52 protein-coding genes and 2 pseudogenes (1 of these 54 running past the window's edge) are annotated in these 56,709 nt (G+C 62.3%); 21 read left to right on the plus strand and 33 right to left on the minus strand.

Annotation, left to right across the window (positions count from 1 at the left end; genetic code table 11):
- Positions 1–35: 35 nt before the first annotated feature.
- From V2B23_RS04420 to V2B23_RS04450, 7 genes are read right to left on the minus strand one after another with little or no spacing between them, the layout of a single operon-like run.
- On the minus strand, positions 36–743 hold the full coding sequence (locus V2B23_RS04420) for a class II aldolase/adducin family protein (RefSeq protein WP_430949236.1): 708 nt from the start codon (positions 741–743) through the stop codon (positions 36–38).
- Positions 740–1,894 carry an LLM class flavin-dependent oxidoreductase gene (locus V2B23_RS04425; RefSeq protein WP_003946051.1) on the minus strand — a complete coding sequence of 385 codons (1,155 nt, stop codon included), beginning with the start codon at positions 1,892–1,894 and terminating at the stop codon, positions 740–742. Before V2B23_RS04425 ends, V2B23_RS04420 begins: the two co-directional genes overlap by 4 nt.
- Complete coding sequence (locus V2B23_RS04430) at positions 1,891–3,000, minus strand: LLM class flavin-dependent oxidoreductase (RefSeq protein WP_430949237.1); 1,110 nt, start codon at positions 2,998–3,000, stop codon at positions 1,891–1,893. The genes V2B23_RS04425 and V2B23_RS04430 overlap by 4 nt, the downstream gene beginning before the upstream one ends.
- A complete protein-coding gene (locus V2B23_RS04435; protein WP_430949238.1) occupies positions 2,997–4,040 on the minus strand; it encodes an ABC transporter substrate-binding protein in 1,044 nt (347 codons plus the stop codon). Before V2B23_RS04435 ends, V2B23_RS04430 begins: the two co-directional genes overlap by 4 nt.
- Positions 4,024–4,866 carry an ABC transporter ATP-binding protein gene (locus tag V2B23_RS04440; RefSeq protein ID WP_430949239.1) on the minus strand — a complete coding sequence of 281 codons (843 nt, stop codon included), beginning with the start codon at positions 4,864–4,866 and terminating at the stop codon, positions 4,024–4,026. The genes V2B23_RS04435 and V2B23_RS04440 overlap by 17 nt, the downstream gene beginning before the upstream one ends.
- Complete coding sequence (locus tag V2B23_RS04445; protein ID WP_430949240.1) at positions 4,863–5,720, minus strand: ABC transporter permease; 858 nt, start codon at positions 5,718–5,720, stop codon at positions 4,863–4,865. The genes V2B23_RS04440 and V2B23_RS04445 overlap by 4 nt, the downstream gene beginning before the upstream one ends.
- Before the next feature lie 4 nt (positions 5,721–5,724).
- Positions 5,725–6,777 (minus strand): NrtA/SsuA/CpmA family ABC transporter substrate-binding protein, encoded by a 1,053-nt coding sequence (locus V2B23_RS04450; protein WP_430949241.1) that lies wholly within the window; start codon positions 6,775–6,777, stop codon positions 5,725–5,727.
- A gap of 247 nt (positions 6,778–7,024) precedes the next feature.
- On the opposite strand from V2B23_RS04450, the gene V2B23_RS04455 reads away from it, so the two are divergent.
- From V2B23_RS04455 to V2B23_RS04465, 3 genes are all read left to right on the plus strand, one after another.
- A complete protein-coding gene (locus tag V2B23_RS04455; RefSeq protein WP_430949242.1) occupies positions 7,025–7,774 on the plus strand; it encodes an IclR family transcriptional regulator in 750 nt (249 codons plus the stop codon).
- Positions 7,775–7,891: 117 nt separating this feature from the next.
- Complete coding sequence (locus V2B23_RS04460) at positions 7,892–8,362, plus strand: NfeD family protein (protein WP_430949243.1); 471 nt, start codon at positions 7,892–7,894, stop codon at positions 8,360–8,362.
- Positions 8,359–9,231, plus strand: a complete 873-nt coding sequence (locus V2B23_RS04465; RefSeq protein WP_430949244.1) for a slipin family protein — start codon at positions 8,359–8,361, stop codon at positions 9,229–9,231. Before V2B23_RS04460 ends, V2B23_RS04465 begins: the two co-directional genes overlap by 4 nt.
- Before the next feature lie 11 nt (positions 9,232–9,242).
- On the opposite strand, the gene V2B23_RS04470 is transcribed toward V2B23_RS04465, so the two are convergent.
- The gene (locus V2B23_RS04470; RefSeq protein WP_430949245.1) at positions 9,243–9,920 is read right to left on the minus strand and encodes a pyridoxamine 5'-phosphate oxidase family protein; all 678 of its coding nucleotides are present in this window, start codon (positions 9,918–9,920) and stop codon (positions 9,243–9,245) included.
- Between the two features lie 84 nt (positions 9,921–10,004).
- Between V2B23_RS04470 and V2B23_RS04475 the strand changes: the two genes are divergently transcribed.
- Together V2B23_RS04475 and V2B23_RS04480 are read left to right on the plus strand one after the other, a co-directional pair.
- A complete protein-coding gene (locus V2B23_RS04475) occupies positions 10,005–11,399 on the plus strand; it encodes a PLP-dependent aminotransferase family protein (RefSeq protein ID WP_430949246.1) in 1,395 nt (464 codons plus the stop codon).
- Positions 11,400–11,440: 41 nt separating this feature from the next.
- Complete coding sequence (locus V2B23_RS04480) at positions 11,441–13,561, plus strand: FAD-dependent oxidoreductase (RefSeq protein WP_430949247.1); 2,121 nt, start codon at positions 11,441–11,443, stop codon at positions 13,559–13,561.
- A gap of 35 nt (positions 13,562–13,596) precedes the next feature.
- Here V2B23_RS04480 and V2B23_RS04485 read toward each other — a convergent pair whose 3' ends face one another.
- From V2B23_RS04485 to V2B23_RS04510, 6 genes are all read right to left on the minus strand, one after another.
- Positions 13,597–14,613 (minus strand): isopenicillin N synthase family dioxygenase, encoded by a 1,017-nt coding sequence (locus V2B23_RS04485; protein ID WP_430949248.1) that lies wholly within the window; start codon positions 14,611–14,613, stop codon positions 13,597–13,599.
- A gap of 215 nt (positions 14,614–14,828) precedes the next feature.
- Positions 14,829–15,932, minus strand: coding sequence for an inositol-3-phosphate synthase (locus tag V2B23_RS04490; protein ID WP_033237087.1), 1,104 nt, complete (start codon positions 15,930–15,932; stop codon positions 14,829–14,831).
- Positions 15,925–16,488, minus strand: a complete 564-nt coding sequence (locus V2B23_RS04495) for a PadR family transcriptional regulator (RefSeq protein WP_430949249.1) — start codon at positions 16,486–16,488, stop codon at positions 15,925–15,927. The genes V2B23_RS04490 and V2B23_RS04495 overlap by 8 nt, the downstream gene beginning before the upstream one ends.
- Positions 16,489–16,602: 114 nt before the next feature.
- Positions 16,603–17,373: a DUF1707 SHOCT-like domain-containing protein gene (locus V2B23_RS04500; RefSeq protein ID WP_430949250.1), complete on the minus strand. Its 771-nt coding sequence runs from the start codon at positions 17,371–17,373 to the stop codon at positions 16,603–16,605.
- Positions 17,374–17,382: 9 nt separating this feature from the next.
- On the minus strand, positions 17,383–18,204 hold the full coding sequence (locus tag V2B23_RS04505; RefSeq protein ID WP_430949251.1) for a DUF1707 SHOCT-like domain-containing protein: 822 nt from the start codon (positions 18,202–18,204) through the stop codon (positions 17,383–17,385).
- Between the two features lie 9 nt (positions 18,205–18,213).
- Entirely contained in the window at positions 18,214–19,074 is an 861-nt protein-coding gene (locus V2B23_RS04510; protein ID WP_430949252.1) for a DUF1707 SHOCT-like domain-containing protein, read from the minus strand.
- Between the two features lie 107 nt (positions 19,075–19,181).
- Here V2B23_RS04510 and V2B23_RS04515 point away from each other — a divergent pair, with 107 nt between their 5' ends.
- The 3 genes from V2B23_RS04515 to V2B23_RS04525 all read left to right on the plus strand — a co-directional run bounded on the left by V2B23_RS04515 (position 19,182) and on the right by V2B23_RS04525 (position 23,906).
- Positions 19,182–19,622, plus strand: a complete 441-nt coding sequence (locus V2B23_RS04515) for a DUF5318 family protein (RefSeq protein ID WP_072782680.1) — start codon at positions 19,182–19,184, stop codon at positions 19,620–19,622.
- A gap of 502 nt (positions 19,623–20,124) precedes the next feature.
- The gene (locus V2B23_RS04520; RefSeq protein WP_430949727.1) at positions 20,125–22,275 is read left to right on the plus strand and encodes a transglycosylase domain-containing protein; all 2,151 of its coding nucleotides are present in this window, start codon (positions 20,125–20,127) and stop codon (positions 22,273–22,275) included.
- Between the two features lie 17 nt (positions 22,276–22,292).
- Positions 22,293–23,906 carry a glycosyltransferase family 87 protein gene (locus tag V2B23_RS04525; RefSeq protein WP_430949253.1) on the plus strand — a complete coding sequence of 538 codons (1,614 nt, stop codon included), beginning with the start codon at positions 22,293–22,295 and terminating at the stop codon, positions 23,904–23,906.
- A 1-nt stretch (position 23,907) separates the two neighbouring features.
- Here V2B23_RS04525 and V2B23_RS04530 read toward each other — a convergent pair whose 3' ends face one another.
- Entirely contained in the window at positions 23,908–24,207 is a 300-nt protein-coding gene (locus tag V2B23_RS04530; protein WP_430949254.1) for a LuxR C-terminal-related transcriptional regulator, read from the minus strand.
- Between the two features lie 199 nt (positions 24,208–24,406).
- Between V2B23_RS04530 and V2B23_RS04535 the strand changes: the two genes are divergently transcribed.
- The gene (locus V2B23_RS04535; protein WP_430949255.1) at positions 24,407–28,252 is read left to right on the plus strand and encodes a helix-turn-helix domain-containing protein; all 3,846 of its coding nucleotides are present in this window, start codon (positions 24,407–24,409) and stop codon (positions 28,250–28,252) included.
- A gap of 7 nt (positions 28,253–28,259) precedes the next feature.
- On the opposite strand, the gene V2B23_RS04540 is transcribed toward V2B23_RS04535, so the two are convergent.
- From V2B23_RS04540 to V2B23_RS04550, 3 genes are read right to left on the minus strand one after another with little or no spacing between them, the layout of a single operon-like run.
- Positions 28,260–29,012, minus strand: coding sequence for a DUF4190 domain-containing protein (locus V2B23_RS04540; protein ID WP_430949256.1), 753 nt, complete (start codon positions 29,010–29,012; stop codon positions 28,260–28,262).
- 47 nt (positions 29,013–29,059) lie between these two features.
- A complete protein-coding gene (locus V2B23_RS04545) occupies positions 29,060–29,644 on the minus strand; it encodes a GNAT family N-acetyltransferase (RefSeq protein WP_430949257.1) in 585 nt (194 codons plus the stop codon).
- Positions 29,641–30,978: a glycosyltransferase family 87 protein gene (locus tag V2B23_RS04550; RefSeq protein ID WP_430949258.1), complete on the minus strand. Its 1,338-nt coding sequence runs from the start codon at positions 30,976–30,978 to the stop codon at positions 29,641–29,643. Before V2B23_RS04550 ends, V2B23_RS04545 begins: the two co-directional genes overlap by 4 nt.
- Positions 30,979–31,177: 199 nt before the next feature.
- Between V2B23_RS04550 and rpsF the strand changes: the two genes are divergently transcribed.
- The 7 genes from rpsF (at position 31,178) to V2B23_RS04585 (ending at position 35,916) form a co-directional block, all read left to right on the plus strand.
- Complete coding sequence (rpsF, locus tag V2B23_RS04555) at positions 31,178–31,465, plus strand: 30S ribosomal protein S6 (RefSeq protein WP_003941237.1); 288 nt, start codon at positions 31,178–31,180, stop codon at positions 31,463–31,465.
- A 65-nt stretch (positions 31,466–31,530) separates the two neighbouring features.
- On the plus strand, positions 31,531–32,055 hold the full coding sequence (locus V2B23_RS04560) for a single-stranded DNA-binding protein (RefSeq protein WP_033237097.1): 525 nt from the start codon (positions 31,531–31,533) through the stop codon (positions 32,053–32,055).
- 39 nt (positions 32,056–32,094) lie between these two features.
- Positions 32,095–32,337, plus strand: coding sequence for a 30S ribosomal protein S18 (gene rpsR, locus V2B23_RS04565; RefSeq protein WP_003941245.1), 243 nt, complete (start codon positions 32,095–32,097; stop codon positions 32,335–32,337).
- An 18-nt stretch (positions 32,338–32,355) separates the two neighbouring features.
- A complete protein-coding gene (gene rplI, locus V2B23_RS04570; RefSeq protein WP_430949259.1) occupies positions 32,356–32,811 on the plus strand; it encodes a 50S ribosomal protein L9 in 456 nt (151 codons plus the stop codon).
- 492 nt (positions 32,812–33,303) lie between these two features.
- Positions 33,304–34,710, plus strand: coding sequence for a replicative DNA helicase (dnaB, locus tag V2B23_RS04575; protein WP_080711886.1), 1,407 nt, complete (start codon positions 33,304–33,306; stop codon positions 34,708–34,710).
- A 105-nt stretch (positions 34,711–34,815) separates the two neighbouring features.
- Entirely contained in the window at positions 34,816–35,277 is a 462-nt protein-coding gene (locus V2B23_RS04580; protein ID WP_430949260.1) for a hypothetical protein, read from the plus strand.
- Between the two features lie 48 nt (positions 35,278–35,325).
- Positions 35,326–35,916, plus strand: coding sequence for a hypothetical protein (locus V2B23_RS04585; RefSeq protein ID WP_430949728.1), 591 nt, complete (start codon positions 35,326–35,328; stop codon positions 35,914–35,916).
- Between the two features lie 258 nt (positions 35,917–36,174).
- On the opposite strand, the pseudogene V2B23_RS04590 reads toward V2B23_RS04585, so the two are convergent.
- Together V2B23_RS04590 and V2B23_RS04595 are read right to left on the minus strand one after the other, a co-directional pair.
- Positions 36,175–36,338, minus strand: a pseudogene (locus V2B23_RS04590) (IS3 family transposase); the annotation flags it as partial.
- Positions 36,339–36,468: 130 nt separating this feature from the next.
- Positions 36,469–38,013: an FAD-binding protein gene (locus tag V2B23_RS04595; protein WP_430949261.1), complete on the minus strand. Its 1,545-nt coding sequence runs from the start codon at positions 38,011–38,013 to the stop codon at positions 36,469–36,471.
- Between the two features lie 476 nt (positions 38,014–38,489).
- On the opposite strand from V2B23_RS04595, the gene V2B23_RS04600 reads away from it, so the two are divergent.
- Entirely contained in the window at positions 38,490–39,269 is a 780-nt protein-coding gene (locus V2B23_RS04600) for a GntR family transcriptional regulator (RefSeq protein ID WP_430949262.1), read from the plus strand.
- A 444-nt stretch (positions 39,270–39,713) separates the two neighbouring features.
- Here the strand turns inward: V2B23_RS04600 and V2B23_RS04605 are convergent, their stop codons facing one another.
- Positions 39,714–40,073: an Rv2640c family ArsR-like transcriptional regulator gene (locus V2B23_RS04605; RefSeq protein ID WP_430949263.1), complete on the minus strand. Its 360-nt coding sequence runs from the start codon at positions 40,071–40,073 to the stop codon at positions 39,714–39,716.
- A 93-nt stretch (positions 40,074–40,166) separates the two neighbouring features.
- Between V2B23_RS04605 and V2B23_RS04610 the strand changes: the two genes are divergently transcribed.
- Positions 40,167–40,646, plus strand: coding sequence for an ArsI/CadI family heavy metal resistance metalloenzyme (locus tag V2B23_RS04610; protein ID WP_430949264.1), 480 nt, complete (start codon positions 40,167–40,169; stop codon positions 40,644–40,646).
- Between the two features lie 209 nt (positions 40,647–40,855).
- On the opposite strand, the gene V2B23_RS04615 is transcribed toward V2B23_RS04610, so the two are convergent.
- From V2B23_RS04615 to V2B23_RS04645, 7 genes and pseudogenes are all read right to left on the minus strand, one after another.
- Positions 40,856–41,281: an acyl-CoA thioesterase gene (locus tag V2B23_RS04615; RefSeq protein WP_430949265.1), complete on the minus strand. Its 426-nt coding sequence runs from the start codon at positions 41,279–41,281 to the stop codon at positions 40,856–40,858.
- A gap of 225 nt (positions 41,282–41,506) precedes the next feature.
- A complete protein-coding gene (locus tag V2B23_RS04620) occupies positions 41,507–43,003 on the minus strand; it encodes a hypothetical protein (RefSeq protein WP_430949266.1) in 1,497 nt (498 codons plus the stop codon).
- Between the two features lie 999 nt (positions 43,004–44,002).
- Positions 44,003–44,836, minus strand: coding sequence for an alpha/beta fold hydrolase (locus V2B23_RS04625; protein ID WP_430949267.1), 834 nt, complete (start codon positions 44,834–44,836; stop codon positions 44,003–44,005).
- A gap of 145 nt (positions 44,837–44,981) precedes the next feature.
- Positions 44,982–45,839 (minus strand): alpha/beta fold hydrolase, encoded by an 858-nt coding sequence (locus V2B23_RS04630; protein WP_430949268.1) that lies wholly within the window; start codon positions 45,837–45,839, stop codon positions 44,982–44,984.
- Positions 45,836–46,870: an NADP-dependent oxidoreductase gene (locus tag V2B23_RS04635; RefSeq protein ID WP_430949269.1), complete on the minus strand. Its 1,035-nt coding sequence runs from the start codon at positions 46,868–46,870 to the stop codon at positions 45,836–45,838. The genes V2B23_RS04630 and V2B23_RS04635 overlap by 4 nt, the downstream gene beginning before the upstream one ends.
- Positions 46,871–46,952: 82 nt before the next feature.
- Positions 46,953–47,700: pseudogene (locus V2B23_RS04640) on the minus strand (SDR family oxidoreductase).
- Between the two features lie 30 nt (positions 47,701–47,730).
- Positions 47,731–48,807, minus strand: coding sequence for an alkene reductase (locus V2B23_RS04645; RefSeq protein WP_430949270.1), 1,077 nt, complete (start codon positions 48,805–48,807; stop codon positions 47,731–47,733).
- Between the two features lie 161 nt (positions 48,808–48,968).
- On the opposite strand from V2B23_RS04645, the gene V2B23_RS04650 reads away from it, so the two are divergent.
- On the plus strand, positions 48,969–49,571 hold the full coding sequence (locus V2B23_RS04650) for a TetR/AcrR family transcriptional regulator (protein ID WP_430949271.1): 603 nt from the start codon (positions 48,969–48,971) through the stop codon (positions 49,569–49,571).
- 185 nt (positions 49,572–49,756) lie between these two features.
- Here the strand turns inward: V2B23_RS04650 and V2B23_RS04655 are convergent, their stop codons facing one another.
- From V2B23_RS04655 to V2B23_RS04675, 5 genes are all read right to left on the minus strand, one after another.
- Complete coding sequence (locus V2B23_RS04655; RefSeq protein ID WP_430949272.1) at positions 49,757–49,945, minus strand: hypothetical protein; 189 nt, start codon at positions 49,943–49,945, stop codon at positions 49,757–49,759.
- A gap of 117 nt (positions 49,946–50,062) precedes the next feature.
- Entirely contained in the window at positions 50,063–52,291 is a 2,229-nt protein-coding gene (locus V2B23_RS04660; RefSeq protein WP_430949273.1) for an MMPL family transporter, read from the minus strand.
- Between the two features lie 162 nt (positions 52,292–52,453).
- Positions 52,454–53,101: a response regulator transcription factor gene (locus V2B23_RS04665; protein ID WP_430949274.1), complete on the minus strand. Its 648-nt coding sequence runs from the start codon at positions 53,099–53,101 to the stop codon at positions 52,454–52,456.
- Between the two features lie 8 nt (positions 53,102–53,109).
- On the minus strand, positions 53,110–54,282 hold the full coding sequence (locus tag V2B23_RS04670) for a sensor histidine kinase (RefSeq protein WP_430949275.1): 1,173 nt from the start codon (positions 54,280–54,282) through the stop codon (positions 53,110–53,112).
- A gap of 96 nt (positions 54,283–54,378) precedes the next feature.
- Complete coding sequence (locus V2B23_RS04675; RefSeq protein WP_430949276.1) at positions 54,379–55,227, minus strand: mycofactocin-coupled SDR family oxidoreductase; 849 nt, start codon at positions 55,225–55,227, stop codon at positions 54,379–54,381.
- A gap of 258 nt (positions 55,228–55,485) precedes the next feature.
- Here V2B23_RS04675 and V2B23_RS04680 point away from each other — a divergent pair, with 258 nt between their 5' ends.
- Positions 55,486–55,950: a hypothetical protein gene (locus V2B23_RS04680; RefSeq protein ID WP_033233906.1), complete on the plus strand. Its 465-nt coding sequence runs from the start codon at positions 55,486–55,488 to the stop codon at positions 55,948–55,950.
- 129 nt (positions 55,951–56,079) lie between these two features.
- Positions 56,080–56,709, plus strand: partial view of a class I SAM-dependent methyltransferase gene (locus V2B23_RS04685; RefSeq protein WP_430949277.1) — the 5' portion only. 3 nt of this gene lie beyond the right edge of the window; 630 of the gene's 633 nt are visible here — the first part of the coding sequence; its start codon is at positions 56,080–56,082; its stop codon lies off the right edge, out of view.

Consider the following 56,709-nt stretch of genomic DNA (forward strand, 5'->3'; position numbering starts at 1 on the left):
CTACGGTTTCCTGTTCTGAATCAGTGATGGGGTGGCTAGATGAGGCCGCGTCGACGCGCCTCGTCGGCGAGTCCGCTACGGCCCCACTGGACGGTGAGGTTGGACGGATCGAATTCGACCGAACCGCCGAGGGTTTCGGCGATCGCCTGGAACTGGGCGCCTTCCTCGAGGAGGACGACGAACTTCGCGAGGTCGAGCAACCCGCTGCGTCCGATGACGTTGACCCCGCCGTTGGCTTCGAAGATCGCGACCAGATCGGGATCGTGTTCGAGACGCTCGAGAATGAAATCCCCTGCAGACCGAGATCGATCGATGTGCGGCGGAATCTCTCGGGAGAGCGTCAGCCTCTGCGAAGCCGCATAGCGGATGGGCAGGGTCCGATGAGTCTGAGCCCAACCACCGAGCCACGGAGTGTGGATGTGGACGACGCTGGTGATTTCCGGATGCTCACGGAACACTGACGCGTAGCCGGTGACAAAACCGGCCGATCCGTTGCCGGACAGCACTTCTCCATCGAACGTAGCGACAACCGGTGACACCGACGGATCATCCGCCCACGGTCCCGGATCGTTCAGGGCGACTGCGATTTCGGTGCCGGGCACGCGTTCGACGAAGTTGACGGTCCCGTTGGCTGCAACCGTTCCGGTCTTGCGGAAGACGTCGAATGCCTTGTCTGCTGCTTTGCGCGCTTCTTCGACGAATGCTGCGGTATCGGCGTCGAGTCGAGTTTCGGTGGTGGTCATCGAGTCTCCAGTCCAGAAGGTGTGATCGGGGTGCGCTGCAGGAGGGGAAGAACTTCTTCGCCGACGCGGTACGCCTCTTCGAGATGCGGGTTACCGGCGAGGATGAAGGCGTCGACGCCCAGTTCGCGGAGCTCGTCGAGTCTTTCGGCGACCTGTTCGTAGCTGCCGACCAGACCGAACGCCGGTCCGCCGCGGATGAGGCTGAAGCCGCACCACACGTTGGGCTGCACTTCCAGATCTCGGTAACCGGTGATGTGTTCGGGCACCCACCCCTTGATGCGGGCGGCGCCCACCGAATCACCCTGCGCTGCACGGTCGGCGGCTCCTTTGTCGACGAAGGCCCAGCCCTTCTCGATCTCGGCCCACGCGGCTTCCTCCGTGTGCCGGGCAACGACGTCGATGCGTACGGCGAACTTCGGGGTGCGTCCCAGCTTGGCCGAGTTCTCCCGCACGCCGTCGATCTTGGCTCTCAGATCGGCGTACGGTTCCAGCCAGGAAAGGTAGTAATCGGAGTGCAGTCCGGCGGCGGCGACGGCTGCTGCCGAAGATCCGGAGAAGTACACCTCGGGAAACGGTTGGCCGGCAAGTCCGGGTGGCAGTGCAGCGCCGTGGGTTTGGAAGAAGCGACCGTCGAAGTCGAAAGGTTCGCCGTCCCACACACCTTTGAGGACATCGAGGAACTCGGACGTTCTAGTGTAGCGATCGTCATGGTCGACCTTGTCACCCCACCACAGCTGAGGTGCTCCGCCTCCACCACTGATGATGTTGTAAACCAGACGTCCGCCGGTTGCTCGCTGCAGACTGGCCGACATCCGCGCGGCCTGTACCGGGTGAAGGAACCCCGGTTGGAACGCGACCATGAAACGGTACGTGGTGGTCTCGGCAGCCAACGCTGCTGCGGTCGCCCACGGGTCCTCGGTCATCGGAAAGGACGGCAGCAGTCCACCGAGGAAGCCGGCGGACTCGGAAGCCTTTGCCACTGCGGCCATGTGGTCGATATAGCTGTATCCGTCCAGTTCGCCGCCGCGGATCGCGGGAGCGATGTTGCCCGGCCCGTAGCCACCGGCATCGCCGCGGTTGTAGCGACGCGGCGTACGCAGCGACGCGTGGTCGCCTTCCATCCCGATCCGCCAATAGAAATCGATGCTCATGCGGTGGCCTTCTCTTCTGTGGTGGCCTTCTCTTCCTTGCGGATCCGACCCTCGGGATCGACCAGGTGCAGGAGATGCTCGCCCGCCCGGTGCAGCTCTTCGATGTGTGGCCGACCTGACAAGACGAAACCGTCCACGCCGAGATCGCGATACGACGACAATCGCTGCGCCACTTCCTCGTAGCTTCCGACGAGGCCGAAACTGTGCTCGTAGCCGATGCGGTCGAATCCGGACCACAGGATGCCGCCCCGATCGATTTCGAGTGCAGCGGAATCGGTTTCTCTCAGTTGCCGTTCGACGCGAGCCCAGGCTTCGTCGGCTGTCTCCCTCGCGATGATCGGGATGCGAAGGACCTTCTCGACGGTCCTGCCGAGTTCGGATGCTCGGTCGTCGAGGGTGGTGATCCGTGTCGACAACTCGTCACCGGCAAGGGTGAACTGATGGACATCGGCATGGTGGGCCGAGAGTTCCAGAGCTTCCGGAGAATCTCCGGTCAGATGTACTCGGGGAAAACGGAGTCCCGACAAGATGCCTCGGAATCCGCCGCCGAGTACGTCGTAGTACTCGCCGTCGAAGTCGTAACCCGTGCCGCCGAAGCCGCCTGGCAGAATCTGTTCCTCATTCCACACACCGCGTGCGACGGTCAAGAACTCCGCGGCGCGCGCGTAGCGGTCGGCTCCTCGAACCACGTCTCCGCGAGCAGCGGCGTCTTCGGCGTCCGTCTCTACCTTCACTCGCCATTCGAGACGACCTGCCGACAGGCGCTGAAGTGTCGCCGACATTTTGGCGGCGTAGACGGGGGTGCCGAAAGTGGGGTGAAACTCCACGACCACTCGCGAATGACGCGTCTGACGTAGGGCGGCGGCCGCAACGATCCAGGATTCTTCGCCATTCGGATCGTACGGTGCGACAACGCCGTCGACGCCCGACAGTTCGGCTGCGAGAACGATCTGTGCCAATTCGTCGAAGGGCCCGAAGTTTCCGGGGCGAACATCGGTCGCGATTGTAGTCGGTCGCTGCGGCCCGAAGCCGCCGCGACTGTTCAGGGCGGCTAGTGCCCGGCGTCCGTCACCGCGCGACGGCAACTCCCAGTAGACGTCCGTCATTCTGCTGTGCCCTGCTGCGCGGCGACAAGTGCGCGTGCCTGTTCCAGTGGTTCGTGCGCCACCCAGGACTGCAGGTCGAAGTCGGCGGCAAGGAAGCCGTGCGCATACAGGAACTGTTTCTGCACGCCGAGCAGGTCCACACGCTCGTCCGACAGGCTCAAATGCAGTCCGGTGTGGAAGTTCTCGCCGTACGCTGCCACCACACCTTCGGGCCCCGACTGTGTTTCGGTCTGCAGCACGGCCCGGACCTCGTCGATGTTGGCTGCGGCCCAGTCCGCCGCTCTGAGGCTCTCGGCGAGGAAACCGACGACGATGTCCGGGCGCTGTTCGAGTAGATCGGCGTGAACCGTGATCGGTCGTGGGGTGCCGTTGTTGACGCGATCACGTAGGGATGCAGTGGAATCGAGATCGACGGCAACGGCGAGGCCGTGTTCGCGGGCAACTTCCTGGGCGCGGGCGCCCTTGACGTAGATGGCGTCGACGTCGCCGCGGAGCAGGGATTCGACACCCCACGTCGTGTTGCGGGTGGACGAGGCGGTGCGGACCTCGGGGGCTGCCGTCGTCGCAACCTCGACGAGGGTGACGTCGGCAAAACTCAACTCGCCCAGTCGAAGTGCCGAGGCGAAGCCGTGCAGGGCCATGGCGCGAGGAAAGCTCCTGGCCTGATCCGCCGCCCAAGCCGGGATACCGATCCGAGCGCCGGCCAAAAGACCTGCTTCGCGGATGTCGGAGTCTCCGCGCACCAGGATTGCCTGGGCCTCGTCGATCCAGGTGAGCCCGATGAGCCGCGTCGGAGAACCACTGGCACGCGCGGCCAGTGCGGGGACGTTACCGCCCTCGCGAATGAGTCCGGAGAGGTGGTGGTCGAAATGGCGCACTGCCAATTCCGGTCCGGCATCTTGCAGTACGCCGAAACGCACTCCGGATTCGTTTGCCGTCCGGTCGAGCCAACCGAGACTGTTGGCGAGACCGCTGGCGGTGGGAACGGGGCAGCGGGTGTACCAGAGTGTGTCGATTGCGGAATCAGCGATCAATGTCATGACTGTCCTGTCCGTCGGGGAAGGTGCGACCGACGCCGAGTTCCTTCAGGAAACTCGCTCGGTAGCGCAAAGATTCGGGATCGTTCCGGTCGCGAGGACGTGGCAGATCGATGTCGACGTCCACGGCAAACCCGCCCTTGTCGAGAATGAGCACGCGGTCGGCAAGTCGTACGGCTTCGTCGACGTCGTGCGTGACGAGTAGTACTGCCGGACGGTGACGGGCGACCAGATCGCCTACCAAGTCTTGCATTTGGAGCCTGGTCAAAGCGTCGAGGGCTGCGAACGGTTCGTCGAGCAGTAATAGTTCGGGTTCGCGAACGAGAGCGCGCGCCAATGCGACGCGTTGGGCCTCGCCGCCGGAGAGGGTGGCCGGCCAGGCACGGTGCTTGTCCGCGAGGTTGACCTCGGAGAGTGCGTTGCGTGCATTGTCGGTCACCTGACGTGACCGCTTCTGTCCGACTGTGACATTGGCCAGAACTCGCTTCGACGGTATCAATCGCGGTTCCTGGTAGACGACCGTGCGATCGCGCGGAACCAGCACCTCGCCGCTGTCCGGTGCTTCCAATCCGGAGAGCACTCGTAGCAGTGTTGTCTTGCCGGTGCCGCTTGGGCCGAGGAGAACGACGAACTCTCCGCGTGTGATCTCGAGATCGATACCACCCAGAACAGTCTTGTCACCGAACGACTTCCGCACTCCGGTGAGCGAGACTGCCACTGGTGATCCGGCCCGCCGTTCGGCCGCAGTGGTGCCGGTCCGCTCACGCGTTGCCAACGGAGGCAGAGGTGCTTCGGTGTTCGGGAGCGAGCCGACGGTCGTGTTCGTCATCGCGCCACCGACAATCGCCGCCACGGCATGGAGTACCGCTCGATCAGCCTGACCACGGCGTCGAAGATGAGACCCAGAGCCGCGTACATGACGATGCACAGAACCATGTAGTCGGTGCGGTTGTATTCCTGCGCCAGGGTGACCAGGTATCCGATCCCCTCACGCGTGCCGACCTGCTCGGCTGCGATCAATCCGGTGATGCTGAGCGACAGGCAGATTCGAAGACCCATGAGAACACCGGGGAGGGCGGTCGGAAGAATCGCTCCGAACACCAGTCGCCAACCTGTCAGTCCGAAACCCTGTGCCGCTTCCACCATCTTGCGATCGACCCCGCGCACACCGAGGTAGGTGTACGCGTACATGGGGGCGACGGTCGCGACCGCGATCAGGACAACCTTGAAAGTCTCGTCGATACCGAACCAAGCGATGAACAGCGGAACGAGCGCGAGGAACGGAACCGCGCGGTTGATCTGCATGGTCGAGTCGATCAGTTCTTCGCCGAGCGAGGAGAGACCGGACAGAACCCCGAGCACCAATCCAACGATCACACCGACCGAAACACCGAGTGCAGCACGTTGAAGCGACGCGAGACCGAAGTCGACCAACTGACCCGACTGGTACAGCTCGGCGAATGCCGTCCACACCGCCGGAGGTCCGGCCAGGATCTCTTCGCGGATCAGTCCCGTAGCCGATCCGATCCACCATCCGGCAACCAGCAGCGCGGGCACGAGGAAGCGGAGTGGGATCGAGACCCACTTGGGCCTGCTGCGATTACGCCGGTAGCGGGGCGTTTCGAGTTGCGGATGTTCCACTGACTGCGACGCCGTTCGAGCGGGGTGGGTCAGCGTCACCATCGGGTCACTTCCCCTCAGCGGTGGGCGCTGCTGCAGCTGAACCTGCGACTGCGCCCTGGAGGTCGAAGATCACGTCAGTGCCCTTGAGGGGTTGCTGGATCACCTTGTTCTCGGCGAACAGCGTGGAGATGGATTCGAGGTCGGTGGCGTCGGCTGCAGTCGGATAGCGGAAGTTGGTGATCTGGCCGCCGAGGGTAATCGCGTCGTCGAGTCGCTGTCCGGAGAGTGCACGCGGACCGGTCTGTTCGAAGACGTTCTCGAAGGCTGCTGGGTCGGCCTGCTGCTTCGCGGTGAGTTCCTGGGTGACCTCGAGGAACTTCTGGACCACCTCGGGATGCGCTTCGAGTACTGCGGTGCGGCCGGCGATGATGGTGCTGTCCACGGAGTCGATGCTCGCCTCGGTTGCGATCTCGACCGCGCCCTTGGCCTTGGCCTCCTGATACGGAATCAGGAACGATGCCCACGCGTCGACCTGCCCGGTGGAGAACGCCGACGCCGCGTCAGCCTGCTGTAGCGGAACGCGTTCGACGGAATCGATCGGCACTCCGGCCTGCGTTAGGGCCTTGAGCGTGATGTACTCGCCCTTACCTGCAGGGTTGACGGCAATGCGCTTGCCAGCCAGATCTGCGACGGTCTTGATGCCGGATTCCGGAGTGGCGATGATGCCGGCCTGGTCCTTGTTGTACGGGTCCGACGTCGCGAAGATGCGGACTCCGACATCCTTGGACAGTGCGCCGACGACGGGACTGTATGCGCCGGTTTGGATGTCGAGTTCACCGCTGTTGAACAGTTTGAGGTTGGAGCTGAATCCCGGTGTGGTCTTGACCCATTCGATTTTTGCGCCTAGCGGCGCCAGCGCCTCGTCGTAGGTTCCGTCACGCTTGCCGACGGCGATGGCACCGGAGTTTCCGGGATCGAAGACCTTGAGCGTGAAGTCTGCGCTGGAATTGCCTGCGGCGCTGTCGGAATCGGAAGACCCACACGCCACCGCCAACCCGGCCAGCGGGATCATGGCGAGCGCAGCGGCAGCTCGTGGCAGTCGGCGGAAGCGGGACATGTATGTGGCTCCTTCAGGCGTTGATTCGTCAGAACTGACGACGATGACGCTATTGGGTGCCTGTCTGTTTTACCCCCGTTTGCTTTCTGAAGATTGGAAACCTTGACAACACCGGAAGTTTGTTCATCTGGGGTTTTGTAGGTCTTCGTCTGGTTTCTTTCCATCTGATGGAAAGAATGGCCGGACGGGTGGGTCCGTGTTAGCGTCCGATTCTCAGGTCGATCAGGCCACAGCGAAAGGATCGTTCGTGACGGACGCACGCGGTGCGGGAGTTCAGACGGTAACCCGTGCCCTGACGATGCTCACATGTTTTCGCAGTGGCGAAGAACTGGGAGTATCGGAAGTTGCACGGCGACAAGAACTTGCGGTGAGCACCACGCATCGGTTGCTGCAGTCGCTCGTCGACGCGGGGTTCCTTGAGAAGGACGACGCGACCAGTCGGTATCGCATCGGAGCGGCGCTGGCAGCCTACGGACAGGTCTCCTATCGGCAGCATCGAATCTATCTGTCCGAGCCCTACTTGGAGCAATTGGCCGCGACGACAGGAGCGTCTGCCTCGCTGGCGGTGCGAAGCGGAAGTGAGGTGGTGTTGCTCGGATTCAGTCGGTGGCGCGAGGCCGACGGACACGTGCTGCAGGGTGTTCGACTTCCCTTGCACGCAAGCGCACTGGGGAAAGCCTTTCTGGCCTGGTCCGATGTTGACGACTTCGAACTCGCTGCCCTGCCACGTGAAGCGACCACCCAGCGTGCGATTACGGAGGTTGCCAGTATCCGCCGGGAGTTGGAATTGACCCGCGAGCGAGGATACGGATTCAACGACGAGGAGTTGACCCCAAATTTCCGGACGATCGGAATTCCGATCATCGATGGATCAGGCACTGTGCGTTACGCTCTCGGGCTTCGTGGCCCCGTGGAGATGATGATCGACCAGCGGATTCCGTTTCTCGCAGATCTTGCCAAGGTGACTGCGCGACAGATCGGTGAAGTGCTTCTCTGAACTGGCGTGAAGCGTTTGTGGCAGATCCGGCCGAACGTGATTACCGTTGATGTGGAGGGCCCGATCGCACGATGGCTACGCGACGCGACCGAGCCCTCGTGAGCGTGGAGACGAGTGATGACGACATTGGGTATCGCGGCCCTGCTGTTGGGTGTCTTGTTGATGGTGGTCGAGGCGCATGCCCCGACTGCGGGGGTGCTCGGCGGTCTTGGTGCGCTCCTGATCGGGGCGGGTGTCTGGTTACTCTTCACCTCCGGCGACGCGGGCCAAGTGATTGCAATTCCGGTGACGGCAGGGGTTGCAGTGGTCGGCCTGGGCGTTACCGCGGTGGCGAGCCGGAAAGTTCTGACCGCCCGGCATGCGCCCGTGCGTACCGGAGTTGAATCTCTGATCGGATCCGATGCGACGGTACGCAGTTGGGACGGCTCGCGCGGGCAGGTCGAGGCTGCGGGCGGGTTGTGGAACGCCCGAATGGATTACGGGTTCAATGACGCCTCTGTGCCGAAGGCCGGCGATCCCGTCGTAGTGGAGCAGGTTCGTGGTCTGACCCTGACAGTGCGCCGTCGTGAACCGTGGGAGTTGCTATGACCACCATTCTCATTTCCCTGTGCATCGTTGTCCTGCTTCTCGTGACGCTGGTCGGCATGTCGATTCGGGTCCTGCGAGAGTATGAACGCGCTGTTGTTTTCCGGCTCGGACGGTTGATCGCGTTGAAGGGGCCTGGTCTGGTAATTCTCATTCCGGCAATCGATCGGATGGAGCGGGTGAGCCTGCGGACCGTGACTCTGAAAATTCCGGTGCAGGAAGTCATTACGCGAGACAACGTGCCGGCAAAAGTCACAGCTGTCACCTACTTCCGGGTAGTCGATGCCGATCGCGCAATCGTCGAGGTCGAAGATTTCCTGGCAGCGACGTCTCAGATTGCGCAGACAACGCTGCGCTCGATCCTCGGCAAAGCCGACCTCGACGCCTTGCTCTCCGAGCGTGAACGTCTCAACGAAGACCTGCAGAAGGTGATCGATCAACAGACGGAACCGTGGGGAGTCAAGGTCACCACGGTGGAGATCAAGGACGTCGAGATTCCTGCCAACATGCAGCGCGCCATCGCCCGTCAGGCGGAGGCGGAGCGTGAACGGCGAGCCAAGATCATCAACGCGCAAGCCGAATTCCAGGCGTCGGCAACGCTTGCCGACGCGGCCGACGTGATCAGCCGCAACCCGACCACCCTGCAATTGCGTTACCTGCAGACGCTGCACGCGATTGGGGCCGAGAACAATTCGACCGTCGTATTCCCGCTGCCCATCGACCTGGTTCGTCCATTCCTGGGCAACCGGGGCGAGGACAAGCAGGACGAGGGCAACCAAGGCGCGTCCGGATCGGTCACGCCGGTGACTTCCGAACCGCGGCCCAATGGTCTGGATATTCGCCCGCCGTTGTCCCCGCCAATCCCGCGGTAGCGCTGCTTCGGCTACATGATGGCCGAGACATGCTCGGGCAGCATGATATCCGCATCGAGGTCTTCGGCTCGGATGGGTTCACCGAACTGTACGGATGCCGGAATGACACCGGCCCAGACCTTTTCGACGCCGATATCTGCGTCGTCGTCGCCGGGGCCGCCGGTGCGTGCCTTCACCGACGCCTCGAACAGGGGCAGTGCAAGCACCACGGTTGCCGCCAGTTCCTTGCGTGTTGATGCCCGGAGGTGTCCGGAGCGGTCGGGAACTACTTGATCGACAATGAGATTCAATGCACTGAGCCGTTCGTCCGGGTCCGTGACGATGCGGGGTCGACCGAGAATCACGGCGCTGCGGTAGTTCATCGAATGGTGAAAGCCGGAGCGGGCCAGAACAAGTCCGTCGAGCACGGTGACGGTTACGCAGATCTCGCCGTCGGGTGCGAGGCTGCGTGACGCCACCGAACCGTGCAGGTAGAGAGTGCCGCCTTGATCCGGGCCGTCGGGATCGAATCCGTATGCGGTCGGCAGCACGAGAGGCACACCGTCGGTGGACACACCCAAGTGGCACAGCTTGGCGGAGCGCAGGACGTCGAAGAGCGCTGCCCGGTCGGTGACACCGTGATGACGCGCGCGCTTGTGGGTTGTACGTGCTGTTGGGGACAGTGGGGCGAGTGCGACGGTGTGTGTCATGTGAGCAATACTCGTTGCCAAGTGGCTTGGCGTCATGGTCCAATTTGTGGGCACTTTGGTAGGCCACTTTACGAAGGGGAAACGATGCTTCTGCCCTCGGCGGTAACGGTGGTGCTCGACCGGACCGATCGGCGACCGCTGCCGATCCAGGTTGCCGATCACCTGCGGGCCGACATTCGCAGCGGATCGGCTGTTGTAGGTTTGCGGCTGCCGAGTTCACGGAAGCTGGCCGCCGAGCTCGGCGTTGCACGCGCCGTGGTGGAACGAGCCTACGAGCAACTGATTGCCGAGGGCTGGCTCGTAGCGGTGCGCGGATCGGGAACCTTTGTGGCCGAAGCTCCTTCATCCGTTGTCATGTCTACGCCCAAGCCGGCGAAGGTAGTCGCTCCCGCACCGCCGCAGGTTCAATTGCGCCCCGGAGTGCCGTGGACTCCGCCGCGGGCGAGCGCGGCCTGGCGTCGGGCCTGGCGCGATGTCGGTTCCATGCCACCACCTTTCGGGGATCCTGACCCGGCGGGCGACATCGACCTGCGTTCTGCGCTGTCACAACTGTTGGCTCGGGCTCGCGGCATGGCCGTCGAACCCGAGCGCATCGTCATTACCTCCGGGGCTACACACGGCCTCGGACTGGCGTTGTCCGCGCTGCGCTCCCCCAACGCTGTTCTGGCAATGGAAGATCCGGGATACCGAAGCGCGTCGACGGCGGCGCTTGCCACCGGTTGGTCCCTACTCGACGTGCCGGTAGATGCGCACGGACTCTGCGTCGACGAGCTGGAATCGGCGCCCCGGAATGTTCGTGGTGTGTACGTGACACCGTCACATCAATATCCGACCGGTGGACTTTTGCCGGTGAGTCGGCGAAATCAGTTGATCGACTATGCACGGGAGCGGGACGTCCTGCTCTTCGAGGACGACTACGACTCCGAATTCCGTTACGACGTAGCGCCGTTGCCGGCGCTGGCACAACTCGCGCCGGATCGGGTGGTGTACCTGGGTACGGTCGCCAAGACGCTCGGCGCGGGAATTCGGCTGGGTTGGTTGGTTGCCCCGGAAGAGCTTGCCCGTCGAATTGCGGCGCATCGGGTTCGCATCGGGGATTTCCCGTCTCTTCCGTTGCAACGGGCTCTGCTCTCACTCTTGCGGGAGGGTGAATGGGACAGGACGGTTCGGGCCGCGCGTCGGCGATATCGAGAGCGCGATCGTTTGGTGCACGCTGCTCTGTCCCGTTTCGGGGAACTGCGCGGCCTCGGAGCGGGCATGCACACGACGCTGGTGTTGGACGCGGATCTGGCCGAGACCGTCGCACAACATGCGCTCGAATGCGGAGTGCAGGTACCAACCCTGGCTGAGTCGGCGCGCAGTCACAAAGATCCAGGTGGACTGGTTATCGGGTACGGCCGGGTGGACGCAGGCGACCTCGAATACGCACTCGAGGTGATCGCAAACTGTCTCGTAGATCACGGGGTTGAATCCCGTTGATCGGGAACGGCGCCCTGAGGTGTGGCTGCCGGTTCTAGCGTGTGCTCGTGATCCGCAACCAGACTTTCCCGCACCTGCTCGCACCTGGGACCATCGGTCCCATCACCGTGCCCAACCGCGTTGTTCTGCCCGCTATGGACATGAACCTCTGCGAAGACGGTGAAATCGAGACGGGCGACATCGACCATTTCGTGGCGCGCGCGGCCGGTGGAACCGGTTTGATCATCACGGGTTGCTGCGCTGTTGCGTATCCGTTGGGCTGCACCAGCCGCAAGGAACCGGGGCTCTCGGAAGACCGGTTCATCCCCGGACTCAAGGCCTTGGCCGACGCGGTGCACGACGCCGGCAGCAAGCTGTGTGTGCAGATGACACACCACGGCAAGGTGGCGCGCATCGACACCCTCGACGGCCGACCGCAGCTGGTGCCGTCCATGCCGAAGCCGCCGGGTGACATGAGTGCGATGGCCGATTGCACACCCGAAGAACTGGGCAAGATGGCCGCCATCAATGAGGGCAAAAGGGCGACCTACCACGAGGCCGACCAGGAAGATCTTGATTGGCTGGTCCGCATGTTCGCCGAGGCTGCCGGACGGGTGAAGGCGGCGGGCGGCGACGCCGTCGAGATTCACTGTGCCCACAACTACGTCCTCGGAGCGTTCCTGAGTCGGTACACGAATCAGCGCAGCGACGAGTACGGCGGTTCCATGGAGAATCGGGCCCGCCTGGCTTGTGAAGTTATTCGCGCGGTCAAGGAGGAGGTCGGCGGTTCGCTTGCCGTCATCGTGCGTCTGGCCGGTCAAGAGTACGGCGAAACCGACGGGCTCACCGTCGACGAGGCTGTTGCGGCCGCCAAGATGTTCGAAGAGGCCGGCGCTGACGCCATCCACGTCACCGGTACCGCCCTGAATGCTTTTGCCAACTTCACAGACGGCCCCCTGCCCGACAAGGTCGGCTATTACACCGACAATGCAACGCGAATCAAGCAGGCGATATCGATTCCTGTGATCACCGTCGGACGTATGCTCCCCGAGGTCGGCGAGAAGATGATCGCGGAAGGTCGCACGGACTTCGCCGCAATGGGCCGTCAGCTCCTGGCCGACCCACAGTTGGTGAACAAACTCAAAGACGGTACACCCGAGCGGGTTCGGCCTTGCATCAATTGCTACGTCTGCGTGCAGGAGAACTTCTGGGACGAGACCCCGCTGTGCGCTGTCAACCCCGCGCTCGGCAACGAGGCACTCGTACCTTTCGTCAAGTCGACGACACCCAAGCATGTCGTGATTGTCGGTGCCGGACCAGGTGGCCTCGAGACTGCGCGAGTCGCCAGTGAACGTGGACATCGAGTCACCTTGGTAGACAAGGCAGATCGGCTCGGCGGCACGCTCTGGTTCTCGAGCCTCACGACGCCGGACAACGGTCGTCTGCTCGACTGGCTCAAGGTGGAAACCTCGCGCCTGGGCGTCGATATCCGGCTGAACACCGAGGCCACAGTCGCTTCGATCAAGGCACTCAACGCCGACGTGGTCGTGGTGGCCACCGGCGCGGTGCGCGACCGTCCGTCCGTTCCCGGCGGCGACCTACCGCACGTACACACCGGTGATACGTTGCGCGCCTTGATGACCGGTGCCGGCGACACCTCGCAGGTGCCCCCGTTCCTGCGGATGATGGCCAAGCTGGGCAAACTCTCCGGAATCACCAAGAGCCCCGCCGCGATTCGTGCGGTGACGCGCAAGTTCCTGCCCATGGGCAAGGACGTCGTGGTTATCGGTGGTTCGCTTGTCGGACTCGAGCTTGCGGAGTTCCTGGCCGAGCGCGGTCGCAATGTGACGCTCATCGAAGAAGGCCAGCAGTTGGGCATTCCGATGGCGATGCCGCGCCGCTGGACGGCTGTGCGCCACGCCAAGCATGTGGGTGTGAACATTCACCGCAATTCAACGGTGCAGCGAATCACCAAGGAACACGTCGAATTCCGTTCCGGTGACAAGACACTGACAGCTCCGGCCGACATGGTTGTCGTCGCATCGGGTGTGTCGGCGCAGGCGCCGCTGGCCGACAAGTTGGCAGGTGTGGTATCCGACGTACGCGTTGTCGGCGATGCCTCTGAGGTCGACTACATCGAGGGTGCAATGCACACAGCGTGGAAAGCTGCGATGGATATCTGAGTCTGCTGCTGTGCGCCTTTGTTAACCGCGGGCGGTTACTGAAGGCGCACAGCAACAATGTCCGGCCACCACCGTGCCGCCACGTCGGGATGCGCGCGCAACCGACTCTTGAGCGCATTGCCGCCGTAGGAATCGTGGATTGGATTGTTTGCGTCGACGGTGACGCCGGTAGCGTGCTTCGCCAATTCCGGTGGGAGGTCGAACTCCGGGACCTGAGTGGCGTAGTTCGGATTGAAGAAGAACGGCACGGAGATTCGCTCGCCCGCTCCTTCCGGTGAAATAACCCGGTGCACTGTGGCTTTCAGATATCCGCCCGTTGCCACCTCGAGCAGTTCGCCGATGTTCACCACCAGCGCGCCTTCGAGTGGCGGTGCGTCGATCCAGTCACCGCCGTGCTCCACCTGCAAGCCGGCTTTACCGGGCTCGACGTACAGCAGGGTCAGTACGCCGGCGTCCTTGTGGCCGCCGACTCCCTGAGTTCCGGCGTCCTTCGGTCGACCCGGATAGCACACCACTTTGATCAGGATCGACGGATCCTTTGCAAACGCGGCGTCGAAAATGTGCGGATCCTGCCCTAGAGCGACAGCCCACTCCCGGAGCAATCGCAATGCGACGCCGGTGAGTTCGTCATTCCATTCGGTGATGACTTCGCGTAGTTCGGGAAGGGCGTCCGGCCATTGATTGGGTCCTTGCAGAATCTCCCAGTCGGGCGACGTGGCAGTGCGCGCGGCAGCAGGTTGCTCGGCACCGATGTCGATCTGCTCGCGCCAGTCTTGCTTGCCTTCGGTGAGTTCACCGCCGAGACGTGTGTATCCACGAAAGTGCGGGCTGCGCAGGTTCTCGATCGCCAGCTTCTCGGCCAAGGGGAGAGCAAAGAACTCGCGTGCGACGGTGAGAAGGCGTCGTTGCAAAGCGTCGGGAATTCCATGGCCGACGAGGTAGAAAAAGCCCATGTCGTGCGTCGCGTCGCGCAGCTGAGCCCGGAACTGTTCGGCAGTCTCCGGATTCTCCGCGTGCGAGAGGTCGAGAACAGGCAGGGACGCAATCGACATGGGGTCCTCGATTCGTGTGATGGTCCTTACCGTCCATCATTCCACGCAGCTCGGCACCTGGCCCCGCGCGGCGATTCCGCATCCGCAGGCGTGATCAGCCGCGCGACTGCGGAAACGCCCTGCGGGGAACAGAAATCGGGGCCCTGCGCCGTTGGCGCAAGACCCCGAATCTGTGTGAGCTGAAAAGGCTTACGCTTCTTCAGCCCGGTGTCTAGCTACGCTTCGTCAGCGCCGATGATGAACGCTTCGAGCTCGGTGCGAGCCTTGTCGTCGGCCATCTGAACCGGCGGGGACTTCATCAGGTAAGCGGATGCCGGGTAAACCGGTCCACCGATGCCGCGGTCCTTGGCGATCTTGGCTGCGCGGACGGCGTCGATGATGATGCCTGCGGAGTTGGGCGAATCCCAGACCTCGAGCTTGTACTCCAGGTTGAGGGGAGCGTCACCGAAGGCGCGGCCTTCGAGGCGCACGTATGCCCACTTGCGGTCGTCGAGCCACTCCACGTAGTCCGAGGGACCGATGTGGACGTTGCGGTCGTGGACCTTGCCGGCGAGGGAGCCGGTGAGGTTCGACGTGACGGCCTGAGTCTTGGAGACCTTCTTGGACTCCAGGCGATCGCGCTCGAGCATGTTCTTGAAGTCCATGTTGCCGCCGACGTTGAGCTGGTACGTGCGGTCGAGCACGACGCCACGGTCTTCGAACAGCTTCGCCATCACGCGGTGGGTGATGGTGGCGCCGACCTGGCTCTTGATGTCGTCACCGACGATCGGGACGCCGGCGTCCTTGAACTTGGCAGCCCACTCCGGGTCGGAGGCGATGAACACGGGCAGTGCGTTGACGAACGCGACGCCAGCGTCGATGCAGCACTGTGCGTAGAACTTGTCAGCAGCTTCGGAGCCGACGGGCAGGTAGGACACGAGGACGTCGACCTTGGCGTCCTTGAGTGCCTGGACCACGTCGACGGGCTCGGCGTCGGACAGTTCGATGGTCTCGGCGTAGTACTTGCCGATGCCGTCGAGTGTCGGGCCGCGCTGGACGGGGATGTCGAGCGGCGGGACGTCAGCGATCTTCATGGTGTTGTTCTCGCTGGCGAGGATTGCCTCGGAGAGGTCGAAGCCGACCTTCTTGGCGTCGACGTCGAAAGCGGCGACGAACTGTACGTCGCGGACGTGGTACTTACCGAACTTGACGTGCATGAGGCCGGGAACGGTGCCGGTCTCGTCTGCATCCTTGTAGTAGTGGACGCCCTGAACCAGGGACGAGGCACAGTTACCCACGCCCACAATTGCTACGCGCACCGCGGTGCTGTTCTCACCCATGGTCGGGCTCTCCTTCTTTCTTGGATGTTCCTGGTATCGATTGCTCGGCTGCGATCAAATCGTTGAGCCAACGCACTTCGCGTTCACTCGACTCGAGTCCGAGCTGGTGGAGCTGGCGGGTATATCGGTCCAGCGATCCGCTGGCCCGGCCGACGGCGTCGCGAAGGCCTTCGCGGCGCTCTTCGACTTGGCGTCGTCTGCCTTCGAGGATCCGCATCCGCGCTTCTGCGGGGGTGCGGCTGAAGAAGGCGAGGTGAACGCCGAAACCGTCGTCGGTGTAGTTCTGCGGTCCCGTGTCGGCGACCAATTCAGTGAACCGTTGCCGGCCTTCCGGGGTGAGCTGGTAGACGCGACGGGCCCGACGCTTGAGTGGGCCGGTGGTGTTGTCGATGTCTTCCGAGATCAAGCCGTCGGCTTGCATGCGCCGTAGTGCCGGGTACAGCGATCCGTACGAGAACGCACGGAATGCGCCGAGCAGACCGGTGAGCCGCTTGCGCAGCTCGTATCCGTGCATCGGTGACTCGAGGAGTAGCCCGAGAATTGCGAGTTCGAGCAAGTGACACCTCCCGAGTCTGTGGATCTAACCGCTTGATGCGATACCCAACTATATCGCGCCGATATATAAAACCATACTGCGGCCCGATACGTGTACCAAGGTGTCACGGCTAGATCAGGGGGTGAACGGGTTGATCGACATGATTTCCCCATCGAGGGCAGCGGTCAGGGACCCGTTTTCGTCGAGGCCGTTGCCGACGTGAATCTCGATGGTCGGCACGGTTTCGGTGCCGTCGACAGAGACGTACCGAGTGGACGGATTTTGCACCGCCGTCGTTGTACCGGCTCCGTCGAGCAGGGCGATCACGATGCGAGGATCGAGCTGTGTGACGTCGATCTGTGCCACGTCGGGTTCGCGCGATCCTCCCGAAGTCGTGTCCTCGAGGTCGCCTCGGTAGTAGCTGTCGAGGGCCTTGCGAGGTGCGGCAGGATCGGCGCGCGTTACGCGTGCGTAAGTGGGATAGATGGTCATCTCGTCGACCAGTCCGCTGCCGTACTCCGTTTCGATGGCACGGAACATCGCGCCCAGGCCGTCGACGGTGTGCAATTGCGGCTCGGGGCTGGAGAAGATCGTGGCGTCCGATGCGGCGTAGTTGATTCCGAAACCGATAGCCGAGACCAGTGAGAGCGCGATGATCGCAACGGCGATCCAACGCGAGTCGAGCGCAGGTTCTTTCCGAAGAACGGGTAGCGGTGCCTCGGTCTGCAGATCGGACGTCAATTCTTCGAGATCGCCGAGAGTGACTGCAACCGCGGCGAGTTCGGTCAATTCGTCGTGCTCGGTCGCGGTGAGTTGCCCGTCGGCGAAGGCGGAGTCCAGCACTGCGCAAGTGGCCTCGCGATCGGCATTGCGAGCACGGGTGGTCCTGGTCAGATCGTTCGGCATGTCCGGGGCCTATCGAGGAGTGAAGGGAGCCAAGCGGATCGGGCGGCCATCCGGGGTCAACTCCATCGAGCCGCTCGCGCCGAGGTCGTTGCTGGCGTAGATGGAAATGCGTGGATCCTGGCTCGACGAACTCATGCTGATGTGTGTGATCTCGGCGTCGGGGACGTTGAGATTTGTCGACGCTCCCGCCAGATACCCGGCGAGTTTGTCGATGTCGACGGTAGCGAGGTCGAATGTTGTGGTGCTGGCCAATCGGGAGGTGGAGCCCTCGCTGGTCGTGAAACCGCCTCGAAAGTCGATGTCCTCCTCCAAATTCGGCGAGATGGCGGCTGCGCGACTGACGCTTGCATGGCCGTCGTAGAAGTTGGCGGAATCGATCATCGTCGTGCCGTACTTGGCGCTGTATCGGGTGATGAATTCCCCGATCCCGCTTGCGGTGACCGTGTTCAGCGTCGAACTCACTATGGGGGCAAGCGGTTCGACGGGTTCGGCTGCAGCCGGTGGAGACGGTGAGGGTGAATCGTCGGCGGACAAGGTGAGGAACCCGATCAGGCCCGCGAAGACAGCCGATGCGACCGCGAGGTACCAGATCTTGTCGAGGCGACGAGCTTTCGCGACGGCGTTACGCAGCGTCGCTTTCTGCAGATCGCGGACCAGCAGATCGAGCTGGCCGAGGGTGGTCGCGGTCATGGCCGCCGCCGTTCGGTTTGCGTGCTCGTCGACCGTGATCTGTCCGTCGGACAGGGCGGAATCGAGAACGGCGCAGGTATCGGAACGGTCGACGTCGCGCGCGCGGGTGCGCGTAGAGGTAGTAGTCGGGGATCCCCTCACCGGCTCACCCTAGCTTCCGTGCGGGTACGAACGAGAGATCTCGCCCCACGGCGTGACCTCGATTCGTCCACCATCGCCGCGGTTGTTCTCCGCATAGATCGCGATCTCCGGGACGCCGTAGTTCGCGTCCAGGATCAAGTGCGTGATCGCGGCGTCCGGCACATTGACGTAGCCGCCGATGTTCGCCATGTACGGGGCGAGCTTGTCGATCTCGATGGAACCGAGATCGAAGGTCGGCTGGCCCGTTCGCCGCGGAGTGGACGTCACATTCCGCTCGAAGCCGTCGCGAAAACTGATCGACTCGGTGAGAGCGGGAGCGTCGGGGACCGCCCGGCTCACCAGGGAGTAGTCGCCGTGGAAGCTGGCGTCATCGACGAACATGTCGCCGAACTCTTCCCGATACCTCTCGATAAATGCGCCGATACCCTCGGGAGTCAATGTGTCGATGTGTGCGATCAGGATCGGTTCGACGGTCGGCTCCGGCACCAGGGTGGTGATCGGCAACGGTGGCGCGAGGGAAGTGCTGCTGGCATAACTGGCGATGATGTCTTCCGAAGGCGTCAACGGTGACCGACTCCACGCCACCGCGGCGATCGCGCCGACGACGATCAGGGCAGCAGCACCGACGAACACGGCCTTTCGTGTCGTCGACGTCCGAGGCGCCGTTTCGGTCTCGATCTTCGGCACCTGCAGATCGTTGACCAGGCGTGCGAGCGCGAGCAGGGTCTTCGCGGACTTAGCCTTCTCGGTCCGTTCGAAGTAGTCCTCCGCGCTCAACTGCCCTTCGGCGTATGCAGCTTCCAATACATTGCACGTTTCGACGCGATCGAGATCACGAGCACGCGTCATCGGGGAACGGGATGACTTCACAGGAAGTGATCGTAATGGCTGGTCGCCATGCCCCCGGACCTGAAAATGTGTCCATCGTGACCCTCCCGAACCGTCCGTGACCGGTTGGACGCACGTACTCTGGTCAGGTGCGGATACAGCGGCAAGTTGTGGACTACGCGCTCGCGCGTCGGTCTGTGCTGGCCGAAGTGTCTGCGGGTAGGACTGGCGTCAAGCAGGTATGCGACGCCGATCCCTACCTACTCAGAGCCGCGAAGTTCCACGGCCGGGGCAGTGATGTTCTCTGCCCCATCTGCCGTAAGGAACAGTTGACGCTCGTGTCCTGGGTGTTCGGCGAGAAGCTCGGCCAGGTTTCGGGATCAGCCCGAACGACGGACGAGCTCGCTCGGCTTGCGGAGACAGCAGAGGAGTTCACGGTGCACGACGTTGAAGTGTGCCGTTCCTGCAGCTGGAACCACTTGGTGCAGTCCTATGTGCTCGGCGCAGTGCCTGCGCCGCCGCGCCCGCGGAGAGCACGTCCACCGAGCAGACGAACGCAGTCTGCGAGCCGGCGCACCGCCAGCGAGTAACGCCACACCCGAAAAAGGGCCCGATCGAAGTCCCATGTGATCGGTCCATGACCACTGGAGATTTGATTTCGTGAGTTCCCCCGACAACACCCCCGGCGACCGTCCCTCGGGACCAGGTGGTCCGAGCGGTCCGCCGCAGGGGCGCCCCCCGCAAGGCCGTCCGCCTCAAGGCCCGCAGCAGGGTCGCCCGATGGGCCCGCCTCCGCAGGGTCGCCCGATGGGTCCCCCGCCGCAGGGCCGTCCGCCTCAAGGTCCCCAGCAGGGTCGCCCGATGGGCCCGCCGCCGCAAGGTCCGCAGCAGGGCCGTCCGCAGCAGGGCGTACCCCGGAATCGACCGGCACCGGGTGCCGAACCCACACAGCGCGTCGCAGCTGCCGCGGCACTGCCTCGCACTGATGCCGGTTCCCGCCCACCCGCTGGACCCCCGCCGACGAAGCCGCCGACAGGCGGTCCCGGTGGTGGCGACGGCAATGGTGGCGAGCCCCCGAAGGGACAGGAAGCAGTGAAGAAGAAGTCGAAGTGGCGCACAGTTCGCCGCTCGGCGTACGTATTGGTGGCACTCGGGCTGGTGCTGCCGGTGCTTGCCTTCATGGCGGCGTACATCGTGCAAGACGTACCCAAGCCCGGCGACCTTCCGACCAATCAGGTTGCGACGATTTACGCGTCGGACGGAGGCACGGTGCTCAGCACCGTTGTTCCGCCGGAAGAAGGCAACCGTCGCGAGGTGGCGCTCGATCAGATTCCGGTGCACGTGCGTAACGCAGTGCTTGCTGCCGAGGACCGGGATTTCTACACGAACCCCGGGTTCTCGATTTCCGGTTTTGCACGCGCGGCCCGTGACAACGTCCTCGGCCGAGACAGTGCTGGTGGTGGCTCGACGATCACGCAGCAGTACGTCAAGACGGCGGTTGTCGGTTCTGAGCGTTCGCTGACGCGAAAGATGAAGGAACTTGTCATCTCGTCGAAGATGGCAAACGAGTGGTCCAAGGACGACATTCTTGCGGCGTACTTGAACACCATTTACTTCGGTCGTGGTGCGTACGGCATCGAAGCCGCGTCGAACGCCTACTTCGGAAAGCCTGTCGACCAGCTGACCGTCGAGGAAGGCGCCGTCCTGGCGTCGTCGATCCAGCTGCCGTCGCTTCTCGATCCGGAGACCAACCCGACTGGCGCGGAATCACGTTGGAACTACGTGCTCGACGGCATGGTGTCCGCGGGGACGCTCGAGCAAGCGGCGCGTGCGCCCATGAAGTATCCAGGTTTCATTCCACTTTCCCAGGTGGAGAACGGAAGCCAGGGCACAACGGGGCCCGAGGGCCTGATCAAGAACCAGGTACTCCGCGAGATCGCGGATGCCGGGATCACTGAGCAGTCGCTCAATACCGAAGGCCTGCAGATCACTACGACCATCGATCCGCAGGCTCAGGCCGCGGCGATGGACGCCGTGCGTACCAACATGAAGGGTGAGAACGAGGAGCTTCGGACCGCCGTTGTTTCCGTCGATCCACGTACCGGAGGCGTCCGCGCGTACTACGGCGGCGATGACGGAATCGGCTTCGACTACGCAAATGCCGGCTTACAGACGGGTTCGTCGTTCAAGGTGTTCGGTCTGGCGGCGGCGCTCGACCAGGGAATTCCGCTCTCGCAGATGTACGACAGCTCGCCGCTGACGATCAACGGCATCTCGATCGGCAACGTCGAAGGTGAAAGCTGTGGAACCTGCACCATCGCAGAGGCTCTCAAGCGTTCGCTGAACACCAGCTTCTACCGTCAGATGCTCAGCCTCGACGGCAACGGGCCGCAGGAAATTGCGGACATCGCGCACAAGGCAGGTATCCCGGAGAACATTCCGGGTATCGGCGAGTCGCTGACCGAGCCCGACGGTTCAGGCCCGAACAACGGAATCGTGTTGGGTCAGTACCAGTCTCGGGTACTGGATATGGCGTCGGCGTACGCAACTCTCGCGGCGTCAGGCACGTTCCACGCTCCGCATTTCGTGGAGAAGGTTGTTGCCGCCGACGGAACGGTTCTCCTGGACCGTGGTACACCGTCCGGTGAGCAGCGCATCGATCCGGCCGTCGCGGACAATGTGACTGCGGCTATGCAGCCCATCGCGGCGTACTCACGTGGCCACAACCTGGCCGGTGGACGTCTGTCCGCATCCAAGACGGGTACCGCTCAGCTCGGTGACACGGGTCAGAACAAGGACGCCTGGATGGTCGGTTACACGCCGTCGCTCTCGACTGCAGTGTGGGTCGGTACCGCGGACGGTCAGGCCATCACCAACTCGAACGGCGGATTGATCTACGGCTCCGGGCTACCTTCCGATATCTGGAAGGACACGATGGACGGCGCGTTGGAAGGTACCGACAACGAGACGTTCCCCAAGCCGGGCAAGATCAACGGCCAGGCCGGTGGTGTTCCCGAGTACTCGGCTCCCGCTGCTCCGAAGACGACGGCACCGCCGACCACCACGGCAGAGCCCAGTACGACTACGGCACCGCCGGTTGTCGTGACCACGACGGACGTGGAGATCTTGCCGGGCATCACGATTCCGATTCCGGGAATCTCGAGGCCGACGACGGAAACCGAAGAACCGGGCGCCGTCACCACGACGGAAGAGGCTCCGGCGGGTGTCAGCCCCGGCAACTAAGGCGGTAGCCTCGCGGAGTGGCCGCCAATGTAGATGATGCCGATGCGACTTCTGTGACAGACGATGCGGAGTCGCAGGTGTTCGAGTCTCCTGCGCCGTTGGCGGAAGACACACGGTCGGCGGATTGGCGCGACGTTCCCAGTCGCAGCGATGTAATGGTGTCTGCGTTGTCAGGCACGGTAGGTGGTCCGGTCGGTCGGCATGCGCTGATCGGCCGGACCCGTTTTTTCACGCCGATGCGCGTCATCTTGCTGTTGGCCGTCGTGTTCCTGGCGTTGGGGTGGTCTACCAAGGCTGCGTGTATTCAACAGGCGCCGTTCGGTGAGCAGGGGCAGCTGGGTCTGGACTGGGGAGGCTCCCGCCAGTACGTCGCCCTGTGTTATTCGGACACAGTTCCTCTGTACGGTGCGGAGCGTCTCGATCAGGGTGCGTTCCCGTACAAGAAGTCGTGGGAGGAAACCCGCTCCGACGGTTCCGTGCAGACGCGGTACATGGAGTATCCGGTTCTCTCCGGGCTTTATCAGTACGGCTCCATGAAGGTCGCGAAGGCGTGGGATTCGATCACGTGGCTGCCGGGCGCAATTCAAGTTGCCCTGTACTTCAACGTCGTTGCGTTCGGCTTGGCGTTGGCGTGGTTGGTGACAGTGTGGGCGACGACGCTCTTAGCCGGCAGGCGGGTGTGGGACGGCGCGTTGGTCGCGTGTTCACCGCTCGTGATCGTGCACGTGTTCACCAACTTCGATCCGTTGGCGACGGCATTTGCCATGGGCGGTTTGTTGGCATGGGCGCGTAAGCGACCGGTCCTCGCGGGCATTTTGTTGGGGTTGGGCGGCGCCGCGAAGTTGTATCCGCTGTTGTTGCTCGGCCCGCTGTTGGTTCTGTGCCTGCGGGCGGGCAAGACGCGTGAGTGGCTGGTGACCGCGCTCAGTGCGGTCGCGGCGTGGCTGGCGGTGAATCTTCCGATCGCAGCGCTCTACCCGCACGGTTGGTACGAGTTCTTCCGGCTCAACTCCGAGCGCGGCGCCGATCCGGACTCGATCTACAACGTAATCGCGTCGTTCACGTCGTGGACGGGCCTCGACGGTCCCCTGGCGCAGGGTGAATCGCCGTCGAATCTCAATGCCGTGTCGTTCATTCTCTTTGCTGTGGTCTGCGTGGGAATCGGTTACGTCGCTTTGACGGCGCAGCGACGCCCCCGCGTCGCGCAACTGTGTTTCCTCCTTGTCGCGGGATTCCTGCTGACCAACAAGGTGTGGAGTCCGCAGTATTCGCTGTGGTTGGTGCCGCTCGCGGTTCTTGCGCTGCCGCATCGCCGACTGCTTCTTGCCTGGATGACCATCGACGCGCTCGTGTGGGTTCCGCGGATGATGTACTACCTCGGGGTCTCCAACAAGGGTCTGCCCGAGCAGTGGTTCACCGGAACTGTCGTGCTGCGCGATATCGCGGTTCTGGTGCTGTGCGCCGTTATCCTTCGCCAGATCTACCGCCCCGACGAAGACCTTGTGCGGTACGGGTTCATCGACGATCCGGCCGGTGGTGTTCTCGATCAGGCACCGGACAAGCAGCCGTCGTGGTTCCCGGGGTGGCTGCGTCCGAAGCCGGTGCGAGAGCCGGAGCTTTCGCCGGTCTGAATCACCATTCGTCGAGCGTGGTGTGACCGTCCTGGATGGCGCGCGCGAACAGTGCCGCTTTGGTCGGCGCGGGTCGCCCGACGTTGATGTACTTGGTTCTGATCCGGGAGATGTGCGTGTTGACGGTGCCGACGCCCACTCTCAGTTCGAGCGCAACTTCCTGTTTGGAATCTGCCCGAAGCCAGGTAAGTAGAACTTCGATTTCGCGGGCGCTCAAGCGCGGCATATGGGAGTTCACTCGGCGTCCCCTGACGAGAACCATGCATGTCGGGGCCATTCGTGTCGACTGGACAAGTTCCATGACAAAGACACCTTTCGGCGGAGGTTCTGGGGAGGAAGTGCCTGCGTCGGCGAAACTTTGCAGAAGGGCTGCGGGTGGGCCGGAACGCGATGGGATCAGTATGTCCAGGTATTCGACCGAAATTCCGGTGAAAGGCGCGATCGATACACAGTCCATACAACGAGCGATTCTCTGACCTGGTCGGATAAAGTGCCTCGCTATGAACTCGAAGGCGGAATCCGGCATCGGAAATCACGTCGATCCCGCAAATATCGAGTCGCGGGGGCAGTTTGCTGAAGCGCTAACTGCGTTGCGGAAGGCCGCGGGGCTGACAGTCCGCGACGCCGTCGAACGGTCAGGCGGTCTCCACGGAACTGTGGCCGGTTGGTTCTCCGGGCAGCACCTTCCGACACCGAACAGCATGCCGAAGTTCGTTGCGCTGTTGAAAGCGTGCGGAGTCGATTCGGGCGAGCAACAGGAGAGCTGGATCAGCGCGGTCCAGCGCGTACGGCAACTGACTGCCCGTCGCCGCGGCGACACGGTCGTTCCCTATCGCGGACTCGAATCCTTCCGGCAGGAGGACGCCGAGTGGTTCTTCGGGCGAGGTGAACTCACCACTGCTCTTGCGGATCGAGTCGCGGCGGCGACGCGGGGTGACGGAAGCCGTCAGTTCATGGTCATCGGAGCGTCTGGCTCCGGTAAGTCGTCGTTGCTGCGGGCCGGTTTGGCTCCGAAGATTGCCGACGGCGATCCACGATTCGACGGTTGGCACGTGGAGGTTCTGCACCCGGGTTCGGAGGACATTCCGTCGTCGATCGGCGACACTCCCACGGTCCTGATCGTCGATCAGTTCGAGGAATTGTGGACGCAGCGCGATCGTGATCGTCGCGAGGAGTTCCTTCGGGCGCTCGGTGATCTGGGTGAGAACACGATCGTCGTGATCGGGATGCGGGCGGATTTCTACGGGCTTGCGGCCGAGGAACCGTTGCTGCTTCCGTTGCTCGACGATTCACCGATGGTGGTCGGTCCGCTCACCGAGGAGCAGTTGCGTGACGTGATCGTCGAGCCGGCGGTGAAAGCCGGGATGACGGTTCAGAGTGAGCTGGTCCAGGTTCTGGTCGGTGAGCTGACGCCGCGCGGTTCGCACACGGCGAGTGATCCGGGGTCACTCCCCCTCCTGTCTCACGCTCTGCTGGGGACCTGGCAGCGCTCCACGCGTAAGACCCTGACCGTGTCCGACTACTACGCCACCGACGGCATCGCGGGTGCAGTTCAGCAGAGTGCCGAGGAAGTGTACGGAGAGCTGACCGAGCGGCAGCAGAAGTTGGCGCGCAGGATCTTCCTCCGGTTGGTCAACGTCGACGAGGTCACGCAGACGCGTCGACGCGCTCCTCGTACCGAACTTTTTTTCGGCGACAACTTCGGCGACGTCAATACCGTCATCGACCTTTTTGCGCTGAGGCGTCTGTTGACTGTCGACGAGGAGACCGTCGAGGTCTCGCATGAGGTGTTGTTGTCGGCGTGGAGTCGGCTGCGCGATTGGATCGATTCGGATCGCGCCGGTCTGGCGGTCCACCGCCGATTCACCTATGCGGCGCAGGTGTGGGAAGACAGTGGCCGCGACCCCGGCGCCTTGCTCGGGGCTGCCCGCCTCCATCTGACCGAAGAATGGCTACGTACCGGTGAACTGGGCCTCGAACTGGAGCCCAGCGAGACCCGCATCGCCGATCTCAACGCGACCGAGCGAGAATTCCTGGCTGCGAGTATTGCGCATCGTGACCAGCAGGAAAGTGCAGATCGACGGCGAACCCGCGTGCTACGACGGCTTGTCTCGGCGCTTGCTGCCGCGTCGGTGATCGCCTTGGTGCTGGCCGTGGTCGCAATGGTCGCCGGAATCAGTGCCAATAATCAACGCTCCGAGGCAGATACGGCCCGTGACGAAGCGATGTCTCGCCAGGTTGCCACGGAGGCGACACGGATGCGCGCCAAGGATCCGTCGTTGGCGGCGCAGCTTGCACTGGCCGCCTATGACGTCAGCGAGACCACGGAAGCCCGCTCGGCGCTGCTCGACGCGTCGGGCGTGCATGCGGCGACGCGCATCGTCGGCCCACCCGGTGCCATGAAAGCACGAATCAATCCCGCGGGAACCATTGTGGCCGTGGCAAGTTCCGATGGAATGGTGCGCCTGTATCCGATAATCGACGGTGCTGCGTCGGCAACGCCGGTGTCGGAGTTCCTCGGGGTAGCGGAAGGGACGGCACTGTTCGCGGCGGCGTTCAGTCCGGACGGGCGTTTGCTGTCGACCGGTGGAGCAGGCGGCGGCGCGCTGTGGGATGTGTCGGACCCGGCGCACCCGGTTCGCGGAACACTGTTCGTCGACGCGGATCACGTGGTGCAGGACATGGAGTTCAGTCCGGACGGAACGAAGTTGATTGCCGGCACCTCGACGCCGGACGTGTTGCGCTGGAACATCGACGACACCGCCGACGCCGTCGCCTTGCCGCCGCTTCCCCATCCGGCTTCGGGAACTGTCACCGCGACGTTCAGCCCCGACGGCCGTTTGCTCGTAGCCGGTGGGCGCCAGAGCACTCTGCGGGTGTGGGATGTGACGCAGTGGGACAATCCCACTGCGCCACCGATATTCGCAACCGAACCCGACGGCACCACCAATCACTATCTGGGTGTTGCGTTCAGCGCCGACGGACGGGAATTCGCCGCGGGATCTACGGCGCGAGAAGTAGTGCGCTGGGACATGGCAGATCCGGCGCGCCCGCGCCCGTTGGCTGCGCTGACCGGGTTTTCCAGCTACGTCAACGAAATCAACTACAGCAACGACGGAACCCGTTTTGCCGCAGGTAGTTCCGACAATACCGTGCGAGTGTGGGATCCGCGTACCGCAGCGCTGATCGAGGTGCTGCCGGATTCCGGCGCCATCACCACGGTCGACTACAGCGAGGACGGGCAGATTCTGGTCACCGGCGGACTCAACGGGGTGACACGCGTGTGGTCGATGCCGGGGCCCGTGTGGGCGGGAGCGCGAGACACCATCTACACCAGTCCTTTTGCCGGTGACGGTTCGCGACTTCTGGCTGGCGTCGGCGCCAAGGGTAGTGCGTTGCTGGCGTGGAACACCGAGGATTTCGACAATCCGGTGTTGATGCCCGAGATGACACCCCGCGGTGAGGACAGGTTCACCGGGGCGTCGGCGATATCGGCCGATGGCCGGCTGGCGGTGGCCGGAACAGGTACGGGTGGAGCGTATTTGTGGGACATCAGCGATCCGACGACGCCGAGACTCGCCAGTGACCCGCAGGAGTACGTCGATGGCATCGTGGCCGTTGTTGCACTCGACCCGTCGGGAACGCTGTTGGCGGTCTCGTCACAGGATGACAACGTCTTTGCCTTGGTCGACGTCTCCGATCCTGCGGCGCCCAAACTGCTGTCGAGGACCGATGCCGGGTCGTACCCGCAGATGATGGCGTTTCGGCCGGGCGACACCACGCTGGCCGTTGCCAACGCCAAGAACGAGGTCGATTTGTGGGACATATCCGATCGCACTGCTCCGCGGATTGTTGCCAGCGTCGGCGGTTTTGAAAGTTATGCCCAGGCGGTGATGTTCAGCCCGGACGGTACGCTCATGGCGGCGGGCAGCGCAGATCACAGCGTGCAGTTGTGGAATGTCGAGAATCCTTCGCAACCAAGGCAAATCGCACGAATGATCGGTCCCGAGGGAGCGATCTACTCAGTGTCCTTCAATCGGGCCGGTGAGTTGCTCTCAGCCGGCGTGGGTGATGGCACGGTGTGGTTGTGGGACATCACGGCGACGCAGGACCTCGAGCGGTTTGCAGTGTTGACGGCGCAACCCGTGCGGGTCAACGATGCACAATTCGCGGGCGCAGCCGACCTGCTTGCGGGTAGCGGCACCGAGAAGACAATTCGCGTGTGGGGCACCGATCCCGATGCAGTCGCCGCGCGGATATGCAGTACCGCCGGAACTCTCATCACCGAGGCCGAATGGGAGCGATACCTCCCCGGTGTGCCGTACCGAGATCTGTGCGAGGCCTAGAGGACTCTCAGTTCAACCAGACCTCGACGGCCGCTTCGCTGCCCAATTCGCTTCCACCGTCCAGGATCAGCAATCCACTGGGGCTGAGTTGGTAGGTGACATCGTCGTTGCGTGCGGCAAAGCCTTCTCTGGTGCGGATCGGATCGTCGATCTCGATTGTTGCTCCGTCACTTAGCCGCTCGCCCTTGTAGTAGTAGCGGCCGACACCGGTTTCACACACGACGATTCGTGAACCGGTGGTGATCGCAACAGCGACGGCGGGGTTGGACGCATTGCAGCGCGGACCGTTCGAGACGAAACCTTGCCGGTCCGTCCCGGTGACGGTGGGAAGTGGGCCGGACACCGTCGTCGTCACCCGGGGCGCGGTGGTTGTTTGTGGCACCGTTGTGGTCCAGGGTGCCGTGGTCGCTGCGTACGACTGCGCGGTGGTGTAGCTGTAGGTATTCGACCGGGCGTCGTCGGCAGCCTCCGTGACAGCGGTGGCGAACAGTCCCCAGAAGGCGATCCACGCGATGAAGAAGAGTATGCCGATGGCGGTGAAGATGTAGCCGAGGATCAAGCCGGCCAGCGCCAAGCCGTCGCCCTGCTCGCCGGTCCGTTTGATCTGACTGCGCGCGATGTGGCCGAACACGATTCCCAGTGGGGCAAAGAGGAATGCGAATACCAGCGCCAGGACCGCCAAGACATTGGTTGGCCGCGGTTGCTGCCAGTTCTGTTGTGGGTACTGCTGCTGGTATCCGTACGGGCCCGGTTCGCTCATGCACTGATTTTGCGGTACGAAGACGGGCAAACCGCGCAGGCGGTTGGTTAGCTGCTGACGCGTCGCTCCAATTGCGGTGCGATCGTCGGCCAATCCTCGTCCGTCATGGCAAAGAGGGCGGTGGTGCGCCAGCTCCCATCCGTTCGCTGGCGGTGCCTACGGAGCAAGCCCTCGTACTGCGCGCCCAGTTTGGCGATTGCGGCGCGGGATTGTTCGTTGAATTCGTCGGTGTGCCATTCGACGCGGACGGCGCCGAGATCGTCGAAGGCCCGTCGCAGCAGGAGGAGTTTTGCTTCCGGATTGATTCGAGTTCCCTGAGCGGACCTCGACAACCACGTGTACCCGATCGCAAGACTGCGATGCGCCGGGGAGATTTGATACAGCGACGTGCTACCCACCACGGAGCCGGTGCGCGTGTCGATCTGGGCGAAGGCCACCCGATCCGGATTCGACTCGGCCGCCTCGATGTAGGCGAGCGCCTCGGCGTGAGTGTTGATCGGCGCGGCCGTCCAGCGGAAGATGCTCGGATCGTCCGACGCGGCAATCAGTGCGTCGGCGTGCTCACGGACCAATGGTTCGAGCCGGACATGCGTGCCGGTCAATGTCGGTGATTGAAACCAGCTTTCGGTCATCTGCTGAGCTCCGGTATCGGTGGGGTTTTCTCGACAGCCGTCCCGGCGAGTGGATAGCGCAGCGGTACCCGCAAGAACAGGAAGAAGAACACGGCCAGCAACACCACATGACCCCACACGCTGGCCTGTACGACGGCTTCGTACTTGCTCGGATCGAGGTTCATGTCGAGTTGGTAGAAGTAGCGGAAGATCCCGATTCCCAATGCGGCATCGGCCAGGAGATACGCGGCGATCCAGAACCAGCGAATCTGAAACAGCACCAGGAACGGCAGCAGCCACAGTGTGTACTGCGGCGAATTCACCTTGTGCAGCAAGATGAATCCGCACAACATTGCCGCGCTCACCGCGATCCACGGGAAATAGCCGTCGCGCACAAAGCGCCGCCAACCCAGATACATCGCCAACGCGAACGACAACAGGATCATCAGTGGGGACAGGATGCTCACCAAAGCGTCGTAGTCCGCGTTGAGTTCGCGCACACCGAAGCCGTAGAAGGGTCGCAGACCCCAGAACCACAGTGAATTGGTGGTGATGTCAGCGCTGCGCTTCTCCTGGAAGCTGAAGGACGCACGCCAACCGTCGTACGAGATGAGGGCAAACGGAAGGTTGACGAGAACCACCGTCGCCACCGCGGCACCCGCCGTCATCAGCGCGCCGCGGATGTCGTACTTCTTGCCGTCGTGGCCACGCGTCAGGACGTATGCCATGAGCGGAAGAACAAAGATCCCCGGATACAGCTTCAGGCAGAAACCGATGGCCAGGATGATCGACGCCAGTATTGCCCGCGTCCGAATAGGTATGCGCTCGAACGTCATCACGAAGATCGCGCCGACGCTGGTTGCCACGACGGGCAGTTCCCAGTTGTGGAACGCGTACAACACCAGCGGCGGGGTGGCCGACCAGATCAACGCGTACGCGCCGCTCATGCGGCCCAACATCCACGCCGTCAGCAAGCCGAACGGGGCCAGGATCAACGCCGAATGCAGAAGGAACTCGGCATCGTTGTGAGATCCGATTCCGCCCAGCCACATCAGGATTCCGCTGAGCACCGGATACTCGACGGTTCCGCCGTAGAGGAAACCTTCGGGCGTGATGCCGCCGGTGACAAACGGAAAGAGGTGTTGGTCGATGCCGCGTCCGAGCCACAGGAGTTGGATGTCGGAGTAACAGACCCGGACGTTCTTATCGACGTCGAAGACGAGGCTTCGGCCGTCCGGCGCGAAGGGCGCGCCGGCGCATCGTGCCTTGTTGAAGTAGCCCAGGGTCATGGCCAGCCCGCAGAGACCGACGACAAGCGTCAGGATCGACGCCGAGGTTTTCCGGTCCGTTCGCATGGGCCCACCCTATGGGCTGATGCCGGACGACGGTTCGGCGAGCTTCCGTGGCGTTCTGGGCGTTTCCTGTGATCGGGGGCGCGATTTCGCTGGTCAGGGGCACCTCGTGTACCCTACGAGGGTTGCTGACGCAACGACCCTCCTGCCACGGATAGTCCGTGGCCGTTTTCACTTAGTCCACAGGAGGTGATGAGGTCTTATGCGTCATTACGAATTGATGGTCATCCTTGACCCCAGCCTGGACGAGCGCACTGTCGCTCCTTCGCTGGATACGTTCCTCAATGTTGTGCGCCAGCACGGCGGCACGATCGACAAGGTCGATGTCTGGGGTAAGCGTCGTCTCGCCTACGAGATCCTGAAGCATGCTGAAGGTATCTACGCGGTGATCGACATCAACGCCACTCCCGCCACCGTTGCTGAGCTCGATCGTCAGCTCGGTCTGAACGAGTCGGTTCTGCGCACGAAGGTTCTGCGCCACAACAAGTGATTTCTGTCGGTAGCGAACTCTAACCTCGCACCCAACAGACTTACATCAAAAGCAGGAGGAACCACATGGCTGGCGACACCATCATCACCGTCATCGGAAACCTGACGGCTGATCCTGAGCTTCGTTTCACCCCGGCGGGTGCTGCGGTGGCAAACTTCACGGTTGCTTCCACACCCCGCACCTTCGACCGTAATTCCAATGAATGGAAAGACGGCGATGCGCTGTTCATGCGTTGCAACATCTGGCGCGAAGCAGCCGAGAACGTCGCGGAGAGCTTGACCCGTGGCTCACGAGTAATCGTGAGTGGCCGGCTCAAGCAGCGTTCGTACGAAACTCGTGAGGGCGAAAAGCGAACTGTCGTCGAGCTCGAAGTTGATGAAATCGGTCCTTCACTGAAGTACGCCACGGCAAAGGTCAACAAGGCCAACCGTGGTGGCGGCGGTGGCGGCGGCAACTTCGGAGGTTCCTCCGGCGGATCGGGCGGCGGACGTCCGAGCGCTGCACCTTCCGGTGGAGACGATCCGTGGGGCAGTGCCCCTCCGGCTTCGGGCTCCTTCGGTGGCGGCGGCAACGACGAACCGCCTTTCTGATCCGTACCTGATCAGGGACATCCAGAAAAGAGCAAAGACATGCCGAAGCCGCCCTTGCGCGACAAGGTTATGAAGAAGAAGGTCTGCACCTTCTGCAAAGAGAAGAACACGCAGATCAACTACAAGGACACGACGTTGCTGCGTAAGTACGTCAGCGACCGCGGAAAGATCCGTGCTCGTCGTGTCACCGGCAATTGCGTCCAGCACCAGCGCGACGTTGCCATTGCCGTCAAGAACTCACGTGAGGTAGCACTGCTGCCTTACGCCACCGTGGCTCGCTAAGGAAAGGGAGGAAAGAACATGAAGCTCATCCTCACCGCTGACGTGGACAACCTCGGTGCGCCTGGCGACACCGTCGAGGTCAAGGACGGCTACGGCCGTAACTACCTGCTCCCCCGCCGGCTGGCAATCGTCGCTACTCGTGGCGCCGAGAAGCAGGTCGAAGGAATCCGTCGTGCACAGGAACTGCGCGCAGTGCGCGGCCTGGACCACGCCAAGGAGCTCAAGGCCGCTATCGAGGGACTCGAGTCCGTAACGCTGTCGGTCAAGACCGCCGGTGGTTCGGGCAAGCTCTTCGGTTCCGTTACCGCTGCTGACGTCGCTGCTGCGATCAAGGCTGCCGGTGGACCGGTTCTCGACAAGCGCACCATCGTGTTGCCGAAGGCTCACATCAAGAACACGGGCAAGCATGCCGTGTCCGTGAACCTGCATCCCGATGTGGTTGCCAAGTTCAACCTGAACGTCGTCGGCGCATAGTCGATTCGTTCTTCGGTCGAGCCCCGCACACTTCGGTGTGCGGGGCTCGACCTTTTTGCGCACGTAACGACCCGATCCGGGGTTGGGGATAACTGTCACAGTGTGATGTTCAACTTGGTGATCCGTGATCATTCGGGCTCCGCAACACGCCCGACACGCCGACGCGCCGACTGTCGAGATAGTTTTTTCATCAACAGGTGTGTGAAATTGCACATGTACCTCTAGCTGGGGTTTTGGGGGAATTGCCGAAAGTTGTCCCCAGGTTATCCCCAGATGGTGCACACAATTTTTCAGGAGTTTCCACAATTACTCCACAGATTCATCCACAGGCACGTTTGTTTGTGGGCTGGCAAGTCCCTAACGTCGTCTCGGCGTCTATCTACCGACCGGCGATTTTCCACCAGCACGATGTCGGTGGGGGCAGGTACAAATAGTGAGGGCCCTGCGTTTTTCTCGCAGTGTCATCGAGTGTTTTACGGGAAGGTCTCTCTGATGGCTGTTGTGGATGATCGAGGACCTTCCGACTACTCCGGACAGGATTACCCGGGGCCTCCCGAGTCCGAGCCCGATCAGGAATTCGGCCGCCAACCACCCCAGGACATGGTTGCCGAGCAGTCCGTCCTCGGCGGCATGCTGCTGAGCAAGGACGCCATCGCTGACGTCCTCGAGGTACTGCGGCCGGGCGACTTCTACCGGCCCGCCCATCAGTCCGTCTACGACGTGATCCTGGATCTCTACAGTCGCGGTGAGCCGGCCGACCCGGTGACCGTCTCCGCTGAACTAGACCGCCGCGGTGAGCTGCGCAAAATCGGTGGCGCCTCCTATCTGGTGACTCTCACCCAGACAGTGCCCACCGCTGCCAATGCCGCCTACTACGCCGAGATCGTGGCCGAGAAATCGGTGCTACGACGCCTCGTCGACGCCGGCACCCGCATCGTTCAATACGGTTACGCCGGCACCGACGGCCAGGATGTCGCCGAGGTTGTCGACCGCGCGCAGGCCGAAATCTTCGAGGTCACCGAGCGTCGTACCACCGAGGACTTCGTGCCCCTCACCGAACTCCTCCAGCCCACGATGGATGAAATCGACTCCATCGCCAGCCGCGGTGGCATCTCCCTCGGTGTGCCGACGGGGTTCAAGGATCTCGACGAAATCACCAACGGTCTTCACGCCGGTCAGATGATCATCGTTGCGGCTAGACCTGGTGTGGGCAAATCGACCCTGGGAATGGATTTTTTGCGTTCCTGCTCCATCACGCACGGCATGGCAAGCGTCATGTTCTCCCTGGAAATGAGCAAAACCGAGATCGTGATGCGTCTGCTCTCGGCAGAGGCGAAGATCAAGCTCGGCGACATGCGTTCCGGCAAGATGACCGACGACGACTGGACCAAGCTCGCGCGTCGTATGAGTGAGATCAGCGAGGCGCCGCTGTTCATCGACGACTCCCCCAACCTCACGATGATGGAAATTCGCGCAAAAGCGCGGCGGCTCAAGCAGAAACACGATATTCGCTTGATCGTCATCGACTACCTGCAGCTGATGAGCTCGGGTAAAAAGGTCGAGTCCCGTCAGCAGGAAGTCTCCGAATTCTCCCGTAGCCTAAAGCTTTTGGCGAAGGAGCTCGAAGTTCCGGTTGTCGCGATCTGTCAGCTCAACCGTGGTCCTGAGCAGCGAACCGACAAGCGCCCCCAGGTTGCCGACCTTCGTGAATCGGGCTCGCTCGAGCAGGATGCCGACATGGTGATCCTGTTGTACCGCCCTGATGCAACTGAGCGCGACGATCCTCGCGGCGGTGAAGCCGACCTGATTCTGGGTAAGCACCGTAACGGCCCGACCGCGACAATCACTGTGGCACACCAACTTCACCTGTCCAAGTTCGTGGATATGGCTCGGGGATAAGTTACTGGATGTCGAGATGCTGCGAAGATTAGCGAAACGTTAGAGGTCCCGGCGCCGGTGATCTAGGCTGATCATCGTTCTATCCGCTCGTGACGGGGGAAATGCGTGTTCGGCTTCTATGTGGCGATGCTGTTCGTCAGCGGAATCGTCGTGATCGTTGTGGCGCTGGTGGCCTCCGAACTGCACCCCGGCCGCCGCGTTGTCAACGGTCTCATCGGCACGGCGTTCCTGGGCTACGGCATCTACCTGGCCGTGTTCTTCCACAGTGGCGAGTACCGAATCTTCCTCTGGGTCTTCATCCTCCCGTTCATCTTGCTGGGCGACGCGATGCGCACCGTCGAGGTCGGGGCGCCTCCCGGGGCGTCCTCCCTCGGCCTCGACATCCACCTCGACGCCCACCTCGGCGTCCACCCCGTCGACCCCGCCCCGGCACCGGCTCCGGCTCGTACCGCCGCCACCCGCGAACGCATGGCCGCGGCCAAGTCTGCCCAACTCGAGGCCCTTCGCGCCAAGCATGCCGCCAAGAGCGATGAGCTCGACGATCATGCGCCGTCTACGCCTGCCTGACGAGAGGCATAGCGGCGGCAACGAAACCATCAATGGTTTACTCGCCTGATCCCGGCCATCGACCGCTCCCGCTCACCCGCCGAAGCCGCCCAAGTGGTCGACTGCATCATTGCCTGCAACCACGACCTCGTGGTCGGAGTGGGCCTGGACTACGACGAAAACCTGGGCGCTGCAGACACTTTCATCGAGTCATTCGCTCGCATACGACGCGCAGGATTACGCGCCACAAGTCATGCCGGCGAAACCGCCGGGTCCGACAGCATCCTGGACAGCATCGACCTGCTTGGCTGCAGCCGCATCGACCACGGATACGCAATACTGAGCAACGACGACCACCTACAGCGATGCCTCGATGCCGGTATCATTTTCACCGTCAGCACCCGTGCGGCCGAACTCTTGAAGACCTGGGGTGTCGAGGTCGCGGGCGCTCCAGTAGACATGTGGCGCCGTGGACTCCGCATATCACCGGCCACCGACGCGCCCGCACACTTCGGAACAACACTCATCTCCGAGCACTCCATGCTCGAGGCCGCCGGATTGACGGTCACCGACCTTCACAACACCCAGTTAGCATCGGTAGCCGGCACCTTCCTTGACGAGACGGACCGCCGCACACTGACTGCCGAACTCAGGACCTGATCCGAGTACGTCGGCACGGGAGCGTATGCAACTGGACCGATAGTCGCGATCTTGACCCGGCGCCCACCTGCCGCTGCGAGGATAAACGCCATATGCTGGAGATCGTCAGACGGCGACTTCGACGCAATCTACCCCTGGATTTGTCTGCACCTCCGCGAAGTGATGTAGTCCAAGGCGCTGTGAGGGCGAAGGGTATTGAACCGAACTGCTTCTGTCTTGAACAGTTGGATCGTCGACTCCGCCAGGGCATTGCCGTAGGCATACGCCGACGCCGCCGATGGAATCTTGTAAACCAGTGCAGGACAATGCATGTACGAACTTTCTCGACCAAAATTGGCGGCATTGGTCAGTGCGCGGACGGCAAGCGACGCTCTCATTCGCGAGTCGGTCGAGTAGCCGTCGCTTTTGTTCGAATACACGTCCTATCCCCAACGGTGACAACAATAATCATCGACATCCGTGGATTCAGGTTTGGCTCGATCGCTGGGGCCGCGACGTCTGCGGCCCCAGCGCGTTCTCATTGAAATGGTTCAGTTGGCGGAGGGTCAGTTCTCAAGCTTTGCGGCCGGCCATGTGGAGAGCGGCGAGGTGACTGAAGAGCATGCTGGTCCCAATGGGATTTCCGCCGCCCGGATAGACGGTGCCGCTGGGTGCGGCCATCGTGTTGCCTGCCGCGTAGAGGCCCAGAATCGGATTGCCGGCGGTGTCGAGTACCCGCGCGGCGGTGTCGGTCCGCAGTCCTCCCTTGGTGCCGAGGTCGGAGATGCCGAAGGTGGCTGCATGGTACGGGCCGCGGTCAATTGCCACCAAGGGTGATTCACCGTTCGTGAACGCGCGGTCGTAGGCCTCGTCGCCGCGGCCGAAGTCTTCATCGACACCCTTGGCGACCATTGCATTGAACCGGGCAACGGTCGCGACCAGGTGATCGGCAGGCACACCGATCTTCTCGGCCAGTTCTTCGAGGGTGTCAGCTGTGTGCCACAGACCGGCCGCCTCGTACTTCTCGGTCTCGACCATGGAGAGGTTGGTGGCCCGAACCGGTGGACGCTCGCCCTCCTTGTTGTCGTAGATCATCCAGTACGGCAGGGTGACTGAGCCATCCTCCATCTGCTCGATTACATCCCGGCCGATTCGGTCGTAGGCCGACGACTCGTTGACGAACCGCTTACCGTCTTGATTGACAAAGATGCCGCCGGTGAACCACAGCGCAAACACCGAGCGGCCGTCCGGATGAGTCATCCCCGGAGCCCACCACGCTTCACCCATCAGGTCGACGTCGGCGCCGACTGCCATTCCAGCCTGATGCGCCGCGCCGAGGTTGCCCCGGGGGCTCACTGTGTCGCGAGCAGTGCCGGGCACACCGTACTTCAGTCGAAGCTCATCGTTGCCCTCGAAGCCGCCGGCCGCGAGCAACACGCCTTTGCGGGTTCGGATGGCGCGGCGCTCGCCCTGGTGATCGACAATCGCGCCGACGACAACACCTTCCTCGACTACGAGCTCGACAAGTGGTGCGTTCAAACGCAGGTCGGCATGCGGATACTTCGCAATTGCCTTGAGGAGTCGTCCGATGAGCGACTGGGCCCCGACCAGCACGTCGGGCAACGGAGCCCCGAGACGTTCCGTGTCGAGAGGTCCTCGTATAGATGCGCGAAGGTCCCCCACTTCTGCTGCCGGAATCGGCGTCGGGACGATGTGCCGCTGGCCGTCGAGTCGGGCCTTGGGCGCTTTACCGAAATAATCAGGCCACGGCCGCATTTCGAACTCGAGGTTCTCATCTTGTTCGAGGTATTCGATCAACGGTGCTCCGCCCCGGACATACGTATCCTGCAGTTCGCGCGGGGTGCGGTCGCCAACTACAGCGTGGTAGTACTCGAGCGCGTCTTCGATCGTGTCGTCGGTGCCGGCACGTTGAAGGACCGGGTTGCATGGGAACCACACACCGCCCCCGCCGGAGTAGGCGGTGGTGCCCCCGAACTTGTCGGTGGCCTCGACCAAGATCACCTCGAGTCCTTCTCGCGCCGCGGTATATGCGCCGGTGAGGCCACCGCCACCCGAACCCGCTATCAACACGTCGCATTCTTCGTTCCAGTTGACCATCGGACTGTCCTTTCGATTGATACTGATTTTGATGGAAGTGGGCCAACGCCCCGGGTGTTGTGTCGACAGGCGAGGAGCGTCTCAGCGCATCGGTTGGGAGACCGTCGCAGAAGAGTTCATACAAGAAGATGAATTGCATGCCATGGCAACCCCGCCAAAACTCTATGGAGAACATTTCTCGGAAACCGTTGTGTCGCAGTCAAATTTCTCGGCAGATGGGAGCACTTCCTGCAGCGCCTCACGCCGACAATAGGTGATCACACCTATTGCGACAAGCGAAATCCGAAGCGGCATGGGAATGCTCAGCGGGCTGCGCCGAACAGTTTCGGCGTATCGGCGAAACTCAGAATCAAAACACCAGCTCGCAGCGTTATGAAAAATACATTAGCGGCGTAATATGCGGGGCAACAATATAATTGAAGATCTGTACTACACTTCGTCGGGACTCGTCAGAGATGAAGCGCGAGGTAGGTTGGATGAAGGCAAGACCTGATTCGGTTCGACGAACAAGGGATCTTCTCCGGGCAGCTGTGCTGCGTGGAGATTTCGTTGACGGCATCCTTCCGACCGAGCGCGAACTGGTAGGTTCCTATTCGGTGAGTCGTGGGATCGTCCGCGACGTTCTGACGCTCCTTCGGGACGAAGGGTTGATCGCACGGACTCAGGGCGTGGGGACGCACGTCGTCGCCCCTACCGCTCACAGGCGACTCGATGACCTTCAGGGCACCGCAGAATTGAAGAGCGGCAATCTCTTCAATGGGAGATTGCTGCTGACATCCTTCGAGAGCATAGTGATATCAGCGCCCGGTGCTGCATCGAGGGCGCTCGAGGTGGCAACAGGAACACCGTGTTTGCGCGTGGACTACGCGGCGGGCACGATCAATGGAGACGTAGACGTCGCGGCCACCAACTACGTATTGTTCCCGGAAGCGCAGCGATTGATCGACGCTCCCTTCGTTGTCGACTGGTATGCCTACCTCTCGAGTGCTGGAGTGAAAATCGGCCGGTCCGATTTCACGGTCAGCGCGGTGCTCTCAGATGAAACTCTGGCGTCGGTATTGAGAACCACCGAGGGCGCACCTTTGCTGTTGTTGGAACAAACCATCCGAGACATGTCGGGGCGTATTTTCAACTATGCGATTGCCCATGCGCGACCCGACCGCTTGCGGGTTGTTTCCCATTCCGTGCGGGGCGCAGCAACTTTCGATAGGACGTCTGTCCCTGAACGAGGCGAAAGATTGAACCGGATCCACTGACTGCGGAAGAGGTGTGCCATCGACGACGCCGTCCGGACCGAATTCGACATAGCCTGGGTATCAGTACTGTTGAATTGGCCGTCGGAGATGACGAATCACATTGTTCGCCAATTCGATACGTCAAGCTGCCGCGGCTCTCCGCCGCTCGGAGGTGCGTGTCGTGGTGGTCTCCGCCGTCGGCGGGAGCCGAAGACGTCTGTTCCGTGAGGTTTGGTTAGGTAGGCGCATTCTCTGGAACTGGGCCGTATTTCCAATCCACTTGCCGCGCGCGGGCGCGGAAACGCCGCAGCAGGCGTCGAACTGGCGGTGTTGGGCCACTTTCGTACAGATCTGTTGAATCCCCCAAGTCAATCGCACCGAGGGATGCGCATGCGTTCAATCCGTTTGATCGAACGCCAGACCGGACTCGGGCTGTATGACGACGGTTGGCGGCATACCTGGATTTCAGCGGCAGCAGTTCGGATCGAGGACGAACCGGAGTGCGTTGAGGGCGTCAGTCTGAGCGCGGTGGAAGACGTTCATGCCGCGGCGTTCGGAAGCGACCATGCCCGCCTTGCGAAGCTGGCCGAGGTGGTGGCTGACGGTGGATTCCGCGAGGTCGAGCGCGACGGCGAGATCGCAGGTGCAGACGTCGCCGTCGTCGGTGGTGAGCAGGATCGACATGAGTTTGATCCGGACCGGGTCGGCCAAAGCCTTGAGTCGCAGGGCCACCTCGAGTGCCGTGTCGTCGGTCATTGGACCGGCCGACACCGGGGCGCAGCAAATGGGGGCGGAGACGTCGATGACGGGCAGCGTCTTGGGCATGACCTAATCCTACTACCTTATTGACTTATATCGAAAAGGTGGCACACTGAAAGTGTCACTAATTCGACATATGTCACACATGTGGAGGCTGTCATGTCACGCGCCCAGCTCGCACTCAACGTCGACGACCTACAAGAGGCCGTCACGTTCTACTCGAAACTGTTCGGCACCGGGCCGTCGAAGCTCAAGCCCGGCTACGCGAACTTCGCGATCGCCGAGCCACCGTTGAAGCTGGTACTACTGGAAAACCAAGGCAAGGGCGGCACCATCAACCACCTCGGCGTCGAGGTCGAGTCGTCGGAGAAGGTGCATGCCGAGATCGCCCGTCTGACCGACGAGGGTCTTTTCACCGATGAGGAGATCGGCACCACCTGTTGCTTCGCCACCCAGGACAAGGTGTGGGTTACAGGGCCTGCCGGTGAGAAGTGGGAGGTCTACACGGTGCTTGCCGATTCGGAGACGTTCGGCTCGAGCCCGCAGCATCTCGACGGCCCGAAGGACGCCAAGGGTGGGGTGTGCTGCGGTACAGCTACCACGACGGAGGAGAAAGCCGCCGAAACGTCCTGCTGCTGAGCGCCGGAACGAGAGTGTCGGCCCTCCCACAAGGGCGGCCGGCACTCACGTTCTCACGGCTGGTGGCGCGCTCTGCAATGTCGTCGTGCCCCAGAAGGCTTGGTTGCCTTCTAGATTCGTGAACATTGCACGAGCCTGGGGCCGGTCGGCGACGAGGGCAGCGCGGTAGCGGCCGGTGTCGAATACAGGTGAGGTCGGGGATGCGTGGGTCAGTCTTCGGTGGTCCACGCTGCGAGCGCAGCCCGCTCGTCGGCGGACAGGCGTCGCAGCGTTCCGGCTTCGGGGTCGGCGAATGCGAGTTGGGTGGTGGCGGTGACCGCGGGCTTCGAGTCCGGCGCGGCGTGTGCGGAGCGGACCTCGTAGCGGAGGGTGACATCGACGGCGCGGAGCTTCTCGATCCACATGGTGACCGTCAGCGGGCTGTCGGAGTGCTTGAGCGGGGTGCGGTACCGGACTTCGATCCCGGCCACGACGGACGTCGCGAAAAGGTGCGCGATCTCGGGGCCGGCGGATAGCAGAGAATCGATGCGGGCTTCCTCGAGGAGCGTCACCATGCGGGCGTGGTTGACGTGTTTGAAGATGTCCATGTCGGACCACCGGACGATGACATGTGAGGTGTAGGTGCGGGCGGTCATCGGTGGAAATCTCCTCGGCTCGTAGTGAGGTAGTCATTGTCGCAGGGCGGATGGCTTCTCGTGAGAACTTCTCCACCACGTCGTCATCCACGGCGACGGACTTTACGGCCGATTCGGATCGGTGCGCCGAAATGCACTCAAGCACTCTCAGGGAAGCGCATCCCGCCATCCGCGGCCGACTTGTGTGCAGAATTACCCACACGCGCCGGCTAGGGTACGGCTCGGTCACGGGTTGTCGAGGAGCGCCGCGACATCCAGCGGATTCGGCCAGTGCATAGATTGCTCGGGAAGGGACTGCAAGCCGTCCGCGATGATCCACACTGTGCCCGTTGCATCGACCGTGACTGCCGGTCGGATTGCGAAGATCGGTGTGCTCTTCACCGGTTCGAGGGTGGCAGCATCCAGGAGCCTCAGCAGTCGATACCGTTGTGTCGGATCGCAGGCGACCGGCCGCTGCCCGATTGGAAAGGTGCCGCTCGGAGGATGAGCCACCGTACAGACATAGGCGCCAAACTGCCTGACGTGGAACGGTTCCCAACCGAGATCGTGCACATCACCCAGTGACAGGTCAGGAAGGATCGTTGACGCGGTACCGTGATTGAACAGGCGCAGTGGGGATCCAGCGAGGAAGAGACGCTGCCGACGCGGGCCTGGAATCGATGACAGGACGGGCCCTATGGTGACGTCACCGGCAGTGGTGACCCGCAGCAGCCGTCTGCTCGATTCTCGATCGGATACTCTCGCCTCGAGTAAAATCAGAAACGAATCACTCTCTACAGCAATGCTGTTGACGTACTCGTCCGGAGCTTTCACTGAAATCGGATCGGCCCCCGGTGTGTGCAACCACCACCCTCCGCCCGGGGAGCAGGCCAGGAAGATTTCCCCGACGACAGCACCGGCGTGTACCGGGAGGTCGCTGACGCGGAGAGGTTCGAATCCTGTTGTGCATCGGTAGGTTCCGTCTGTACCGGCTACCCAGCATCCGCCCGGGGTGGCCCATACGTGCCGTGAGACTCCGATCGGCCCGGGTAGGACATGCTCGGTGGCAACATGATTCGAGTCGATGATCACCACGAGTGGGAGTCCGATGTCGACGGTCCACAGTACATCTCCCGCCGCACTCACATCGCCCGGAACGAAGCGTGGCCGAACGGGGTGGGGTGGGACGTCGTCGAGGTCGAGTTCGATCCATGCCCCGCTTTCGTAGTCCACTTCATGCACGTCGTCGCGCATGAACACGTCGGTGTCGAAGAACCGTGGCGATTCGGTGACGTCGCGAAGTGATCGGTGTCCTGGCACAATCACCCACCCGTGATTGTCGGGTTCTCGCCGGTATCGCAAGCTGACCAGCTGGACCCGCGTCACGCGGCCACGCACTCGTGATGTGATTTGGTGACTCAGCGTTCCGTAGAAGCGACCGGTCAACTCCACGTGGCCGGATCGTGGACGAAATCCTCGCCACGACGCTTCCCACCCGTCACCGCGTAGCACCCCACTCCATTCCCAGCGGCGCGGTGAATCCTTCCCCGTGTACTGGAAGATCGGGGGATGCCCATCGGCTATGAGAACCGCACGAATCGTTACGGCGTCGATGTTCTCGGCCGGGAGTTCCGTGAAGTGAAGTGGGAAATCGAGCACCATGCCGATCTTCGGCGGCGGTATCTCCCCATCTTCGATGGCGAGTCCTTCGATCTGCACGGCGAGCGTGCGGTGGCGGCTCATGCGCCTTTCGGTGAAGTCATAGCGTCGACAGTACCCAAACCCTCTGCCGAAAACTTGCATGTACGGAAACCTTTGGCATCATTGCCCTGGTCGTGCGAACAGCCCCGCCGATCTGGATAGTGCTGTCCGGGTACAACGCGCTGTGTGCCTCCGATCCGGGCGTCGCCGCGCCCAACGTGGCACTGATGCGGTGCGCACCGGGTCCGGTCCGAGCGTCGTTATCACCAATGGCGTCAATACATCTCGATCAAGCGGGTATCCCGGCGGAACCCCGCCGCGAGGATCGACTGCCGACGTCGACGCGGACGTCGAGTCGGTGGAATCGGCAGATGAACACGCCGCCAGTAGCGCTACACATGCAACGAGAACTAGCGGAGCTCTACGCATGGGTGGTGTTCTTTTATCGACAAGCAAGTCCTCGCCGCCGAAAATCAGCCAGTTTCAGGTCCATTCGTCGTCATGAACCCGAGAGCGGAACCCGATACGCCGGGTCGACGTTTCGCTTGAGCATATGCACGAAATGCCAGTTTCATCAATGAATTTTGAATCTCGAAATTGCGCGGCTGGAAGGCTGCCCACGTAGCCGACGCCACCCAAGCTCGCTCGCGCACACGTGACCAGGTAATCAACGTCGCGGCACGACCTTTCGCAAAGAAATGCGTGGTTCGGGCACGGAATTTCTCACCCTCCGCGTCACCCTCCGCTTCACCCTCGGATTCAGCCGGGTAGTACGAGAAATTGGCGATCCGTAAGCTCTTGCTCGCGTCACTTGCAGGAGTGCCGAACTGATGGGAGTCGGGTATCTGGCGTGGTGCTGTCAAGTTGTCTGGGATGCAGCAGTTTTCGGGAATAGCAGGCAATCACCCGGAGCAGTCGGTCAAGCAGTGACGGTCAGTTCGGTAGCCCGATTCCATATCTGGAATCGGGCGGCTATTTCGGTGCGGTGGTCGGTGGCGGGCATACGGTGACGGGGCGAGCTGTTCCCAGGGTTGTATTTCGTCAGTCGGCTAGGAACTTAAGGACTTCAGGGACGAAGGTCTCGTGGTACTGGAAGACGCCGCCGTGCCCCGAATTGGGGTAGATCGTGATCGTGGAGTTGGGCAGGCGCCTGGCCAGGTCCTCGGAGTGCTCGCTGGCGACCATGAGGTCGTTGTCGCCGTTGGCGACGAAGACCGGCGCGGTGATCTTCGAGAGGTCGTCCGGTGCGTGGAGTCCGCCGGTGGTGATGGCTCGGAGCTGCGCGATTCGGGCCTGGTTCGAGATCGGCTTGTCGCGGTCGCTGGTTCGCTCGGCGAGGCGGTCGAAGTAGGCGTTGGCGGCCTTCTTGCCCTCAGCGGTGCGGGGGAAGAAGAGGAAGTGGCGGGCGTCCTTGCGAGCCAGTGCCGCCTTGGCGTAGGCGCCGCCGACAATGAACGGCATCTTCCAGATTCCACCGCCGCCGCGTGGTCCCGTGCCGGCAACGACCATGCGGCGTACGAGGTCGGGTGCCTGCAGGGCGATCATCTGAGCCACGGCTCCGCCCACGGAGAAGCCGAAGAGGTCGACTTTCTCGTGACCCAGCGCCCGGATGAAGGCGATAGCGTCGGCGCCCATCTGCTCGAGGTCGGCGGGCACCGTGGAGTTGGTGCCGCCGACGCCCCTGTTGTCGAAGGCGATGACGCGGTGTTCGGTGGCGATGCCGTCGATGACGCGGGGATCCCAGTCGTCGAGGACTGCGGTGAAATGGTGCAGGAAGACTACCGGTACTTCGGAGTCGGCGCCGAGTTCGCGGTAGACGTAACGTACTCCGTCCACGTTGATGTTGCTGGTCGGCACGTCTTTCCAGGTGGTCATGAGATCTTCTTCCGTGATGTGGTCGGGATGGGGGTCTGTATTTGGGATCCGCGCTGGTCAAGGCGAGCCAGGACGCCGAACATCGAAGAGCTCAGGACGACCTGCCCGTGGTGGGCCGGTGCCTGTCTTGGCGCCATTGCTGCGTTCAGTGTGAGAGGAACGCGACGACGGAGGGGGCGAACTTGTCGTGGAATTGGAATATGCCGCCGTGCCCGGAATCGGGGTAGATGATCAGTTCGCTTCCGGGGATTCGGCGGTGCAGGTCTTTGGAGAGGATTGAGGGCACCATCCGGTCGTGATCCCCGTTGGCGATCAAGGTGGGCGCGCTGATCGTCGACAGATTTGCCGGTGCGGAGCGTCCCCACCGTTTGATTGCTTTGAGTTGGGTCAGAAATGCCTTGACCGAGACGGGGGCATCTCGGTCGTCAGTCCGCTCTTCGAGTCGTTTGACGAATGCTGCAGCGGCGCGTTTTCCGGTGGTGTTGCGGTTGAAGAACAGGAATTCCTTCGGGTCGGACCGGGTCAGAGTAGCTCGCAGCATGTCGTAATAGGTTGTGCGGGCGACTTTGTCGATGTTCTGCCCGCCGGCGGGGCCGGTCCCGGTGAGGACGAGTCTGCGGACGAGTTCGGGGTGCTCGAGTACGAGGGCTTGGGCGATCATGTCCCCGAGGGAGAACGCGAAGATGTCGATCGTGCCTAATCCGAGGGCCTTGATGAAGGTGACGGCGTCGTCGGCCATGGCCTCGATACTGTCCGGAACTTTCCCGGTGGAGGCGCCGACGCCGCGGTTGTCAAAGGTGATGACGCGGCGCTCTTTTGCGATGGGATCGATGATTCGCGGATCCCAGTTGTCGAGGTTCGCGGCGAGGTGTACGAAGAAGACGACGGGGATTCCGCCCTTCGGTCCGAGTTCGCGGTACGCGTAGGTGACGTCGCCGGCGGTGACGGTGCGAGTCGGTGCCTTCGCGTAAGACGTGACGATAGAGTCGTTGTCGGTACTCATCGTGATGTCCCTGTTTCGGTTGTGGGTTCGTTGCGTCGGGTGTTACTGATGACAGCTTTGCCTCGGATGCCGCCCTTGCTCAGTGCCTGGAGCGCCTGCGGTGTCTGGTTGAACGGGAAGACCTGTCCGACGACAGGGCGGAGCGCGCCGTCGTCGACGAGCCCTGTGATGTGGCGGAGTTGGTCACCGCTGGCGTGCATGAAGAGAAACTCGTAGCTCACACCCAGCTTGCGGGCACGACGGCGGACTCCAAAGCTGAGACCTGTGATCGCCAGGCGCAGTAGCGGATTGAGGCCGTTCTCGCGGGCGAAAGCCGGGTCCGGGGGGCCGGAGATCCCGATCGCCTTGCCGCCGCGCCGCAGCACACGCAGCGACTTTTCGAGGTTCTCTCCACCGAGGCTATCGAGCACGAGATCGTAATCGCGGAGGACCTGCTCGAAGTCCTGACTGCGATAGTCGATGACTACGTCAGCGCCGAGGCCGCGGACGAAGTCCGCGTTGGCGGCGCTTGCGGTGGTCGCCACAGTAGCGCCGAGATGTTTGGCGACTTGGATCGCGATAGATCCGACACCACCGGCGCCGGCGTGGATGAGAACTTTCTGCCCCGGCTGGACGTTGCCGCGCTCGACCAGCGCCTGCCACGCGGTCAACGCGACCAGCGGCAAGGAAGCTGCTTCTTCGATGCTGATTGATGCCGGTTTGAGCGCAAGGTCTGCCTCCGCGACTGCGATGCGCTCCGCGAACGTCCCGATGCGATCCTTGTCGGGTCTGGCGTAGACCTCGTCGCCAGGCTTGAAGGACCGCACTTTCGCGCCGACCTCAATGACAACACCGGCGAGATCGTTGCCGAGGATCAGCGGAAGCGTATACGGGAGTATCTGTTTGAACTCGCCGGCACGAATCTTCTCGTCGAGTTGGTTCAACCCCGCTGCGTCTACTCGCACCAGCACGTCATGCTCACCGATTACCGGCTCCGGGACGTCGGATTCTTGCAGTGGCCCTTTGTATTTGGTGACGACGAACGCTTTCATGGCTTTGATCCTTCTGCTGTGGGGACAGGTAGCTGGCGAGGCGTCGCGGTCATCTTTGTTCCGCGACGCCTCCGCTGTCTGTTCAGGCGTCGGTGGCCTTGAGCTGGGGGTAGAGCGCTTCGATGGGTGCGCTGAGTCCCGACTTGACCTGAGCGGAGGCTTCGTCGGCTAGGACTTCGTACTCGCCGGCCTCGACCGCGTCGAACACAGCGCGCACAAGATCCGCGGGCTGTGTCTTGGGATCGGTGGAGTGCGCAGCCATGGGGGTGTCGACGTAGCCGACGTGTACCCCGACGACATGCACACCCGCAGGTGCGAGTTCGAGTCGCAGGGAATTGGTCGCCGACCACAAAGCTGCCTTGGTGGCGCTGTAAATGCCGGCGACGGCGTACCAGCTCAGTAGCGAGTGGATATCGATGATCACCGACTCGTCCTTGGCAGCAAGGAGACATGAATCAGCATAGGAACAGCGCGCCTGCAAGCGGGGCAAAAGCGCGGGCAAGGAAGAGGGGGCCGAGGAAGTTGGTCTCGACGTTGGTGCGGATCTCCTCATCGGTGTGGGAGAGGATGCCTGGGCTGGACGGCGAGGCGCCGGCGTTGTTGATCAGAACGGTCACGTCCGGTGCGGCGGCGACGGCGGCCCGGATGGACTCGGGATCGGTGACATCGAGGGCAAGGGGGACGATCCGATCGTCATCCCACGTACGAGGTGTGCGCGCGGTCGCATATACCTTCGTGGCACCGCGAGCGAGGGCTTCGTGGACGAAGTGAGTACCGATGCCGCCGTTCGCGCCGGTGACGAGAACGACGGACCCGTTGAGTGAAGGCATGTCAGGCTCTTTCTGTTGCGAGGATGGTGGTCAGACGCGCGCTAGTGTCGGGTAGTCGGTATACCCCGTTTCGCCACCGCCGTAGAGCGTGGTCGGGTCGAGGGCGTTCAACGGCGCGCCCCGGCGTAGGCGCTCGACGACATCGGGGTTTGCCAGCGCGAACTGCCCTAGCGGCGCGATATCGGCCAGGCCGGCGTCGATGTCGTCGGCGATCTGCTCACGCGTGCGTCCGTACCGCACCACGAGTACCGCGGTCGGCCACACATCGCGGAAAGAGCGAAGCAACTCGTCGTCACCGACATGGTGGACGTGAAGGTAGCCAAGGTTCAGTGCCGCGAGTTCCCTGACCAGGTGCGTGTACTGGGTTCGAACGCTTTCGACATCACCCTCGTCGATCCCGCCGAGCGGCATCGACGGCGACAGACGGATTCCCACCCGGTCTGCTCCGATCTCTTCCGCCACGGCCGCGGCGACCTCGATCACGAAGCGCGACCGGTTTTCCACCGATCCGCCGTACTGATCAGCGCGGTGGTTCGAGTTCGGCGAGAGGAATTGGTGCAGCAGGTAACCGTTAGCGCCGTGAATTTCCACGCCGTCGGCGCCGGCCGCGATTGCGGAGGCGGCGGCGTGGCGGAAATCGGCGATCGTGGTTTCGATGTCCGAGATACTCAGCTCTCGCGGCACCGGAGTTTTCTGCGGACCTGTTGCGGTGAACATGTCCTGATCGGCAGAGATGGCCGACGGCGCTACCGGCTGGCGGTGGTGTGTTGTGTTGTCGGGGTGCGACATCCGGCCGACATGCATCAGCTGGATGAACAGCGCCCCGCCTTCGGCATGGACCGCGTCAGCGACATTCGACCAGCCCTCGATATGTGCCGGGGTGTAAATCCCAGGCGTGTTCGGGTAACCCTGGCCGTCGTCGGAGGGCTGTGTGCCCTCGGTGATGACCAGTCCGAGCGAGGCGCGCTGGCCGTAGTAGGTCGCTACGAGCGGGCCCGGGGTGCCGTCCGGGTTTGCCCGGTTGCGGGTCATCGGCGCCAAGGCGAGTCTGTGCGGAAGTTCCACGCGCCCGAGGGTGAACGGCTGCCAGAGTGAAGGTGAGGTCATGAGCTGGGTGTTCCTTAGGTTGATCGGCCGGCCAGGTATGTCACCGGTGCGAAGCAGATGTGACTTCTCGTGGGACGATCGAGAGGAACACCTGAACCGCATCAATAGTGACTCTACTCAGAACTGAATGTACTCATAATTTATTCCGAAGGATATCCGTCATGTCATCCGTTCCCCAGCCAGCCGGACGGCGCGAGCGAAACAAGCAGCAGAAACTTGACCGAATTACTGCCGCTGCCAGTGAACTCTTCGCCGAGCACGGTGTCGACGACGTCACCACCCAACAGATCGCCGAGAAAGCCGACGTCGGGACGGGGACGGTGTTCCTGTACGCCAAGACGAAGGGTGAATTGCTCCTACTTGTGCAGAACGCGAACTACAGCGGCGCGCTCGAGCGGGGTCGTACGGATGCCGAAAACATCCCCGACGCACTCGAAGCGGTGATGGCGATCATCCGACCGATCGTGCGATGCAACCGCACCCAGATCGACAACGGGCGCACCTACCTGCGGGAGATGGTCTTCGGCAACCCCGACGAACCGCACCATGCGGAAGCGCTCAACATCGTCGGCCAGACCGAGGAAGCCATCGCAGGCGTCCTGCGCCGAGGCGGACGGGTCGGTGAAAACGACGCCGCGACGCTGGCGCACGTCGTCTCGGCGATCATGTTTCTTGCGATGGCGGCAACGATCAATATGGCTCGTGGTGTCGATGAGATCGAGGAGGACATCAGGGGGCAGGTGTCCGCTCTCCTGCCGCATTGATCACAACGCCGACCCTGCGGAGGCGCTCGGCCAACATTGTTTTGCTGTCGGTAACGACGCCGTCGGAGGTGTCCGTTGGTCCGGTCGCCCCTGTTGCCCAAGGGCGGTGGGACTTGTCAGGGATCGGCCATTCTGGTCAGGAATGCGTCGTATTGGGGCAGGATCAGACTGCGCCTTCTCGACATTCACTCGATTGGTGGTACTTCCAGCGCGACGAGGACCAATTGCGCGCGGGTCAGCTCGAGAAACGCCGAACTGCTCGGAGTCGGGCCGGCAACGTAGAGATCAGCCGCGTCTTTCAGTTCCTCCAGCGACAGCTCGACTTGCTGAATTGCGCTGAGCAAGTTTGTTATTCGCGCGACGTCGCGTTCCATTGCTTCCTCCTGGATGCGCAGTGGTTCTCGCCCGTCGACCTAGTGGGGGAGAGTGAACGAGTTCCCAGGGGGCGGCTACGTGCCGCCCCCACGAAACATCGTGTCAATCAAGAATTGTCACGGAACCAGCAAAGCTGTGGGCTGTGAAGTTCCTTCAGACGTCGCGTCGGGATGCGCGTCGAGTGCGCGGCCTTCGATGTCGAGGTCGGGGATGATCTTGTCGAGCCAGCGCGGGAGCCACCAGGCGCTCTTGCCCAGCAGTGCAAGCATTGTGGGCATCAAGATCATACGAACGATGAAAGCGTCCGCGAGGACTCCGACGACAAGGCCGAATGCGATCGACGCCGCGACTGCCATGGTGCTGGTGGCAAAACCGGCGAACACGAACACCATGATCGCTGCTGCCGCCACGAGAACCGGTCCGGATGTCTTGAAGCCGGATATCACCGCGTCCTTGGGCGACATTCCGCGACTGTGCATTTCCTGGATGCGGGAGACGAGGAACACCTGGTAGTCCATGGCCAGACCGAACAGCACCCCCACGAGGATGATCGGCAGGACGCTGAGCATCGGATCACCTTGCGGTGCAGGGATAATCGCATCCAACCAGCCCCACTGGAACACTGCGACGCTGCCTCCGAAGGCGGCGCCGACCGAGAGCAAGTATCCGAGTGTGGCGATCAACGGTACGAGTAGGGATCGGAACATGATCGTCAGGAGTACGAAGGACAGTAGAACGATCACCACGACGTATTTGATCAACGCTTGGTGCAGTGCGGCGTCCATGTCGATGCCGATTGCGGTCTCACCGGTCACTTCGAGGTGAACGCCGGGCGCCATGTCGGCCCGGTCTCGGATGTCGTTGACCAGGTTCTCGGTGCTTTCGTCGATGGGTCCTGCGGTGGGGACGAGACGGAACATCGCGGCGGTCCCGTCTGCGCTGATCACGCCCGGGTCGACGCTCTGCACGCCGTCGAGTTCGGCGAGTTGCTCTTGCACCGCAGCGGCATTCGTTGCGTTGTCGCCTTCGGCGATCACCATCAGCGGACTTTGGATGCCGCCGAATTCTTCGACGATCAGATCGTAGGCGTGACGTTGCGTAGACGAAGGATCAAGGCCACCGGGAACGTTCTGCGCGGTTTTCATCCCGAGCATCGGAATGGCCACGATCAGTAGGACACCGATGCCGGCGACGATCGAGAACACCGGACGCCGCACCAGGAATCCGACCCATGCTGCGAAAAATGCGTTACTACGGCGCTTTTCGTCAGCAGCAGTTGACGCGACGGCAGGCACAGCTGCGACAAGGTGGCGTTCCTTGCGCGGCAACGCACGCAGGCCGAGGGTGCGCATCAGTACCGGCAACAGGGTCAGCGACATCAGTACTGCGACAAGAACTCCGAACGCTCCGCCCATGCCCATGTCGGTGATGAAGCTGATCCCGACCACGCGCAAACCGGCCAATGCGATGATGACTGTCAGGCCGGCGAACACGACTGCTGTTCCGGCCGTGCCGACTGCCCGGCCGACAGCCTTCTCGATGCTGTGACCATCGCGTAGTTCGGCGCGGAATCTGGTGAGGATGAACAGGCTGTAGTCGATACCTACTGCCAAGCCGAGCATGGTGCCCAAGGTGATGGTGGTCGGTTCGATCGGGCTGATGGTGCCGTAGGCCAGGACCCCGAGGGTGCCGACGGCGACGCCGCTGAGTGCAACGAGCATGTTCGCACCTGCGGCGAGAAGTGAGCCGAAAGTGAGAAACAGAACGACGAATGCCACAAGGACGCCGGCAATTTCGCCGATACCGCCTACCGAGGTCGCGGGTTCGAAGAGTTGCCCACCGACCTCGGCCACCAGGGTGTTAGGAGCGCTGTCGGCGACTGCCAAGATAGCGTCATACGCGGCGTGCTGCTGGTCTTCGTCCATCGCAGCGAAAGTGACAGTCGAGACGGCGGTCGTCGTGTCCGCTGAAACGAATGGGTTCGACGGGTCGAACGGGTCGCTGACTGTGACGACATCCGCGACAGTCGACGCCGAGTCGAGCAGACCGTCGATCTGATTGCGCACATCGGTATGCGTCACGCTCGCGCCGCCGGTCGTCTGCATCACCAACTGCACAGTGCCCGGCGCTCTTTCGGGCTGGCCGGTCGACGGGAACTTCTGGTTCATCACCGCCATGGCCTGTGAAGCCCGGGTATCCGGAATCGACGCCGACGCGCTCTCCTCCGACGACCCACCCGAGACCAATACGCCCGCCAGCGCAAAAAGCGCGAGTAGCCACGCGAGGACGACAAGAAGTCGGTGGCGGGCGCTGAATCGCCCTATCCACGCTAGTACGAGGGGCATGATTCTCCTGACAAGAAAGTGAAAACAGTTCGCACACAACAACTCATGCGAAGAGGACTGTTTCAGTTTCCCTGGGAAACGGCCCAACGTCGTCGTCCATCGAGACCGAAAAAACTACTGCAAATGAAGTACACCGCCGGGGCAGGCAGCCCAAACACGCGATCAGGCGACCAACCCAGCCTGATAGGCAAATGCGATCAACTGGGCACGATCCCGGGCGCCCACCTTGATCATCGCGCGGCCCGCATGAGTCTTCACGGTGAACGGAGACAGGAACATGTCGGACGCAATCTCGGTATTGCTCTTGCCTGCAGCTGCGGCGATTACCACCTCGCGCTCACGAGGAGTCAGCGCAGAGAACCGAGCAGCCAGCGTCGCGTCCACGGTACGCACGGGTTGTTCGGAGACTCGGCTGATTACCGACGCTGCAGCCGAACCCGACAGTGCGCCACCACCACTGGCTACTGCCTCGATACCCGCGGCCAGTTCGGTGGGACTGACAGCTTTGCTCAGGAACCCGTTGGCGCCGGCTTGCAGTGCTGTCAGCACTGTCGCATCGTGATCGAAGGTTGTCAGAACGACAATTTTGACCGTCTCTGCCGGTGCGAACTCGCGGATGCGTCGAATCGTTTCCACGCCATCGATGCCAGGCATACGAATATCCATCAAGATGACGTCGATCTGGTCGGTCCTCGCCACTTCGACTGCCTGGTACCCGTCGGCGACATCCGTCACGACCTCGATACGGTCGTTTCCGGCGAGGATGGCACGCAGCCCTTGGCGAATCATTTCCTGGTCGTCGACAATCATTACCCGTATCACCGGATCGACCTCCCTTGGGTGGGTATGGTCGCTTTCACTGTGAACATCGTTTCGTCGCCTCCGATATCGAGCACACCACCGGCAGATGTCGCACGCTCACGCATCCCCACCAAACCGTAGCCTTCTCCCAGTCGATTTCTCGATCCGGCACTGCCTCGCCGGTTGGTTACCTCGATGACGATGAAACCGCCTGCAGATCTGATCGTCAGGTCGGCGTCACTGTCTCCATGCCGATGTGCGTTGGTCAGGGCTTCCTGCACGATCCGATAGGTTGCCGCGTCGACAGTTGGATCCAACTTATCTGCAACTGTGTCGATTTCGGCACTGACGTTCAAACCGATCCGGCGATAGGAATCGATCAGTCCGGAAATCTGATCGACGCCCGGAACGGGTTGGGTCTGATCCTCGATGGCGCTCGAATCGCCGCGCAATATATTCAGAATACTTTGAGTCTCGTTCAGAACCGCTGCAACGCCGACGCGGGCCGCGTCGAGGGCTTGCCGAGATCGCTGCGACCCCGGAGGCAGATTCACCTCCGCCACACCAAGATTCATACTCACTACGGCAACTTCATGTCCGACCATGTCGTGGAGATCGCGCGCGATCCGCAAACGTTCTTCTGCGACACGCCGATTCGTTTCACTCTCACGCGTGGCAATCGCATCCAGTGCCCGTTCCTCGAGTGCCTTCCAGTAGCGCTCTCGGTTGCGGAGAGCGTTTCCTGCGGCGGCTGCTGCTATCGCGGAAGCGAATCCCGCAACAGCGGCCGAGTCGAGAAGTCCGGCGGAATCGGCGTACACGGAAGCTGCGTAGGCCACGAAGCCTGCGGCCAGGCCGGTGCCCAGCCCGGAGGTCCCACGCAGAGTCAGCGAAAAGACAGTGAAGACCGCAACAGTCCATGGCACCAAAGGATCCCAGAAGATTGCATCGATCACGGACCCTGCCAATACAACAGTCAGACCAGCCCACGCATAGCGTCGCGATATGGCGACGCCGAGAGCAGTGACTGCGATGGCAACGTACCCACCGAGTGGTGCAGATTCGGCCACCATCCGAAATGCCTCGGTGCATACGGCGAGTATCGAGACCACCAGAGCTATCCGGTCCAGCGCCTCGACCTGCCGGAACCATGGGCGCCGGATGAGGTTTTCGAATTCGAGCAAGGACATAGTCGCCATTCTCCTCCCCGCCCAGTGGGAGGCGTCGCGGAACGCGGCATCGTCGCTCGTCTGTGCTGGGGATTCGCAACGATCCGCCGCCGTGTGTCAGCGGTTGGTACGTCCTAGGTCCACGGGCAGTTGGATGCCGGTGACGTGGCGGGCTTCGTTTGATGCGATCCACGCAACAGCTGCCGCGATGTCTTCGGACTGGCTCACCTGGTCGGGGAGACTTCCCATGAACAGCAATCCGAGATCGGGGCGCGTCTCCATCTCTTGGTGCAGTTCAGGGACGGTGAGACCGGTAGCGACGCCGTGGGGATGGACGGTGTTGACGCGAATTCGGTACTTCGCCAGCTCGTTCGCCATCGTCTTCGCGAGGCCTGTCACCCCGTGCTTGGCCGCCGCGTAGTCCGCGAGAAACGGAAGGCCCTTCAGCCCGGCGACAGAGCTGGTGAAGACGATCGCGCCGCCGGCCGCCTGTTCGATCATGATCGGCACTGTCGCTTTGGCGGTGTAGAAGGCGCCGTGCAAGTTGTTGTCGATGGTGGCGTGCCAGTGATCTAGGTCGATTTCCCAGGACAAGGATGCGGTGGTCATGCCTGCGTTGGCAACAACAACGTCGAGCCTGCCCAGTTCGCCGACTCCGTGTTCGACTGCGGCTGTGAGGGCATCGAAGTCGGTGACGTCGGTAATGCTTGTGACGATGCGCCGGCCGTGTTGTTCGACCAGCCGCGCTGTTTCCTCGAGGTCTTCTGGTGTGGCACCGGCATATTCGGTGGTAGGTAAGTCTGCACAGATATCGAGGGCGATGATGTCTGCGCCTTCAGCGGCGAAGCGGACTGCTTCGGCGCGGCCTTGGCCGCGGGCTGCGCCGGTAATGAAGACGACTTTGCCTTCGTAGCGGCGGGCGTTGGGTGCGTCGGGGATCGGTGCTTCGGGAATCTCGGCGGTCATGGGGCACTCCTCGGGCTCGTATGGTGCGGTCGCTATTTCGATGATGCCGCGGTTATCCGAGGTGCGAATCGTCCAGATGGATCAACTTCGACTACTGCATTTGGAGTAGACGTGAACCGTTGCGGCGCTCCCAGCGAAGTCGGCGACCGAGTTGCCGTACCTCCCTCTTTCGCAACGCTTGCGAGAATGGTGTGCTGGATGAGTCACCTCCCGGTTTTTGGACCGGAGCGGATCATCCAAGTGTTCAAGGAAGGCGCCATGACCACGATCCATCTTCACCAGACGACCACCGCGACGCCCGAGCAGGTCCTTGCCGGTCTGACCGACTTCGGCCCGGGGCGCGAGGAAATATTCGGCCGCAGCGCAGACAACTACCTCAAAGTGCACCACGAAGGCCCCCACGATGCCGATGTCACGGAGGGTTCGGGCGGTATCTGGGAACGACTGCACTACGACTGGACTGACCCGCATCGCGTCGTGATGACGACCACCGATTCCAACTTGTGGGGTGGCGCGTCCGGCCACACCTACACTTTGACGCAGCAACCCACAGGTATCACCGATGTCGATGCAGTTGTGGTCCGCGACGGGAAGAACCTCAAGGGAAAGCTCCTGGCATCAGTACTCGGACTCTTCGGCTCTCAAGTGTTGGGTAAGTCGTTCAAGAAGTCCGTCGAGGCTATCGAAGCTCGGGGCGGCGGCGCGAACGGAGACGGTAAGTAGACGCTAGCAGTGTGATCCCAAGGATCGCATGAAGATTCGCAAGATCCACGATTACTGCGAAGGTAGTGTTGGCGGCGCAGAACTCAAATCTGCTTCGGGCCACTACACGGATCGGCGATCATTGACGGTATGGAGAACTCGAGCGCCGGCCGACGCGAAATCGTCCGAGAGTCGTATTCGGCCAGATCCCAGGAGTACACCGATCTCTTCGGATCGATGGATTCGACGCACCCATCCGATCGGGCTTTGGTGACCAGTTGGGCCACCAGCCTGACAGGTTCCGTGCTCGACGCTGGGTGCGGGCCTGGGCAGTGGACAGACTTCTTGGCCCAGTGCGGACTGGCTGTGCGCGGGATTGATCTAGTTCCTCAGTTCGTTGCACGCGCGCGTGCGCAGTACCCAGATCTTTCCTTCGATATCGGGGGCTTCGAGGCATTGGACGCCGAGGCAGATTCTCTGGGAGGAGTGCTGTCCTGGTACTCACTCATCCACCACAATCCGCAAGATATCGAGGCACCGCTCGCCGAGTTCGCGCGCGTGATTCGGCCGGGTGGTGGATTGCTGGTTGGCTACTTCGAAGGCGCAACTCTGGAGCCTTTCGATCACGCCGCGACTACTGGCTATCGATGGCCGGTGGCCGAACTCAGCCAGGTTCTGGCAACAGCGGGCTTCGAAGTGATCGAGACCCATACCCGAACGGGAAGCGGTTACCGACCCCACGGCGCAATTACTGCCAGGCGTCGGAGCGGCGAGAACACG

Origin of the sequence: Rhodococcus sp. 24CO, assembly GCF_050586165.1 — a bacterium.
Taxonomy (GTDB): Bacteria; Actinomycetota; Actinomycetes; order Mycobacteriales; family Mycobacteriaceae; genus Rhodococcus_F.

What these genes read in the sequence shown, in the direction of transcription:
- V2B23_RS04420 (WP_430949236.1), bottom strand. Translation starts at nt 743, where the DNA reads ATGACCACCACCGAAACTCGACTCGACGCCGATACCGCAGCATTCGTC.
- V2B23_RS04425 (WP_003946051.1), bottom strand. Translation starts at nt 1,894, where the DNA reads ATGAGCATCGATTTCTATTGGCGGATCGGGATGGAAGGCGACCACGCG.
- V2B23_RS04430 (WP_430949237.1), bottom strand. Translation starts at nt 3,000, where the DNA reads ATGACGGACGTCTACTGGGAGTTGCCGTCGCGCGGTGACGGACGCCGG.
- V2B23_RS04435 (WP_430949238.1), bottom strand. Translation starts at nt 4,040, where the DNA reads ATGACATTGATCGCTGATTCCGCAATCGACACACTCTGGTACACCCGC.
- V2B23_RS04440 (WP_430949239.1), bottom strand. Translation starts at nt 4,866, where the DNA reads ATGACGAACACGACCGTCGGCTCGCTCCCGAACACCGAAGCACCTCTG.
- V2B23_RS04445 (WP_430949240.1), bottom strand. Translation starts at nt 5,720, where the DNA reads ATGGTGACGCTGACCCACCCCGCTCGAACGGCGTCGCAGTCAGTGGAA.
- V2B23_RS04450 (WP_430949241.1), bottom strand. Translation starts at nt 6,777, where the DNA reads ATGTCCCGCTTCCGCCGACTGCCACGAGCTGCCGCTGCGCTCGCCATG.
- V2B23_RS04460 (WP_430949243.1), top strand. Translation starts at nt 7,892, where the DNA reads ATGACGACATTGGGTATCGCGGCCCTGCTGTTGGGTGTCTTGTTGATG.
- V2B23_RS04465 (WP_430949244.1), top strand. Translation starts at nt 8,359, where the DNA reads ATGACCACCATTCTCATTTCCCTGTGCATCGTTGTCCTGCTTCTCGTG.
- V2B23_RS04470 (WP_430949245.1), bottom strand. Translation starts at nt 9,920, where the DNA reads ATGACACACACCGTCGCACTCGCCCCACTGTCCCCAACAGCACGTACA.
- V2B23_RS04475 (WP_430949246.1), top strand. Translation starts at nt 10,005, where the DNA reads ATGCTTCTGCCCTCGGCGGTAACGGTGGTGCTCGACCGGACCGATCGG.
- V2B23_RS04485 (WP_430949248.1), bottom strand. Translation starts at nt 14,613, where the DNA reads ATGTCGATTGCGTCCCTGCCTGTTCTCGACCTCTCGCACGCGGAGAAT.
- V2B23_RS04490 (WP_033237087.1), bottom strand. Translation starts at nt 15,932, where the DNA reads ATGGGTGAGAACAGCACCGCGGTGCGCGTAGCAATTGTGGGCGTGGGT.
- V2B23_RS04500 (WP_430949250.1), bottom strand. Translation starts at nt 17,373, where the DNA reads ATGCCGAACGATCTGACCAGGACCACCCGTGCTCGCAATGCCGATCGC.
- V2B23_RS04530 (WP_430949254.1), bottom strand. Translation starts at nt 24,207, where the DNA reads ATGGAACTTGTCCAGTCGACACGAATGGCCCCGACATGCATGGTTCTC.
- V2B23_RS04535 (WP_430949255.1), top strand. Translation starts at nt 24,407, where the DNA reads ATGAACTCGAAGGCGGAATCCGGCATCGGAAATCACGTCGATCCCGCA.
- V2B23_RS04540 (WP_430949256.1), bottom strand. Translation starts at nt 29,012, where the DNA reads ATGAGCGAACCGGGCCCGTACGGATACCAGCAGCAGTACCCACAACAG.
- V2B23_RS04545 (WP_430949257.1), bottom strand. Translation starts at nt 29,644, where the DNA reads ATGACCGAAAGCTGGTTTCAATCACCGACATTGACCGGCACGCATGTC.
- V2B23_RS04550 (WP_430949258.1), bottom strand. Translation starts at nt 30,978, where the DNA reads ATGCGAACGGACCGGAAAACCTCGGCGTCGATCCTGACGCTTGTCGTC.
- rpsF (WP_003941237.1), top strand. Translation starts at nt 31,178, where the DNA reads ATGCGTCATTACGAATTGATGGTCATCCTTGACCCCAGCCTGGACGAG.
- V2B23_RS04560 (WP_033237097.1), top strand. Translation starts at nt 31,531, where the DNA reads ATGGCTGGCGACACCATCATCACCGTCATCGGAAACCTGACGGCTGAT.
- rpsR (WP_003941245.1), top strand. Translation starts at nt 32,095, where the DNA reads ATGCCGAAGCCGCCCTTGCGCGACAAGGTTATGAAGAAGAAGGTCTGC.
- rplI (WP_430949259.1), top strand. Translation starts at nt 32,356, where the DNA reads ATGAAGCTCATCCTCACCGCTGACGTGGACAACCTCGGTGCGCCTGGC.
- dnaB (WP_080711886.1), top strand. Translation starts at nt 33,304, where the DNA reads ATGGCTGTTGTGGATGATCGAGGACCTTCCGACTACTCCGGACAGGAT.
- V2B23_RS04595 (WP_430949261.1), bottom strand. Translation starts at nt 38,013, where the DNA reads ATGGTCAACTGGAACGAAGAATGCGACGTGTTGATAGCGGGTTCGGGT.
- V2B23_RS04600 (WP_430949262.1), top strand. Translation starts at nt 38,490, where the DNA reads ATGAAGGCAAGACCTGATTCGGTTCGACGAACAAGGGATCTTCTCCGG.
- V2B23_RS04605 (WP_430949263.1), bottom strand. Translation starts at nt 40,073, where the DNA reads ATGCCCAAGACGCTGCCCGTCATCGACGTCTCCGCCCCCATTTGCTGC.
- V2B23_RS04610 (WP_430949264.1), top strand. Translation starts at nt 40,167, where the DNA reads ATGTCACGCGCCCAGCTCGCACTCAACGTCGACGACCTACAAGAGGCC.
- V2B23_RS04615 (WP_430949265.1), bottom strand. Translation starts at nt 41,281, where the DNA reads ATGACCGCCCGCACCTACACCTCACATGTCATCGTCCGGTGGTCCGAC.
- V2B23_RS04620 (WP_430949266.1), bottom strand. Translation starts at nt 43,003, where the DNA reads ATGAGCCGCCACCGCACGCTCGCCGTGCAGATCGAAGGACTCGCCATC.
- V2B23_RS04625 (WP_430949267.1), bottom strand. Translation starts at nt 44,836, where the DNA reads ATGACCACCTGGAAAGACGTGCCGACCAGCAACATCAACGTGGACGGA.
- V2B23_RS04630 (WP_430949268.1), bottom strand. Translation starts at nt 45,839, where the DNA reads ATGAGTACCGACAACGACTCTATCGTCACGTCTTACGCGAAGGCACCG.
- V2B23_RS04635 (WP_430949269.1), bottom strand. Translation starts at nt 46,870, where the DNA reads ATGAAAGCGTTCGTCGTCACCAAATACAAAGGGCCACTGCAAGAATCC.
- V2B23_RS04645 (WP_430949270.1), bottom strand. Translation starts at nt 48,807, where the DNA reads ATGACCTCACCTTCACTCTGGCAGCCGTTCACCCTCGGGCGCGTGGAA.
- V2B23_RS04650 (WP_430949271.1), top strand. Translation starts at nt 48,969, where the DNA reads ATGTCATCCGTTCCCCAGCCAGCCGGACGGCGCGAGCGAAACAAGCAG.
- V2B23_RS04655 (WP_430949272.1), bottom strand. Translation starts at nt 49,945, where the DNA reads ATGGAACGCGACGTCGCGCGAATAACAAACTTGCTCAGCGCAATTCAG.
- V2B23_RS04660 (WP_430949273.1), bottom strand. Translation starts at nt 52,291, where the DNA reads ATGCCCCTCGTACTAGCGTGGATAGGGCGATTCAGCGCCCGCCACCGA.
- V2B23_RS04665 (WP_430949274.1), bottom strand. Translation starts at nt 53,101, where the DNA reads ATGATTGTCGACGACCAGGAAATGATTCGCCAAGGGCTGCGTGCCATC.
- V2B23_RS04670 (WP_430949275.1), bottom strand. Translation starts at nt 54,282, where the DNA reads ATGTCCTTGCTCGAATTCGAAAACCTCATCCGGCGCCCATGGTTCCGG.
- V2B23_RS04675 (WP_430949276.1), bottom strand. Translation starts at nt 55,227, where the DNA reads ATGACCGCCGAGATTCCCGAAGCACCGATCCCCGACGCACCCAACGCC.
- V2B23_RS04680 (WP_033233906.1), top strand. Translation starts at nt 55,486, where the DNA reads ATGACCACGATCCATCTTCACCAGACGACCACCGCGACGCCCGAGCAG.